The following is a 48454-nucleotide window of genomic DNA, read 5'->3' as shown; positions in this document are numbered from 1 at the left end:
GAAATTCCTGTCACTGCCCTTTACCAAATCCAATCTGTGCCTGGTCTTAAAACCTGTACCATCATCTTCGACTGCATGTTGTTTCATTCCCAAAAATCCAATGGTATTATTGATCAGAAGATCTCCTTGCACTTCGTCAGGGAAATGCCTACTGGAAACAAACTCCAGGCCTGAGGTAGGCCGTACCCGATGTGCGTCTTCAATCAGGTTTTCAGATTTGTGCGTTGCTTCCCCATACCTTGGCAATACTGAACCTGGCATCATCCACCTGACATCAGGACCTGATGTTTCAGCGAAAAAATTCTGCCCAAAGTCATCAAAAGCAATGCCCCAGGGATTGGGAATGGCCAGTTGGGCGGTTCGCTCCAGATGATGTCTGGAGGGATTGTACCTGAAAAACCCGCCGTTCGTAGCCCTTACCGGGCCATAGGAGGTTTCCACATTGGTATGAAGAAACACACCCTCTCCCATGTAAATGGCTCCTGAGGGATCAGCCGCAAAAGCAGAAATGACATGGTGCGTATCATGGTCATCAAAACCACTGAGCAAAATCTCAATCTTATCCGCACGGTCATCCCCATCTGTATCAATCAGTATCTTCAGATTGGTCCCCTGGGAAACATATACTCCTTCAGGAGCTATTTCAAATCCCATCGGAAGATGAAGACCATCTGCAAAAACCGTCTGCTTATCTGCTTTGCCATCCCTGTTGGTATCCTCCAAAATGATGATCTTATCATTGGGCCTGGTATCTCCCGGTTTATAATGCGGGTAACTGGGACAGGTGGCAATCCACAACCTCCCCTTATTATCAAAACTCATCTGTACCGGATTGGCCAGGTCAGGGAATTCCACTTCCGAAGCAAAAAGTTCAATCTTGTACCCATCAGGGACTGTCAGTTTATCCAAGGCATCCTGCCCATACAAATAGGTCAGGTTACCGTTTTGCTGCGGATTGTAATTGGTCTCCACAGGAGGTAACTGGATGGTGTTCTTGTCAGCCGCAGCAATATCCATCCTTTCCCCTTGTCCTGCTTTCCAGATAGCCTCATCCCTAATGGCTGTCATCTGCCTTATTTTCTCCAATTCAGCAGGATAATTGTCCGGACCGAAAGGCTTGTATCTCCGTCCATAGACATGGACCCCGTTGGGGATTTTGTAATCATTGTGCCACATCCAGTTTTTTTCCTTGACCATTTCATGGATCAAAGTCCTGTTGCCCTCCGCCTTTGCTTTGGCTTTGCCAAAAACCCCATCTGCCAGTAACAAAGCTAATTTTTGGTATCCTTCCTCATTGAGCTGTGATCCATCAATGGTCAAAGGCTGATCGGATGAAGCATACCATTTTTTGGAAGGATTGAAGGCATCCACAAACAATACCTTGTTCTTCTCAGAAACCTCCTTCATGGCCTGGGTATACAGCGCAAGGTTTTTGTTCTCTTTAACCCCGTTGGGCAAATCTTTGAGGGAAGATAAATCCTCAAAGGCTATGGGTGAAATGATGGCCAATTGAGGAGGGGTATTTCCGTTGTATTGCTGCTGTAGCGTATGTTTGATAAAGGCATCCAATTCTGCTTTGTAATTCTCCAGCCCTTCTTCCCCCTGAAAAGATTCATTGTATCCGAAAAATGCCAGGATGATATCAGCTTTGTGTCTCGTTAACCACTCATCAGGCATTTCAAAATGCCCCTGACTGTCCGAAAAATTGGCCAGTTCGGTCTGAAATTCCTCTGCACCGGGAAAAGCCCAAGGGGATACCCTCCCTGAATGCGGCCTAAAACCCGGGGTATTTCCTCCATCACACATATTCCGGATATATAAAAGACTATCAGGATAACGCACATGCATCTCTGTCTCAAAAAGTCCATATTCCATCATTCTGGATCCCAGATTATTTCCGATCAGGATGATATGATCACTTTTATTTAATTGAACGGTTTCTTTCTGGCTGCATTGGAAAGCAGTAATGGCAAGGAGAAGGATTACCAAATTTTTCAGGATTCTACTCCTGAGGGTTATCGAGCGATTGATCATAAAATTATAGTGCATGAATTGGGCTATTGCTTTTTATAAATTATTAGACTCACAAAATGTATAAAATATTCTTTATATTTTTTTTGAGAACCATCCTGTAATGTCCTGTTCCTTTATAGAATGGAAATGTTCTGGAATTTAGACTTAGTCTCTTAAAATAGAAATAAGAGATTGAATTAACCAATAGAAAAAACATGTACGGTCTCATAAGAAAATAAGCTATTGTTTGAGTGGTATCTTTATTTTGATTACTTACTCTTTTATATTCCCTCTGTTACTTTTTCTATTGTCAAAAACCGCTGTGAACATTCTCATAGTGCAGGTATGTACAGGACAGTTATTTGAATAAAACTTAAGAAAATTATATCTTGGGTATCTGTGTTCAACTCTCTCAAATGCGTAAAAACATCCAATGATTTTAGAAAATTTCTGGCTTTGGCAATTCCTTGGAAGGCTTCATCCTCTAGTGGTTCATTTTCCTATCGGTCTATTGGTTTTTGCTGCATTGTTGGAAATCTTTACCATTGGGAATTACCAATCCAAACTGAGACCTGGTATCAATGCACTTATCCTTGGGGGTGCCATTTCATCCCTTATTGCCGCAGTTTTGGGTTGGCAGTTGGCGATAAATGATAAAATTACAGGTGAATTATTGGAAAAACATCAGCTACTTGGTTTCATTTCCGCTGCCTTCAGTTTGGTATTTCTATGGATTTGGAACCAAGTGGAGAATAAAAAAAGATTAGACCAAATCAGGTTATATAGAGCTGCACTTTTCATTACTACAATCAGTATTTCGATTACAGGACATTTGGGAGCTTCCTTAACTCACGGGGAAGATTATTTAACCAGTACATTACCTTGGAATGATAGTAATCCAACTTACAATCCCATTGAATTTAACATTGCCAGTTATGAATCGACGGGAGGCGTATTGAGTCCGGAAGCAGAATTAAAATTAGTTGGGGAGGTAAGGATGATTTTGGCTCACAACTGCTATAAATGCCACAGTGGTGCCAAAATTGAAGGTGATTTAAGGCTGGATTCAAAAGAGTTGGTATTTAAAGGTGGAGAATCCGGTCCTGTGATTTTACCAGGTAATCCGCAAAAAAGTGAGCTGATCAGAAGGATCAACCTTCCAAAGAACCACAAAGATGTCATGCCTTCCAAAGGAAATCCTCTTAGTAAAGAAGAGATTTCCCTGTTAAATTTTTGGATAGAAAAAGGTGCCCCCTGGCCAGATGGAGCTGCCCAGCCAAGCATATACCGAGTGGCTGAACTGGCACCCAGAAAACCCAAGCTGCCCAAAGTCTCAAATGGACTCAATAACCCTGTTGACTTATGGGTTAATGATTACTTTACCCAAAAAAATCTGACATGGCCAACAGGCATTGACGACAGAACCTTTCTACGGAGAATTTACCTGGATGTGATCGGATTATTGCCCAGTCCGGAGGAACTGGAAAATTTTTCAAATGATACCAGACCGGACAAGCGTGAAATATGGATCAGAGAATTGTTGGAGAGAAATGATGATTATGCCATGCATTGGTTGACTTTTTGGAATGATAACCTCAGAAATGATTATACGGGTACCGGATATATAACCAATGGCAGGTACAATATCACCAATTGGCTATATAGCTCCCTGAAGAACAATAAACCTTACGATACTTTTGTCAAGGAACTCCTTAATCCCGATGAAAGCTCGAAAGGTTTTATTGAAGGGATCAGGTGGCGTGGGACTGTTAATGCCAGTCAGCGAACAGAGATGCAGGCAGCGCAAAATGTAGGACAGGTGATCCTTGGACTCAACCTCAAATGTGCTTCCTGTCATGACAGCTTTATTTCAGATTGGAAATTGGAAGAAGCCTATGCTTTTGCCAATATTTTTGCTGATACTACCTTGGAAGTCAGCCGATGTGAACAACCCACCGGTCAATTGGCCAGCACCAAAATCCTTTGGGAAGAACTGGGTGAAATTGACAGTTTAGCCTCCCGATCTGAAAAATTAAGACAACTTTCTGAAAAACTAGTTCAGCCTGCCAATGGAAGGATGTACAGGACTATTGTTAACAGAATCTGGAAACAGATGATGGGAAGAGGACTGGTTGAGCCTGTTGATGAAATGGACAATGAGCCTTGGAGCCAGGATTTATTAGATTGGCTGGCTGTAGAATTTGTGGATAATAATTATGACTTAAAAGAACTGATTTACCTGATCGCTACCTCAAAAATTTACCAATCCGCATCTTTTGGGGTTAAAAGTCCTGATTTGCTCGTATCTGATGATTATCTGTTTACAGGAATGACCAGGCGCAGGTTAACGGCAGAACAATTTTCTGATGCAGTCAGCCAAATCATCAGCCCTGTTTTTGCTAAAGGAGAACTGAAATACAATCCTTTCCAATTGGCTAAAAACGAGGAGATTCAACCGGAATTTGCCAGGGCATCTTTAGTTGCCAATAACAGTTTTCTGACAGCCTTGGGAAGACCAAATAGGGAAATTGTATCAACCAGCAGGGATTCACAGGCCAGTCTGCTACAATCACTTGAGCTGAGCAATGGGGAGCGTTTGTTTACCGTTCTTGAGAAAGGTGCAGCAGAGTGGAGTAATCAATACTTGAGCGGAGAAGTCATTGCAGAGGAATTCTATAGAAAAGCACTGCTAAGAAAGCCAAACCAAAAAGAATTGAAAATAGCGAAGGAAGCCTTAGGGAACCGTCCTGATCCGGAACAAATTCAGGATTTTTTTTGGGCGGTATTGTTACTACCTGAATTTCAGATAATTTACTAGTTGAAAAAATAATTGATTGAAAACCGCATGAATTACAACCTAAATCGGAGAGATTTTTTGAAGAAAACAAGCGCTGCGGCCATGGCTACCATGGCGATGGGAACTCCTTTTTCTGGTTTACTTTCCTCATGCGGTTCAAATGATTCGATTTCTTCTACTGCGGATTCGGTCATATTGCTTTTCATGGCAGGTGGCATGGCCCACACCGAGACCTTTGATCCTAAAAAGCATACCGCTTTCCGAAAAGGAATGCATTCAAGTGAAGTATTGAGTACCTTTCCTTCGGTCCCAACAGTCTTAGATGGGATAAACTTTTCCGAAGGTTTGGAATCTATTGGAAAAATCATGGATCGTGGTACTTTGATCAGATCCTATGTTGCTGCGGATTTGGGGCATATTCTCCATACCAGGCATCAATACCATTGGCATACCTGTTATGAACCTCCCCAATCTGTGGTAGTACCGCATATCGGTTCTTGGATAGCCAAAGAATTAGGTCCTTTGAATCCTGTCATACCTCCTTTCATCAATATTGGGCAAAGGTTTACTGTTGGAGAAGGGGAAGAACTTAAGGCATTTCACAGTGCTGGTTTTCTAGGTTCAGAATTCGGTCCTTTCCTGATTCCTGATCCCACTTCCGGCTTGGAAAGCGTTCGCCCCCCTTTGGGAATGTCCCTTCAAAGGTTCGAAGCCAGAAACCAACTTTACCAAAATCTGATCAATGAAAGTGCCATGGGAGAATTTGGAAGTGATTACCAGAAAGAATCCCTGAAAAGATCTATGGAGCAGGCCTATATCCTTCTCAACTCCCCTGAGGCCAAAGCCTTTGACCTGAGCCAGGAGCCCAAGGAGAGTTATGATGCCTACAATACCGGGAAATTTGGTTTAGGCTGTCTCTTGGCCAAAAGACTGGTGAACCAGGGAGCAAGATTCATCAGTGTCACTACAGAATATGAACCATTCTTTGGTTGGGACACCCATGATAATGGTCATACCCGCTTGAAAGACATGAAAAAATTAATCGATGCGCCAATTGCACAATTGATCAAAGATCTGGATGAAAGTGGTAGGTTGGCCAGGACCATGGTGATCGTGGCTAGCGAATTCAGCCGGGACATGCTGACAGAAGGAAGGCCTGATTTAAAAGTTCAGGACCAAGTGGAAGTACCGGAAATTATAGAAGACCTCAAAAATTACGGCATGCACAGGCATTTTACAGATGGTTGTTCGATCCTGATGTTTGGGGGTGGTATAAAAAGAGGACATGTATACGGAAAAACCGCAGATGAAAGGCCATGCAAAACCATTGAGAAGCCAATCAAAATAGATAGCATCCACCAGACCATTTACCATGCGCTGGGTATAGCTCCGGACAACCATTACATGATAGAAAAAAGACCCTTCTACACTACTCCGGATGGACATGGAAAAGTCGAAATGGAACTATTAAAAAGTTAGAAAAAATTGATAATCTCGAAAAAAATAAAACAAACCCTGATAACCATAAACCTATGTTGACAAGAAGTTCAATTTTAAGATCAATTGCCCTACTACTGTCCTTGGGGGTTCTTTTTTCATGCGGAAAAAAGGTTGAAGAAAAAGGACCTGTTCACCCAAAAGTGGCTAAACTAAAACTTCCTGCTGGATTTGAAGCAGAACATATATATAGCCCGGGAGAAAATGAACAAGGTTCCTGGGTTGGCGTGACTTTCGATAATAAAGGAAGAATGATCGCCACCGACCAATATGGAGCACTATACAGACTTGAAATCCCACCAATTGGTTCAAAAGACCTGACTCCAAAAGTTGAAAAACTGAAAATCGGTACGGATGAAAATAAGCTGGGTATGGGCTATGCCCAAGGGGTCTTATATGCCTTCAACAGCTTATATGTGATGGTCAATCACAATGCCAATGATGCCTTTGATAAAGGAACAGGGCTTTACAGGCTTCAGGATACTAATGGGGATGATCAATATGATGCTGTCACTTTAATCAAAGCCCTTCAGGGTGACCCCGGTGAACATGGCCCTCACAGTATGGTGGTTTCTCCTGACAAGCAATCCATTTATTTGGTAGCAGGTAACCATGTGGATGTCCCTGAAATGAATGCATACCGACTTCCAAGAGTGTGGGATGAAGACAATATATTTCCGGTGATCAAAGACCCCCGTGGACATGCCAACAACCGAATGGCCCCAGGAGGATGGATAGCAAAAATTGATCCGGAGGGAAAAAATTGGGAACTGATCAGTGCAGGATTTAGGAATGCCTATGATATCGCTTTCAATGAGGCAGGTGATTTATTTACTTATGATTCTGACATGGAGTGGGATTTTGGAATGCCTTGGTACAGACCTACCAGAATCTGCCATGTAACGAGTGGAAGTGAATTCGGCTGGAGAACAGGCAACCAAAAGTGGTCTCCTGAATATCCTGATAATTTACCTGCGACTTTGAATATAGGTCAAGGTTCCCCGACCAATGTGATGTTTGGAACAGGATCTAATTTCCCTGAAAAATATAAGAAAGCACTGTTCGCTTTTGACTGGAGTTTTGGTATCATTTATGCCATTCACCTGCAACCTTCCGGCGCTACCTATGCTGCGTCAGCAGAGGAATTTATTTCCGGCTCTCCCCTTCCCCTTACAGATGGAGCTATTGGTCCGGATGGAGCTATGTATTTTATGACAGGAGGAAGAAGGCTTCAGTCTGATGTGTATAGGGTGTTTTATACCGGAAAAGCAGATAAGTCTTCCTCAGGAAATGGGTCCAAAAGCTTGCCTGAAGCACATCAGATCCGAAGAAAACTGGAAGAATACCATACTGGTGGACCTAAAGCCGGGGCAGTTGATTTTGCATGGCCTTTCCTAAAACATGAAGATCGGTTTATTCAATATGCGGCAAGAATTGCAATCGAACACCAACCGGTCAAAGAATGGCAGGAAAAAGCTTTGAATGAGAAAGATCCACGGACATTGATTCAGGCTATGATTGCCCTGGTCAGAATGGGTGACAAAAATCTTCAGCCCCATATACTTGAAGGGCTAATAGCTATGGATTATAGTCAATTATCTGAGACAGACCGGCTGAATATGTTAAGGGCAATTGAGTTAAGCTTATTCAGACAGGGAATGCCTTCAAATGGTTTAAAAGACGGATTAATCGGATACCTAGACCCTCATTTTCCATCCAACAACAATAGTCTTGACCGCTCTTTGAGTAAGGTCCTTGTACACATAGATGCTCCGGATGCGGTGGAAAAAATTGTGGGACAATTAAGAGTAGCAAAAGATGATGCAGATTATCAAAAGACTTTCACTGCCTCCTCAGATTTGATTTTAAGAAACCCTCAATATGGACTGGATATAGCAGATATGTTGGCGAATGTTCCCCCTGCCCAGCAATCATATTATGCTACTGTTCTGGGAAAGGCAAAGGTTGGATGGACTCCTGAATTTAGGGAAGCCTATTTTAAATGGATTCACGATGCCTTCCAGTATAAAGGAGGCAGAAGCTATGTGGGCTTTATTGACAGAGCAAGAAAAATGGCTTTGAATAGGGTAAATCCAAATGAATTTGACTACTACAATGAATTATCAGGAGCCTCTCTCCTGACAGGAAGTGGCAATGACCTAATAGTGTCCGATATACAGCCTCAAGGCCCCGGCAGAAACTGGAAAGTTGAGGAAGCTTTGGCGTTAATGGAAGATCTGAAAGGAAGGGATCTTGTGAAAGGAAAGGCAATGTATGCCGCTTCTTTGTGCCTTTCATGTCATACCATGCACGGAGAAGGAGGGATAGTTGGCCCTGATCTAACCCAATTGGGAACCCGATTTTCTCCCCAAGACATATTGGAGTCCACCATTAATCCCAATGCAGTCATTTCTGACCAATACGCTGCTACTATTTTCTATCTCAAAGATGGCAGTTCTGTGCTGGGCAAGCTGACCAATGAGGACAACGAAAAATATTACATTTCCCAAAATCCTTTTGATCCGCAGAATTTAAGGGAGATTCCTAAAAAAGAAGTGACCAGTAAAAAGCTTTCAGAAATCTCCGTCATGATGCCAGGTTTGATCAATAGGCTCAATGAAGAGGAATTAAAAGATTTGATGGCCTACCTGATCTCAGGAGGAAATCAAAATCATGAAGTGTACAAGTAATTTAGATTTAGGCTTAGAATAACCCAAAAGTCCAATGAAATCAATAAATCAATCTCATATCTTCTTTTTCATTCTCACCGCAGCTTTATTAGGATGTGCCAAAGGCAACATAGCTCAAACACAAACAGTAGCTGATGATTTGAAGGAAAATGAAGGATTCATCTCCATATTTAACGGAAAAAATCTGGACGGATGGGAAGGTGACCCCAATCTTTGGAGGGTAGAAAACGGTCTGATAGTGGGTGAATTAACACCTAAGTCGGACCTAAAAACCAATTCATTTTTGATCTGGAAAGGAGGAGAACCCGGAGATTTCGAATTGAAAGTGGAATTTAAAATCACAGAAAACGGTAACTCTGGAGTAAACTACAGAAGTGAACGTGTAGATGGAATCCCTAATGCATTGAGGGGATACCAGGCAGACATTGATGGCAAGAATACCTATACCGGACAGAATTATGAGGAGAGAAAAAGGACCACTCTTGCTTATAGAGGTCAGAAAACAAAGATTAATGCACAGAATCCTCCAGGTGAAATCAGAGATTATATCGATAGAAATGCCTGGAAAGGCCTTGAGCTGACAGAAGAGTTGGGTGACCGTGATGCTTTAAAATCACTCATTCATACAGAAAAATGGAATGAAATGCACCTCGTCATTAAAGGTAATGTACTCAAACATTATGTGAATGGCGTATTAATGAGTGAAGTTGTAGATGAAGATGAAATCAATAAAAGTTTAAAAGGCCTTTTGGGTTTTCAGGTTCATGTCGGACCACCTATGAGGGTGGAGTTAAAGAATATTTATCTCAAAGAACTTTAAGACAAGCAATATGGACATAACTTCCAATCCCGTTATCCTACATTCCAGAAATAAAGTTTCAAACCATTCCCAGCTGGGTGGAATTGAAACTTCTGTTTTGGACAATGGACCAGGCATGGGGGTTAGGATTGCCTGGGTGAATACCGGGACAGGGCTACGCTATAAAATCGTTTTGGACCGGGGAATGGATATAGCTGATGCCCTGTACAATGCTTACAGTTTGGCTTGGATCAGCCATGCCGGGGTTATAAAGCCCCAACCTTTTTCAAATCAGGGCATTGATTGGTTGAGGACATTTGCAGGGGGACTGTTGACCACATGCGGGCTATCCCATATCGGAGGGCCTGAAACAGATGAACATGGAAGCCGTGGACTTCATGGGAATTACAGTAATATTCCTGCAGAAATCATTTCGGTGCAGCAACCTGATTTGACCAAAGGTAAACTTGAAATGAGTATCACTGGGGTGGTCAGAGAAACCACCACATTTGGACCAAATTTAGAATTAAGAAGAACGATTTCAGGGATTTTAGGTGAACCCTCCATAAAAATCCATGATGAAATTAGGAATTTGGGAAATACCCCTGCCCCACACATGCTATTATATCATATTAACTGCGGCTATCCGCTGATTGACCAAGGAACAGATATCCTGTGGAAGGGAGAATGGGAGTCCATGGATAAAAATCCCAACAACAGAATTTTCAACCAGTCCAATGACTTCAGGAAATGTCCCGCTCCCATGGACGAACATGCAGGTTTTGGTGAAGATGTGGCCTTTATTGTCCCAACGGCAGATGCTAATGGGACAAGTGTATGTGGTTTTGTCAATCAAAAATTAGGCCTTGGACTGTCCATTAAGTTCAATACTTATCAGTTGCCTTGGCTGATCAATTGGCAACATTGGGGTAAGGGAGAATATGTCACTGCATTGGAACCCGCCACTAATCCTCCAATTGGTCAGGCAAAAGCAAGAAATACCGAAACTTTGATTGATTTGGCCCCTGGTGAAAAAAGAAATTATGACCTTGAACTACAAGTGATTACACAGCCTGAAGAATTAGAAAATCTCTTAAAAATCAATAAAAAGTAACCAAAATAACCTGAAATTATTTATGAGTTTGGCAAAAAAAGCATTAGAACAAGGGGAAGGAATACTTAGATTAACCCCAACATGGGTACCAAGGTCATTTTGTGTGCCTGGAAGAAGAATCAAATTACATCCGGATGATTATTATGTCCTTGGGGGCGCTAGAGGAGGGATTGATGAGAGATGGCTTTCCTCCACCACTCCGGCCCAAAATGGCCCTTTGACCAGAAAAAATGAAGGATTAAGCCATATTGTATTTGAGGATGGAAATGAACAAAAACAGTTTTTATTGAAGGATGCCATCGATGAACTCCAAGGAGAAATCATAGGAGATAGGATCTGGAATGAGTATAAGAGTTGGCCCATGTATTCAAAGTTTTTTGACAATATGGGTCCCCTTCCCCACCATATCCACCATAATGATGAATATGCGGCCATGACAGGTCAGAAAGGCAAACCGGAAGCCTATTATTTCCCGCCCCAACTGAATAACCACGGGGGTGATTTTCCTTACACTTTCTTTGGAATTGCACCGGGAACCACCAAAGAACAGATCAAAGAATGTCTGATGAACTTCAATAAGGGAGACAACAAGATCACCAATTATTCCCAGGCATTCAAACTGGAACCCGGAACCGGATGGGATGTACCTCCGGGCATGCTTCACGCGCCAGGTAGTCTGTGTACCTATGAACCTCAAAAGGCATCTGATATTTTTGCCATGTACCAATCTTTGGTAAATGAAGCCATTATTCCAGAGGAGTTGTTGTGGAATGGCACACCTAAAGACCGTATCGGTGATTATGATTTGTTGGTAGAAGTCATAGACTGGGAATTGAATACCAACCCAAATATCCTTGAAACAAGGTTTATGCTGCCAAAACCTGTCTCTGATGTTGAAAAAATGAAAGCACATGGATATATTGAAAATTGGATTTGCTACCTATCCCATGATTACAGTGCAAAGGAATTGACAGTCTTTCCGGGGCAGACCGTTACCATTACAGATAACGCAGCCTATGGCCTGATCATGATGCAGGGTCATGGAAAAATGGGCAATTGGGATATTGAAACGCCTGCTTTAATCCGATATGGGCAGCTTACACATGATGAGTATTTTGTCACTGAAAAGGCAGCCAAAGCGGGAGTTAAAATCACAAACCATTCCAAAACTGATCCAATTGTGATGTTGAAACATTTTGGACCGAAAAACCCGGATTTGAAACTTTGATTAATTACTAATTAAAATTGACCAATTACTAATTAACAAATCGGAAGAAGAAATAACTAGATATTTAATTAACCATTGACTAAATAACCATAAAAACAATGTCCCAAAATAACTATCCTAAAATCCACAATGCCACTTGGCCCGGCATTGTTGGAAAAGGACCAGACTCAGAGCCTATTATTTCATTTGATGAGATGTTGCAATACACCGCTGCAGCAGAAGTGGACGGTGTTAAATTTGACGGTATCGATATCGGTCTTTTTGATCCACATATCGATTTGGATATGTCTGATGATGGCATCAAAAGATTAGCGGAAAAAGTTGCCAAGCTCAACCTGAACATTGGAAGTTTGGTAGCTCCCATTTGGGGTGGACCTGCTATGGGATCGAAAGAAGATAGGGCTCTTTTCGTGGAAATGGTAAGAAAGTCCTGCATTTTCGGCCAAAAATTAAAAGACTTAGGTGTCAGACCCTACGGCGTCGTACGGATTGATTCTGCAAGCAGTGTGGAAGAATGGTCAAAAGACCCCATCAACAACACCAAATTGATTGCCCAGACTTTTAGAGAAGCCTGCGATGTTGCTGCGGATTTTGGGGAAAAACTGGCTGCCGAAGGAGAAATTTGCTGGGGTGGTATGCACAGCTGGCGGGCCATGATCGATACACTTGATCAGACCAACAGACCCAATATCGGATTCCAGGCAGACATGTCCCATACCTTTCTCTATATGTTGGGTTATAATAGTCCTGATGACAGGATTTTACCTTTGAATTTCGATTGGAATGATAGCGAAACTTTGGATGAAGCTTTCAAAAAGCTGACCAAAGCATTGAGACCTTGGACCATTGATTTCCATGTGGCACAAAATGATGGCACTGTCTTTGGCTCGGGTTCCCATGACAAAACAGGAAGACATTGTCTAGCCACAGATCCCAATGGTAAACTGGATATCGTAAAACATGCAGGATTCTGGCTTAGAAATCCAGATGGAGAACTGACAAAAGCATTTCAGCATATCTGTTGGGACGGCTGTATGTTCCCCAACGCCGTGATGGGCAAGCAACAAACCTGGAATGACATCCTCGCAGTAATGATCAAAGTGAGGGATGCCCATGGATGGAGTTCTTGAGGTAGAAGTGGAATTTCGAAGTTGGAAAATAACCATGAAGTGCCTGCCTGCAGGTAGGCAGGGTTAAACTTTGAATATCTTGTCCGCTATGGCGGAGCCCCGCGTGAAATGTTGGGTTTAAATATGATTAAGTTCCTGCATCAACCCAAAAGGGCCTTCCTGGCGGCTAGACAGGGTTGAACTTAAAGGTATATAATAAAAAAAGTAGCAAAAAATCAGAAAGTGACATAAGTCTTAACTGACTCACTTCTCATTTTTTTTGTCCCAAATCTTAAGTTTAAAATCTTAAATCTCGAATATACAATGAGCAATAAAAAACATATAAGAGTCGGATTAATAGGCACCGGTTTAATGGGAAGAATCCATACCAATGCCTACAAAAGAATCCCGGATTTCTTCCCGGAATTTGAATATATGCCCGTCCTCCAGGCTGTTTGTGCCAGAAGGGAAGATAAGGTAAAAGCTTTCGCAGACCAATGGGGCTATGCGTCCTATGAAACGGATTGGAAAAAACTGATAGCAAGGGATGATATAGATGCGGTGGATATTTGTACTCCTAACAGCACCCATGCAGAAATTGCCATAGCTGCAGCTGCCGCTGGTAAAATGATACTCTGCGAAAAACCCCTTTCCAAAACTTTGGAAGAAGGGGAAGCAATGGTCAAAGCAGTAGAAAAAGCAGGAGTGAAAAATACAGTTTGGTACAATTACCGTAGGGTACCTGCAGTTACTCTGGCCAAGCAGATAGTGGATTCCGGAAAATTGGGAAAAATATTTCATTACAGGGCAAACTTCCTTCAGGATTGGACCATCAATCCAGAGCTTCCCCAAGGCGGTGATGCATTATGGAGATTGGATGTAGATGCGGCAGGTTCCGGCGTAACAGGGGATTTGTTGGCCCACTGCATTGATACTGCTATGTGGATCAATGGAGGAATTACAGATGTCTCCGCCATGACAGAAACATTCATCAAGGAAAGGGTCCATCAAAGAAGTGGAAAAGTTCAGAAAGTGGGTATAGATGATGCCTGTTTGTTCCACTGTCACTTCAAAAACGGTTCTCTTGGACTCTTTGAAGCCACCAGATATGCCAGAGGGCACAAAGCCTTGTATACATTTGAAATCAATGGGGAACATGCTTCCATTCGATGGGATTTGCATGATATGAACTGGCTGGAATATTTTGACCATAGCGATGAATCCCAAGTCAGAGGTTGGAGAAAAATTCACATTACTGAAGGCGAACAACCTTATATGAAAAGGTGGTGGATCCCAGGAACCTCTATCGGATATGAACATTCATTTATCCATCAGGCAGCTGATTTCTTCCAGAGTTTAGAAACTGGTAAAACCTGTTCCCCTACCTTTGAGGATGCTTTGGAAACCCAAAAAGTCTGCCAGGCTGTATTGGATTCTGCTGCTTCTAAAAGCTGGAAAGATACCGGGGTAAACTGGAAAGGCTAATAAGTCCCTACCCTATAAAAAACCTCCAATATTGGAGGTTTTTTTATGGATATATCCAAGCATGTTGTGTCTAAGGTAAGTATAGTAGCTGATCTTCTTGGAACTGAATTAAGTAAGATAAAAATGTCTTAAAATGCACCTCTTTGGGGTTAAATTTCTTATTCCTTTGAAAAAATCAATTAACTTTAAATTTAAATAATGACACCCAAAATAATTGTCAAAAATGAAGGATAACCCTGTAGACAAAGAAAAGGTAAAATCTTTCCTTTTGGAGGTTTTAAAAGAAAATGCAGATAGTAAATCCATTGAATGGCTGTTACAGCAGAAGGAAAAAATCGAAAATGAGGCTTCCTACCTGAAATTTTTCATGGCTTTCAGCCAATCTTCCAGATATTTTAAAAAACAGTTACTCTCTCTTTCAGACAAAAATAAGGAAAAGGCTGATCAATTGGTAAAGGGATTTAGTCCATCTTCTTGGGATCAGTTACAGACAGCAAGAAGTTATTTATTGCTACATTTTGAAGAAAATGACCCTACATCTTGGGTAAAAGCATTGAATAAGCTTTTTGAAACCGCTGATATGCATGAACAGCAGTCTTTGTATGCTGCTATACCCATCATGCCTTTCCAAGAAGAAATGACTGAAAGGGCGATTGAAGGATTAAGAACCAATATCAGTTCGGTGTTTGATGCTGTGGCCTTAAACAATCCTTTTCCTTCCAAATATTTTGATGAAAGGGCCTGGAACCAAATGGTGATCAAAGCCATATTCCTGCAAAGACCCCTTTATCAAATTCAAAATGCAGATGAAAGAGCCAACCTCAATTTGGCTAAAATTCTGGTGGATTTTGCCCATGAAAGATGGGCTGCCGGGAGAAAAGTGATGCCCGAACTATGGCGTTTTGTCGCACCCTATATTGATACTGATAATATCTCGGATATCAAAAAAGTACTTCAAACAGGTGATCTACTCCAGAAAAAAGCAGGGCTCCTCGCCTGTAGCCAAAGTGATTTTGCTGAAGCAAAAAAATTATTGGATCAGCATGCGGAATTAAAGTCCCAAATTCAAAAAGGTGACATAACTTGGGAATCTATAGGAAAAGAATTTCAATCGACTATTCAGTAGTTTAAACTATAAAAAAATAAACGGGTTCCGAATCAATAAAGCTTTTGTCTTGATCGGGAAAACGTTCAGATTAAAAACATAAAAAATACAACATACCATGGAAATGTTTATCGACCCTCATATACATGTTACCTCACGTACCACTGATGATTATGAAGCTATGCGGAAAGCAGGCGTTGTGGCCATCATTGAACCTGCTTTTTGGCTAGGACAACCAAGGACAGAAGTAGGAAGTTTTAAGGATTATTTCAGCAGTTTGATCGGTTGGGAAAGGTTCCGCGCCAAACAATTTGGGATAGTCCATTACTGCACTATGGGGCTTAACTCCAAGGAAGCAAACAATATTCCTTTGGCAGAGGAGGTCATGGAATTATTGCCTCTGTATGTTGGAAAAGAAGGTGTGGTAGCTATTGGCGAAATTGGTTACGATGATCAGACTGAGGCTGAAGACCGTTTTTACAGACTGCAATTGGAACTTGCCAAGGATGTAAACCTTCCTGTCTTGATCCATACGCCTCATAGGGATAAGAAAAAAGGAACGACCCGAAGCATGGATGTGAGTGAAGAGCATGGCCTTGATCCAAAAATGGTTATTGTGGACCATAATAATGAGGAAACTGTCAAAGAAGTCCTGGACAGGGGATATTGGGCAGCATTTACCATTTATCCGCATACCAAAATGGGGAGTGAACGAATGGTTGAAATCGTAAAACAATATGGCCCGGAAAGGATAATTGTGGACAGTGCTGCTGATTGGGGAGTGAGTGATCCTTTGGCTGTACCAAAGACTGCTGCTTTGATGAGACTAAGAGGTATTCCAGAAGAACATATCCGAATGACCTGTTATCAGAATGCATTAACTGCCTATTCCCAAAGCGGGCAAATGGATGAAATGGATTGGCTGAATCCAGAACCTATTGACCAAAGACAAAAACAATACGGTAACTCTGTTTTAAGAGGAGGGCAGACACCAAAAGTCGAAGGCTCAGATTATGTAGAAAACTAAGGGCTATGTCAAAAATAAAAGCCTATTTACAACTGACAAGGCCTGCCAATATAGTCACTGCAATTGCCGATATCTGGGCAGGATTTGCGGTAACTGGTGGCGCTTTGGTTCTAATAACGGACGAGAAAAACCTCATTTACTCCCCTGTTTTTCAGGATTTGTTGTGGTTGACATTGGCCACCATTGGGCTATATGGAGGAGGCGTTGCCTTTAATGATTTTTTTGACGCCGAACTGGATGCCAAAGAAAGGCCGGAAAGACCTATCCCAAGTGGAAGAGTCCCTAAAGTCAATGCAGGTTGGATGGCTTTCTTATTATTGGTGATGGGTGTACTGGCTGCACTTCAGGTTAACTGGATAAGCGGAGTAATCGCTTTGGCAATTGCATTATTGGCCGTTCTTTATGATTACTGGGGCAAACACCAATCCATCATTGGACCGATCAACATGGGACTTTGCCGGGCTGGAAATTTAATCCTTGGCATCAGCGCCTTTCCGGTAATGTTAAAAAGTTATTGGTTCCTGGGCTTTATTCCGTTGGTCTTTGTGGCTGCCATCACCATGATCAGCAGGGGTGAGGTCCACGGCAAAAACAAAAGTGCTTTATTAGGTGGATTTTCCTTCTATGTGCTGATTATTCTGGCCCTTTTCGTTCTGGGGTTCGTTGAAGAAAAGAAACTCCTTCATACTTTCCCTTTTTTGGTTTTATTCACTTACATGATTTTTCCTCCATTGATAAAAGCAATTCGACAACAAGTCCCTGAATTGATAGGAAAAGCGGTCAAAGCAGGTGTAATTTCGCTGATCATCCTAAATGCCTCCATTTCATCGGTATTCGCCGGATGGCAGTTTGGCGTTTTGGTTTTGGTACTTTTACCAATATCCATTTGGATGGCAAAAAAATTCGCTGTTACCTGAAATCTTATGGTAATTTCAGGGGTTATAGACATAAAAGTAAGATTACTTTGGCTTTTAATTTAGCTGTATTGGACGATGAAAAGAATTATTGAGCAAACATTTTCAGTACCCTTCAGGTATCAGGTTTGCTTTGTAGAAGGAATATTTGATACAAACAACCCCATGCTTGCCCAATTTCTGAACAATGGAAAAAAGGCCAAAGCATTTTTCGTGGTGGACAGTGGAGTAGCTGAAGCTTTTCCAAATCTTTTGGAAGACATCAAAGCCTATTCAAATGCCTTCCAAGAGGATTTCCAACTTTGTGCTGAACCTTTAGTAGTGCCCGGAGGGGAAAGATCCAAAAATGACGAGGTTTCCTTCAAGAAAATTGTGGATGCCACCCATATTTATGGAATAGACAGACACTCTTATATAGTCGCCATTGGAGGTGGGGCGGTCTTGGATATGGTAGGTTTTGCGGCAGCCATTTCCCATCGGGGAGTTCGTCATATCCGTATCCCTACAACAGTTCTTTCCCAAAATGACTCCGGAGTTGGGGTCAAAAACGGCATCAATGCATATGGCAAAAAGAATTACCTAGGAACCTTTTCCCCTCCTTTTGCGGTGATCAATGATTTTAATTTTCTGACCACTTTAGATGACCGGGATTGGCGATCAGGAATCAGTGAAGCGATCAAAGTTGCCCTGATAAAAGACCTTGTTTTTTTTGAATGGCTGGAAAAACATGCCATAGAACTGGGAGACCGTCAAATGGCTCCCATGCAGGAATTAATTGTAAGATGTGCGCAAATGCATATGGACCATATCGCAGGAAAAGATCCCTTTGAATCCGGTTCGGCCAGACCTTTGGACTTTGGACATTGGGCAGCACATAAGTTGGAGCACTTGAGCAATTATGAATATAGACATGGAGAGGCAGTAGCAATTGGAATTGCTTTGGACTCCACTTACTCCTTTCTTAAGGGAATGATTTCTCAAAAAGACCTTGACAGGATCATACATTTGATTCAATCCCTTGGTTTTAAAGTTTTTGTTCCCGAATTATCAGGAGAGGCATTATTAAAAGGTCTGGAGGAATTCAGGGAACATTTAGGAGGTGAACTGACCATCACGCTTTTGGAAAAATTAGGTAAAGGAGTAGAAGTTCACGAAATGGATAAAGAGCTCATTTTAAAATCCATTGAACATTTGAAATTTTTCCAACAGGAAAGTTTGATTGTAAAAGGATAATCCGCCTGAAATAACAACCATGTATCAAAACGGACATCACCTTACTTATTGTACCAACATTCATCCGGGAGAAAGCTGGGATGCGACTTTCAAAAATCTCCAAAACTTCATTCCCGGAATTAAAAATAAACTCAGTAAAGACAAACCATTTGGAATTGGACTCCGGTCTTCCCATGAGGCAAGCCTGGAACTCTCCAAACCTAAAAGACTATCAGCATTCAAGAAATGGCTGGATGAAAATGACTGTTATGTTTTTACCTTTAATGGATTCCCCTATGGTGGATTCCATCGACAGGTAGTGAAAGACGAAGTGCACCAGCCTGATTGGACTACGCCTGAAAGGTTGGCCTATACTTCCCGGTTATTTAATATACTTGCTGACTTAATCCCTGAAGGGATGGATGGTGGAATTTCCACTTCTCCCCTCTCTTATCGGCATTGGCATCAGGGAGCTGAAAAACTTGAAGAGGCCATTAAAAAATCCACACTTAATCTAGCTGTAATTGCCGAACAACTTTTCCTAATTAAACAAAAGACCGGAAAACTTCTGCACTTGGACATTGAGCCGGAACCTGATGGGATATTGGAAAATAGCCAGGAAGTAATTGCTTATTTTAAAAATTACCTAATCCCTATTGGGAGTCATTTCCTGAATGAAAAATTGGGATTAACATCAAAGGAAGCAGAAAAAGTCCTGAAAGATCATATACGGATATGCTATGATGTATGTCATTTTGCAGTCGTATTTGAAAAACCTGCAGATGTATTTAAAGCATTTGAATCAGAAGGAATCCAAATCGGTAAAATTCAGATCAGTGCAGCCTTGAAAGTACAAATTCCCAAGGATCAGGAAAATAGGGTTGAGTTGCAGGAAATCCTTTCCTCTTTCGCAGAATCCACCTATTTACACCAGGTCGTTGGAAATAATCCAAATGGTCAATTAGCTTCTTATAAAGACCTTCCTGAAGCCATACTTGGACTTGAAGAAAGTACCCAAGAGGAATGGCGCATCCATTTCCATGTGCCTGTTTTCTTATCAGATTATGGAAAAATTTCCTCCACACAGCAAGATATTCTTGAGGTATTGAAATACATTGGGAAGAAGAAAGTATGTAATCACCTGGAAGTGGAAACCTATACATGGGAGGTTTTGCCTGAGGGAATCAATTTGGATCTGGAAAGTTCCATTGTCAGAGAGCTTCAATGGGTCATTGAAAACAGTTGAAAAAATGAAAAAAACCGTTGTCATAGATGTTGTCGCCCTATCAAGCAGGGTGATTGGGGAATACACTCCTTTTTTACAGCAATGGATAACAAAAGGCAAAAAAGCGTCCATTGAACCTGTTTTGCCAGCGGTTACCTGTTCTGCCCAATCTGTTTACCTTACAGGCAAATGGCCCTCTGAGAATGGCATTGTGGGCAATGGTTGGTATTTCAGAGATGAATGCGAGGTGAAATTCTGGAGGCAGTCCAACCATTTGGTACAATCTGAAAAAATTTGGGATGAAGCAAAAAAAACCAATCCTGATTTTACAGTTGCCAACATGTTCTGGTGGTATAATATGTATTCCAATGCGGATTATCAGGTAACCCCAAGGCCACTATATCCTGCTGATGGAAGAAAATTACCGGACTGTCATAGCCACCCTATGGAGTTAAGGGACAGGTTACAAAATGAACTGGGACAATTTCCTCTCTTTTCTTTTTGGGGCCCAAATGCCAATATCAGCTCAACCAAATGGATTGCAGAAGCTTCCAAAAAGGTGGATCAGTGGTATAATCCAACCCTGACCCTGATTTATTTGCCACATTTGGATTATAACCTACAGCGTTGTGGGATAGATTTTACCAAAATCGGCAAGGACCTTCAGGAAATTGATGAGGTATGCAAGGATTTGATCACCTACTATGAAAACCAGGGAACAGAGGTGATTTTATTATCCGAATACGGTATCACTTCCGTGCATAACCCTATCCATATCAATAGAATCCTAAGGGAAAAGGGTTATATCATAGTTAAAGACGAGTTAGGTCTGGAAACTTTGGATGCAGGTACCTGTAAGGCATTTGCAGTTGCTGACCATCAATTGGCCCATATCTATGTCAAGGATAAAAAGGATATCCCTACTGTAAAAAAACTACTTGAGCAAACCCCTGGAATAGAATTGGTCTTGGATGAGGCCGGAAAAAAACAATACCATTTGGACCATGAAAGAGCAGGAGAATTGGTTGCCGTAGCAGATAAGGACTCCTGGTTTACCTATTATTTTTGGTTGAATGACAGCAAAGCCCCGGATTATGCCAGATGTGTGGATATCCACCGAAAGCCGGGTTATGATCCCGTGGAAATGTTTGCCGATCCCAAAATCCGATTTTTGAAAGCCAAAGTCGGGATGAAAATCTTAAAGAAAATGCTTGGTTTTAGGTATCTGATGGATATTATCCCCTTGGAAGCCAGTCTTGTAAAAGGTTCCCATGGAGCCATCCCTGCTGACAGGCTTGATCATCCTGTATTTATAATTCAAAACAAAGATTTGATACAGCAAGAATCCCTTTCCCCTGTTTCAGTGAAAGCTCTGATCTTAAAATCAATCTTTGGCTGATACCATCAGGCCTTTTTTCTTTCCAGAAAGAATTTACCTACAAACCAGAGCAGGGTAGCACCGAATAAACTGGCCTTTAACTGGTATTGGTCTATCCAATCCAGATAAAAACCTATAGCAATTAAAAACATAAGGATAAGAACCAAACCTGAGAACAATAGACTTTTCATTTTTTATGGAAGGTTTTGCTAAACACCAAATACAAGAGACCACAGGTAATCCAGGCAGGAAGAGTAAAGAAAGATAAGAATACACCCTGATAAACCGAAATACCATAAAACAAAACCATGCTGATCAACCAGGCCATTAACACCGCCCAATTAAAAGATTTTGCATTCGCTTCTGCATAATTTTCTTTTAATCCAAATCTTCCAGCAAAGTGGTGCTCGAAAAAAATAATAGCTCCAACAGGTGCCAAAATAAAGCCATAGACCGCCACAAAATCCAACAACCTCATGGCAAATGCAGGAAACAGACCCGCAATGGTAGCAATGCCACCGGATATCAGGGTTACTTTTACTGTTGAACTTTTGGGGAAAATTGCCTGAAACGCAAGACCTGCTCTATAGATGGTAGGATTGGCAGTGGTCCACCCTGCCACCAACACACAAACTAATCCGGCCAAGCCAACTACATCATAAGCCAATGGCCCTGGTGAAACACTGGGCACATCCCCATTAGCAAAGATAGCGGCTGCCTCAGGACTTTTTAAGTAAAGGGCAAACATCAGGCAGGCAGCTATCCAGGCCATAAAGTGCCCGACATACATCCCTGCTGCAGTGGTCCAACCTACAGAGTTTTTGTTGGCATAGCGGAGGACTGTCATATCTGACATTCCCAAATGCATGGCTGCATTACAGAACCAGGCAAAAAACACAACATGCCAAAAGGTGAATTTAATCTGACCAGGAAATGGTTCAGATCCTGATCCCCAAACAGCCCAAAGATCGGCAAAGCTATTCACACCTAATCTTTTGGCCGCGACTATTCCAGCAATCAGAAATACCATCACCATCCATGGGGCGGCAATATTGGAAAACCTGGAAACCGAATCGTAACCTTTTGCTGCTACAAATGAAATCACCGCTCCAACTCCAAGCACCACTAAAATCCAGGATAAACTTGAAGGCAAGGTATCGGACAATGCCGGCATGGGCATATCAAAAGGGATGCCCACTGCAGTAGCCGATACTGTAATCATAGCCCCAGCCAAAAAACAGAACAATAGCCCATTGGCCAAGTTATAACCAGTCACCAACCTTCTCCCAGCGATTTTTTCAAGTTTGTAATACAAGGTCAAACGCTCTGATGTAGCAATTGGGGTGGTGATATAGCGCCAGGTTAAGACGGCTAAGAAATTTCCCAATATCAAACCTACTATCAGATCAAAAGCCGATACCCCGGCGGTCAAAAACAAAGGACCTATGACAAATTCAGTACCCGCTGCATGTTCCCCGGCATACATGCCCAAAAATTTCCTCCAGTCTTTGAAGTTGGAAGCCGGAACAGATTGTCGTTCAAATTCACTGATTTCGGTTGGCTTGTGTTGCCTTATCTCTTTCTCCATAGGCTGATTTTGGGTTGAAAATGAAAAATACAAAATTCTATGGGGGATTTCTATCCTGCTTTATCCTGTTTAAAATAATATTTACCAATTCAAGTGATTTGACCAAATCAAAAAAACTTTAAAACTCCTATTAAAAAACTATCCACTTAGTCAGCATTTGCGTTAGAGCATAATAGAATCATTTTCCATCTCATTCCTTTTTATGAAGAAATACTCATTAATCCTTACTGCATTATTTTGTTTAATTATATTTTCTTCCTGTGAGGATGATGTTGTTCCTGAAATTGTATTTTCCTGTGAGCCCACAACTGATTTTTATGCTTCTTTTATCTTGAATTATTATACCACTAATCCCATTCAATCGGGATTCAAAAAACCAACCAAACAGGAGGGAGTCTGTTGGAATGATGTTTATCCTTATCAAATAGCTTCTACAGGAACCGGAAACTGCGGAATTACCTATGAATATGTAGTGAATCCATTTCTTGCGACTGGGATCAGCTTGCAGGAATACAAATTAAGTGAGCCAGAATATGGATCATTTAAAAGGTATATCAATGTTCTGGGAGTTTTTCCTTGTGAAGAATTCAGTAGCAAAGACTCATTTTATAACCTATTCCAAGAAGGACAGTATGGGATTAGCTCAGGATTCGAAGATGTTGGAAAATTTATAATAGAACTATGGGAAGATGATATCCTTTACACCAGTAAAGACGTTAAAAACCAGCCATCATCTATTTTAATTACTGAAGTGGAATATCCTGAAACTCAAGGAACAGCATTTGTGGAAGCTACAATGAAATTCAGTGCTGTCTTGGAAGGTCAATCAGGCAAACATATTTATATTCAGGATGCAGAGGTAAAAGGAAGGTTTTATAGAACTTCAAGGTGGCTTTTGGACTGGGATGATTGACATAGTTATAGAGATGCCCTTACTATCACTTTGAATTTATTTTTAACCAAATTTCCTTTTTTGTTCAATATCATTTCAGCAGCAGTTTTGCCCATGGCTGAGAAATCCGTACTGATGACTGTAATTCCATTCTGCAGGACTTCCTTGAGGGGCGTCTCATTGTAAGAAAGAATTCCGAAATTCTTCCCTATTTCTAAACCATTGGTTTCCCTGGCCTTTTTGATAAGATTCACCAGATCATTTTCTTCAATAACAATATAAGCCTCTCCCTTTTCAAGCTTTCTTTCTTCACTGATTTCAGAAATCACCTCAAAATCCACCCCTACCTCAACAGTGAATTTTTTAAACCCCAATAGGATTTTCTCAGGATAGGGATAATTGGAATGTGAAGGAAAAACCATCAGCAATTTCATGTATTTCTCTAACCTTGGCAGTAAGGTATTTAAAGCTTCATAAATATCAGACTTGAAATCCTGAAAAACCGCTCCGTAGCATGGGATACCTTCAAGCTTATTATCCAAAAAAATAAGTTTTTCCTTTGGTAAAGTTTTCAACAAAGCAACCGCCTTCTCTTCCTGATCTTTTTTGAAGTGGGGCATGATCACATAATAATCAAATGCCTCTTTTTGCTTCTCGATTATTTTTTTCAATAGATCATACTCACAGTGGTGAACATGAAAACTAATTTCTCCCCTATCTTCCAAGGCAACAATCAAGGCATTGAAAATCTCTTTTTTATAAGAACTGAGTTTGTTAAAAAGTAGGAGTATCCTGTATTTTGAAAGATCAGAATGATGGCTGATATAATAACCTTTCCCTTTTACAGACTCAATGATTCCCTGTTTTTTGAGAATGACATAAGCCTTTTCCACGGTATCCCTTGAAAGATAGTATTCATTACTGAGATTATTAATGGATGGGATTTTATCACCATATCTGAGAGAATCCGCTACAATTAAGGACTTAATCGCTTTTACTATTTGGATATATTTAGGAATACTGGAATTCTCATCGATGATTAAGTCCAACTTCATATAGCATTTGGGTCAAATAATGAGGTAAGATTAGAATAAATCGAAAATAAAAACAAATCCTGATCAAGATCTTACCAACAGTATAGTACAGGATGCCAAGGCTATAATAATGATATATATTTGAATAAATTTGGAATATTAAATGCTAAAAAATAGATGAAATCAGGCAATAAACCCTTTAATCACGTGTCCTACTTATGGGACGAAAAAAAAGCAGCTGCACTGGGCAATGATGAAGTTGCCTTATTGATATACCGTTCCAATATTTTGGGAGCAGATTTAAGAATCACCAATTACGGAGGAGGCAATACTTCCTGTAAAACAATAGAAAAAGATCCCCTTACCGGAAAAGATGTGGAAGTCATGTGGGTCAAAGGATCTGGCGGTGATATCGGTACCTTGACCAAATCAGGACTGGCCGCACTTTATGTGGACAAGCTCCGTTCTTTGGAAGGAATCTACCGTGGGATTGAACATGAAGATGAAATGGTAGGCCTTTTTAATCATTGTATTTATGATTTGGACTCAAAGGCTCCATCAATTGATACACCTCTTCATTCTTTTTTGCCTTTCAAGCACATTGACCACTTGCATCCTGATGCTGCCATCGCCATTGCAGCATCCAAGAACGGGGAAAAAATAACAAATGAATTATTTGAAGGTCAGATTGCATGGGTACCTTGGCAAAGGCCAGGTTTCGATTTGGGATTGCAGTTGAGAAATGCCCTCAAAGCCAATCCCGGAATCCGTGGTATTATGCTGGGTGGACATGGGCTGTTTACTTGGGGTGATACCGCCTATGAATGTTATATCAACAGTTTGGAAGTGATTGAAAAAGCCTCTGCTTATTTGGAAGCAAATTATGGTAAAAAAAGACCTGTGTTCGGGGGTGAGAAAACAAAAGCATTGGAACCAGATCAAAGGAAAGAACAAGCAGCAAAGATCGCTCCTTTGTTGAGAGGACTGGCCTCTAGCTACAACCGAATGGTAGGAACTTTCAATGATTCGGATACAGTATTACAATTCATCAATTCCCATGACTTGAGCAAACTGGCACCATTAGGTACTTCCTGCCCTGACCATTTCCTGAGGACAAAAATCGCCCCTTTGGTATTGGACATTCCTTCAAATCAAGACTTAAGTGATTTGAACGCCATCAAAGACCATATTGGACAACTTTTTGCCCAATACAGGGAAGGATACAAAGGCTATTACGAAAAACACAAGCGGGCCAACAGCCCTGCAATGCGTGACCCCAATCCTGTAATTATATTATGGCCAGGTGTGGGCATGTTTTCCTATGCCAAGGACAAACAAACCTCCCGGGTGGCTTCAGAATTTTACATCAATGCCATCAATGTGATGCGTGGTGCAGAAGCAGTCTCTGAATATGTATCACTTCCCCTTCAGGAAGCATTTGATATTGAATACTGGTTGTTGGAAGAAGCTAAGCTCCAACGCATGCCCAAAGAAAAAGCCCTTTCAAGAAAAGTGGCATTGATAACCGGAAGTGCGGGAGGAATCGGAAAAGCCATTGCAGATAAATTTGCCTCTGAAGGAGCCTGTGTGGTGCTTTCTGATATTGATGAGGACCGTTTGGCCAAAGCCAGAAAAGATTTTGGAAAAGATGCAGCCATCGCCGTTAAGCTTGATGTGCTGGATAATGATACAATTGCTCAAGCCTATAAAGAAGCCTGTCTGGCCTTCGGCGGAGTTGACATTATCGTCAACTGTGCCGGATTGGCCATCAGTAAACCTTTGGCAGATACCACAGAAGCTGACTGGGATTTACTCAATGATGTCCTGGTCAAAGGACAGTTTAAAGTCTCCCAAGCAGGGGTATCGGTTCTGAGAGCCCAAGGTTTAGGTGGAGATATCATCAATATAGTTTCAAAGAATGCACTTGTTTCCGGACCAAACAATGTGGGCTATGGCACCGCTAAAGCTGCCCAAGCACATATGTCAAGATTGCTGGCTGCCGAACTTGGCCCTGACAAAATCCGGGTCAATGTGGTCAATCCGGACGCAGTCATCGAAGGTTCCAAAATATGGGAAGGCAAATGGGCAGAAGGAAGGGCTAAAGCTTATGGCGTTACCGTTGAGGAATTGCCCGCTTACTATGCCAAAAGAACTTTAATGAATGAAATCATTTCCACCGAAGATATTGCCAACGGAGTATTTGCTTTTGTGGGTGGATTACTTTCCAAGTCTACGGGGAATATACTGAATGTGGATGGAGGGGTAGCGGCGGCTTTTGTGAGGTAAGGTTGATGTTCGACATTTACTATTACGTCACCCTGAGATTTTAAAATTTGTTATATACAGAAAGGCAATGACAGATTAAAAGGTAAGGCCTCGACAAGCCTGTTTGGCACAGACAGGCTCGGCCACCGGATAAGGAATAAATAAGAGGAGGGGGAGGGAAATGCGGCTCTGCCACATTTCCCTCCCCCTCCTGAAAAAGCTAAGCTTCCGGTCCCAGAGCTTGCCTAGGGGAAGATAATAATTCTGTCATTGGTGCCAAAAATTGGTTTTTACAGAATTGTTATGACATATGTTTGGTCGTCATTCAGCGAGGAACGAGCTAATGCCTGTCCCGTAGAATTACGTGGAATCTCCCCTGGTTTGGGAGACTCTTCCTTCGTCAGAGTGACGCACGTTTCTGGACATCTAACTAATGTGAAAACTCGAAATGACAAGGACAGGTTATTTCCCTTAATTTGTTATTCATCCAAAAAATTGCAGTAAATACTAAATGAAAATAACCTCTGAACATATCCAATCGAGCAATAAACCCAGAGAAATCACCCATTCCCGTGAATTCAATTTCCTTGCAGAAAACCTGGAGAAAAAAGGATTGAATGTAGAAGCTTTGATCCAAAAACTCCAAACCCTTCAGATTGCCATACCTTCCTGGGCTTTGGGCACGGGAGGAACCCGCTTCGGGCGATTTTCAGGAGGTGGAGAACCCGCTACTTTAATCCAAAAAATACAGGACATAGGCATTCTCCATGCCCTCAACCGGTCCAGTGATTCGGTTTCCCTCCATATCCCATGGGATATTCCTCAGGACTATGATGCTATCCTCCAAGCAGCTTCAGATGTGGAAATCGGTTTTGATGCGGTAAATTCCAACACCTTTCAGGATCAGGCAGACCAAAACCTGTCCTATAAATTCGGCTCTCTGGCCAATCATGACAAAGCCATCCGGGAACTTGCTATTGAACATAACAAAGAAGTGATCCGAATAGGAGAAAAACTGGGTTCCAAAGCCCTGACGGTTTGGTTGGCGGATGGATCATCCTTTCCCGGACAACACAGTTTCCGCAAAGCCCTGCAAAACACCTATGTGTCCCTTCAGGAAATCTATCAGGAACTCCCTCCCGACTGGAAAATGCTCGTAGAGTACAAACCTTATGAACCTTATTTTTATAGCACGGTCATACAGGATTGGGGCACTTCCTTTCTGTTGGCCAATAAACTTGGAGAAAAGGCTTTCACCTTAGTAGATCTGGGCCATCACCTGCCCAACACCAATATCGAGCAGATTGTTGCCACCTTGATGACAGAAGAAAAACTGGGAGGCTTCCATTTCAACGACTCCAAATACGGGGATGATGACCTTACAGTGGGAAGCATCAAACCATACCAACTTTTCCTTATTTTCAATGAACTGGTGGTAGGTTTTGAAGAAACGGCAAATCCTTCTCCTGCTTGGATGATTGATGCCAGCCACAATTTGAAAGATCCTCTGGAGGATTTGTTACAATCCGTAGAAGCCATCAAACTTGCCTATGCACAAGCTTTGATTGTGGATCAAAATGCCCTGCATGCGGCACAAGCTTCCCATGATGTGACCTTGGCCCAGGAAATCCTACAGGATGCGTATAGAACTGATTTGAGACCTTTGGTACGGGAATCTATCCGCCAAAGCGGTGGAGCCATATCCCCTATCCATAGCTATCGGGAACTGAAAGTAAGGGAAACACTGATCAAGGAAAGAGGCAAAGACAGTAAAGCCAGCGGATTGTAACATGGACCCCATCAAAGTAACCGCCATATTTGACATTGGAAAGACCAATAAGAAGTTCTTTCTGTTTGACAAGGACTTGAAGGAAGTCTATAAGGTGTATCATCGCCTGGATTATATACAGGATGAAGACGGTGAAGATTGTGAATCCATTCAGGCACTGACCCAATGGGTCAAGCAAACCTTGAAAGAAGCTTTAGCTCTGCCTCAATTTCTGGTCGTCAAACTCAATTTCACCACCTACGGGGCTTCTTTTGTGCATATTGACCAATTGGGAAATCCGGTCGCTCCCCTGTACAATTACCTGAAAAAGTATCCCGAGGACATTTTAGAACAGTTTTATTCCAACTACGGCCCAGCGGAAAAGTTCAGCCAAGAAACCTCCTCCCCGGCTTTAGGCATGTTGAATTCCGGCCTACAGCTTTATTGGCTAAAATACGCCAAACCGGAAATCTTTAAGAAAATCCACCGAAGTCTTCACCTTCCCCAATACCTTTCATTTCTTTTTACGGGAAAAGCTGTTTCAGAATATACGAGCATAGGCTGTCATACAGGCTTATGGGATTTTTCCAAAGGAGCGTATCATCACTGGGTCAATGCAGAAGGGATCGACAATATATTACCAGAAGTGGTGGATACTACAACCAGTTTTGCCAAGACCTTTGACCGGCACAGCATGAGTGTGGGAGTTGGGGTGCATGATTCTTCATCTGCTTTATTGCCCTATTTGACCAGCAATACAGCACCTTTTGCCCTTTTGTCGACGGGTACTTGGGCCATAAGCATCAATCCATTTAATGATGCTCCTTTGACTTTGGACGAACTCCGCAAAGACTGTCTCCATTTTTTGAGCAAGGAAGGCCGTCCCATCAAAATCAGCCGTCTTTTTATCGGGGAAGAGCACAAAGTACAGATCGAAAAGCTCTATGCCCATTTCCAATTGGAAAAAGGCTACTACAAAGCACTGTCCTTTGAAAAGGAGCGGTACGATAAAGCCAGATCGAAAACCCACAAACGGTTCAGGTTTGAATACCTTAAGCCTGAGGTCTTTGTAATTTCACAAGCCAACGAAACAGACTGGAAAGGTTTTGCAGATTTTGAAGATGCCTATTACAGCTTTATCCATGAACTCACTGATCTGCAAGTAGCCTCCCTCCAACTTGTGCTAAAAGGTACCAAAGCCCAAAAACTCTATATTGATGGAGGCTTCAATGCCAATCCCATTTTTGTGGGGATGCTGCGGTACAAATTACCTGGAATCAGCATTGAAACTACTGACTTTGCTTTAGGAACGGCACTGGGGGCAGGGATGTTGGTGAATTAAACTTTAAAAATCCCGGGAAAAGGCATATAACCGCAAAATTTATATCAATTTAGCGATTTTGATCGCTGTTTTTATATAAATTTTGCGATTAGAACTGTTCGATATTCAATAGAAATGTAATCCTGTCAGGTAAAAATTCACTCCCGCAGAACTATTTCCCCCACAAATCAACACCATAGAGAATTTTTACCTCAACCCGGTTCGTCAAAAAATCCTGATATACTTCAGGACCATCGAAATTCAGTTTAGTTCCATCACAGTAATACTGCGATTGATTGGTAGAACTCATCAAGGAAGATTGGATCTCGATTACCTCTCTGGAATTGTATTGGTACAAAATGATCCCGCTAGGTGCGCTTTTGATCAGCTCAAATTGTTCTTTTAACCAAGGAAGCTCACTTAATACATCCGAAGTTCCACATGCAGACAGCTGTTCATCAAAAGGCTCCTCTGTTGAGCAACTCCCTAAACAAAAACATGCTACCAGCATAAACATCAATATTCTTGCGCTTTCACTTAAAATTCTCATAGGGCATTGAATAAATGTTAATCAATAGACAATGTAGTTTTATCTGACCCGCTCTCTTGTAAACCTATTCCCAAAAACAATTAAAACTACCACCCCTAGCAAGGTTACCCCAAGGCTTATGACCATGCCTATTCCGGGTTGATCCAACCATATCCCAAGAAAATATCCTGATATCGAAAGCAATCCCATCACTACAAAAACTGCACTTCCGAAAGTAGGCAACCCATTGGCAATGGCATTTTCCTTTTCTTTTTGGGAAAACTGATTGTATCCTGCCATTAGATTGGGAAATAACTTCACCAAAATACCTATTGCGATAAAAAATAATCCTGTGTAAATGCTTTCCATAAATTGTTTGTTTAAACCCCAAAATCAGACTTTTAAAATTACAATAAATAACGAAATACGGAAACATTAGTTTGAAACATTGGCAATAAATTCAAACTTCTTAAAAAAATAAAAATTAGAAAATAACAAGTATTGATTTGGGAATGAATCAAAAAACCAACTTATTGATTTGAATCCAAATCAAAATCACAGCATAAATCGAAATTTAAGGTGTATTTTTTAGATTGTATTCTAAATTTTAGGCGTAATTTTTCGATTTGGAGAACGCATGACAAAGCTGAAATAGATTACCTGGAAGAAACTGATGGGATGTTATATGCCAATGAGTTCAAATGGAAAGATCAAAAAGTCAGATTTCGTGTATCTTTTCTCCAAAGCTATCCTGAGCACCAAACAGCAGTTGTCAGCAGACAAAACTTTGAAGGTTTTTTGGGAGTCTGATCGCACTCACTTCAAATTTACCAAACCAATCACAGGATTGGCTTCTTCCTGTGCACCTTCTGTAGTTTTAATTCAAGAAATTTTTAGTGAATTTCAAAAGAAGATTGAATTAAGAGATCTATTAAGGTCATAAACCCCTTTCATCAGATTCATTTACGGTTATTTTCCTTCATAAAAATGCAATAATTCACATTTTTTCATTTGAAAAAGTGTTATTAAACACATTTTTTCATTTGAAAAAGTGTATTTTTGTAACTAGTATCATTCATGTTTTTATGAAAAGAAAATTAACCAAAGCACTGATCAAATGGAGAAACTCCCCAAAAAGAAAACCATTGGTCATCCGTGGGGCAAGACAGGTAGGGAAAACCTGGCTGATGAAGTCCTTTGGTGCACAACACTATCAAAAGGTAGCCTACGTCAATTTTGAAAGCAGTCAGACCATGAAGCAGGTTTTTGAACAGGATTTTGAAACTGACCGCTTATTGATGGCCATTCAGATTGAAACAGGGATTAAAATTGATCCAGAAAACACTTTAGTGATTCTGGATGAAATACAGGAATCTAAAGGAGCGCTAACATCATTAAAATATTTCCAAGAAAATGCAACAGAATACCATGTTATTGCAGCAGGTTCTCTATTAGGGGTAGCCTTACATGAAGGCACGTCTTTTCCGGTAGGAAAGGTTGAATTCCTGGATTTGTATCCTTTGGATTTTGAAGAATTTTTGGAGGCAAATGGAGAAGAAGCACTCAACAATCTGCTATTTTCGCAGGACTGGGACATGATCAAACCCTTCTCCCAGAAACTAAAAAGCCTGCTTAAACAATATTATTTCATCGGTGGTATGCCAGAGGCTGTTCAACTATTTTTGGAAACAAAGGACTTTGAAGCAGTCAGAAGAGTTCAGGCCAGAATCTTAGATGCATATCAGCAGGATTTTTCGAAACATGCCCCATTCGAAATTGTTCCTCGGATCCGGATGGTTTGGAATGCCATTCCTTCCCAGCTTAGTAAAGAGAATAGAAAATTTATTTATGGCCAGATAAAAAAAGGGGCAAGGGCAAAAGATTTTGAAATGGCCTTGGCTTGGTTGATGGATTGTGGATTGGTACATCGAGTCAACCGTGTTTCAAAAGCAGCAATTCCTCTAAAAGCCTACGAGGATTTTGGTGCTTTTAAGCTTTTTCATTTGGATATTGGACTTATGGGGGCTATGGTTGAGATAGATGCCATCACCATTTTGGAAGGAAATCAACTATTTACGGAATTTAAAGGAGCTATTACCGAACAATTTGTTCTTCAGCAATTGATAGCTTCCGGCTTAAGTCCATATTATTGGTCGGCCGATAACGCTACAGCTGAGATCGATTTTCTCATTCAACTTCAGGGAAAAATCATCCCTATTGAGGTAAAGGCAGAAGAAAATCTTAAAGCCAAAAGTTTAAAGGTATTTGTAGAAAAGCACAAAACTGAAACAAATATCAGAACTTCGCTATCGGACTACAGAAAAGAGGATTGGCTAATCAATATTCCATTGTATGGAATCCAAACCATTACTTGATATAGTATCTAATTAATCTTTAACCTTATCCTCAAAAAACCCGACACCACAGGATATATCAATCTGTACTTTTTTGGATATTTAAAAACCCTATCCTGAGAAAATTTCCCTTTCAAAAATACTGAAGGATATTTATCGAAATTAATAGATATTTATGGATACTGTTGGAAATTAAATAGCTATTGAATTGGGCAAATAAATCTCAACCTATATCTTAATATCCACAAATATCCGTCTTGCAGCAGCATCAACTTATGACTCTAAATAAAAAAATCGGTCTTTTCATCCCCTGTTACGTCGATCAGTTCTACTCAAAAGTAGGCATTGCGACATTGGAATTATTGGAGAAACTGGGTTGCCAGGTCAATTATCCCCTTGGGCAGACCTGCTGTGGACAGCCAATGGCCAATGCAGGATATGAAAGGGATACCATCGGCACCACCAAACACTTTGTGGAAACTTTCATGGAGTACGATTACATAGTAGCCCCTTCCGGTAGCTGTGTGCTGCATATCAAAGACCATGCAGCCCACATCCCGGGAATGGAAAAGGAACAAGACAACCTCCACCATAAAATTTTTGAACTGACTGAATTTCTCACTGATGTCTTGAAAGTGGAAAACCTCAAAGGGGCTTTCCCGCACAAAGTGGGCTTCCATGCCTCCTGCCACGGGCATAGGGGCTTAAGGTTAGGCTCCTGCTCTGAAAGAAATGAACCTTTTTTTAGCAAGGCCAAGCAGCTGCTCAACCAAATTGAAGGTTTGGAGTGGGTGGAATTGATGCGGAAAGACGAATGCTGCGGATTCGGTGGAACCTTCGCTGTTACGGAAGAGGCCCTTTCCGTTCAAATGGGCAAAGACCGATTGGAGGATCATTTAGCGCACGGTGTGGAATTCCTCACCGGCGGGGACATGTCCTGCATTATGCACCTGGAAGGCATTGCCAAGAGGAATAAGCAGCCTTTGAAATTTATGCATATTGCCGAAATCCTAAACCAAGCCATCTCATGAGCCATCCTGCCAAAGCATCGGAATTTTTACAGGACACTGCCAAAGCCAAGTGGCATGATGAAACCCTGTGGTTTGTCCGGGACAAGCGGGACACCATCAGCAAGACCATTCCTGAATGGGAACAATTAAGGGAATTGGCTTCCCAGATCAAAGACAATGTGCTGGCCAATCTGGATAAATACCTTATTCAATTTGAAGAAAAGGCCAAAGCCAATGGCATACAGGTGCATTGGGCCAAGGATGCAGAAGAGCACAACCAGATTGTGCTCGGTATCCTTCAAAGGCATCAGTGCAAAGCCATCGTCAAAAGCAAATCCATACTCACGGAAGAATGTCACCTCAACCCATACCTGGAAAAAAACGGGATTGAAGTGGTAGATACGGATCTGGGAGAACGTATTGTCCAGTTCCTTAACCAACCACCTAGCCACATCGTGTTGCCTGCGATCCACTTAAAAAAAAGGGATATTTCTGAGCTTTTCCATGAAAAACTGCATACCGAAAAAGGCAACGAAGACCCTGCTTACCTCACCCATGCTGCCAGATTGCATTTGAGGGAAAAGTTTCTGGGTGCCAAAGTGGCCATTACCGGAGTGAATTTTGGTGTAGCCGAAACAGGGGAATTTGTAGTTTGTACCAATGAAGGCAATGCCGACATGGGGGTCCATTTGGCCAATGTGCACATTGCCTGCATGGGCATTGAGAAAATCATTCCCAGAAGAAAGGATCTGGGGATATTCCTTAGGTTGCTTGCACGCTCTGCCACTGGGCAACCCATTACCAATTACAATTCGCACTTCCGATCCCCTGATTCGGGAAAGGAAATCCATATCGTCCTGGTGGACAATGGACGTACAGAACAGTTGGCCAGAGAGAAATTCAAAAATTCCCTCAAATGTATCCGATGCGGAGCATGTATGAATACCTGTCCCATTTATAGAAGAAGTGGCGGTTACAGTTATGGCTCTGTGGTCCCAGGTCCTATAGGCTCCATTCTATCTCCAGGCCTTGATTTAAAGAAACACAGTTCACTACCCTTTGCCTCCACCCTGTGTGGATCTTGTTCGGATGTCTGTCCTGTGAAAATCAATATCCATGAACAACTCTATGAATGGAGGCAGGAAATCACCAAAGCCCAGGGAACCAATGCGAAAAGCATTTCCATGAAAATCGCCAATGGGATATTTGCCGTCCCTTTTGCCTATAAAGTCATCGGAACGATGATGCGGGGAGCCTTGAAATTCCTGCCTGACAGCATTACCTATTCAGGGCTGAATACCTGGGGCAAGCAGCGGGATCTCCCCGAAACGCCAAATGAAACTTTCAAAGATTGGTACAAAAAGAACAGGTCATGAGCAGCAGAGTAAATATTTTAGCCAAAATCAAAGCTATACCGAGAGAAAGCGGCCATCTTCCTGAGATACCCGATTTCCATTTCACAGAAAATATCCCTTCCCGCTTTATCCAATCCATTGAAAGCAATAAAGGTGAAGTGATTACGGAATCCGGGTTAAAAGAATTTCTGGAAACCAACCGCTTTGAAAGAATCATTAGTTTAGCCAAAGGAATGGAAAACCTTTCCACCCTGCCTTTACCAACCGATGCCCATGAATTAAATGATCTGGAAGTGGCCATTATTCAGGGTCAATTTGGTGTGGCAGAAAATGGGGCCATTTGGTTGACGGATGAAAACTTGGGCTTAAGGGCTTTACCTTTTATCACCGAGCATTTGGTGATGGTATTGGAGGAAAAATCCTTGGTTTCCAATATGCACGAAGCTTATCAAAAAATAGGAGAGCAGCATTCGGGTTTCGGACTTTTTATCGCCGGTCCTTCAAAGACAGCAGATATTGAACAATCCTTGGTGATCGGGGCACATGGGGCGAAGAGTTTGAGGGTGGTTTTAAGGTAGAGACGAGAGATTAGAAGCGAGAGCCTAGATAAAGTGAGAAGGTGAAAGGTGGATTGCGGAGAATTTTGAAACATTAAGGATTTACGGAAATAAACTTTTAAGTAAATCACCCTAATTCCCTTTCAATTTGCTCCAAACTTTTACCTTTTGTCTCAGGCAGAACAAAATAAAGCACAATAAATCCAAATGCACAGATAGCTCCGTAAAGCCAAAAGTTATTGGCCCAGCCCAGATTTTCTTTAATAGTTGGGAAAGAATAGGTGAGGGTAAAATTTCCCACCCAATGTGCGAGGGCCGCGATTGACATCGCTGCTCCCCGTATTCTTGTCGGAAAAATCTCAGAAAGCACCACCCACAACAAAGGAGCCAGGGTAAAGGAATAAAACATTACGTTGGCCAAAACCAAAAATACGACAACCCATCCTCCTTCATCCGCATAGAAGGAGTATCCTATCAGCAGGTATAAAAATGCCATCGCAGAAGTGCCTATCAGCAAAAGTTTCTTTCTGCCGAATCTATCAACCGTAAATATGGTAATGAATACAGACAATACCATCACCGATCCGATCACGACGATATTCAACATCATCTGCTTCAGGTTATAACCAGCGGCCTGGAATATATCAGCGGCGTAGTAAATGATCACATTTACCCCACTCCATTGTTGCAAAAATGACAAGAACACCCCAATGGCTAGAAATTTGACAACCCGCTTATTCAGTAATTCTTTGAAGTTAACCCTTGCCAAATCTTCAGTTCTTAGGGTAGTTTTTATCTCAGAAACAGAAAGGTTTTCATAAAACTCCCCACCGATCTTACGCAATATTTTTCTCGCTTTGGCCTCTTCATTGTTTTTGATCAACCACCTGGCACTTTCCGGCACGAAAAACATCAGGAAAAAAAACAGCATGGCCGGGATAACTTCCACGCCAAACATCCACCTCCAGCCATAATTCCCACTCCAACTGGCCGCAATCATTTCGAAACTGGCATCATCTATCAATTCCTTGTCCAATAAGGAAATCTGCCAATTGGTAAGTTGTGCCAACAAGACCCCAATCATGATCAAAAGTTGGTTGATGGTCACAAACATCCCTCTTTTCTCAGGTGGGGCAATCTCTGCTATATACAAAGGAGAAAGGTTTAGCGCTATACCCATGGCCACCCCTCCTGCTATTCTATAAAAATTAAACCACCAAAAGGTATCAGAAAGGGCAGTCCCTATGGCTGAAAGGGAAAAAAGGAAACCAGAAAAAATCAATAATTTTTTCCTGCCTAATTTATCACTTAGAATGATGCATAGGATAGCTCCTACCATGCATCCTACCAAAGCAGAACTGGTACCCCACCCCTGATCTGTTGGAGAGGTGATGTTGAAAAAAGGTTCATAAAAGGGTTTGGCTCCTCCAATCACCACCCAGTCGTACCCAAAGAGAAAACCACCCAAGGCTGCAGTCATGCTAATCAGCCAAATATATTTCTGGTTGTAAGTTATCGATTGATTCATTTACCCTTATTTGTTCCTTTAACAATATCCTTAAAAGTTAATCAATGCAATCCAAATCACCAATAATGCTTATTTTAGACTCAACCTATACAATTAACATTAAGATCAAATGAAAACTTTTGCATTTAAGATGAAACTTTTCCCAGGCAATGAGAAGGAATACCAAAGAAGACATGAGGAAATTTGGCCTGAACTTAAGGAACTCCTCATGGACTCAGGTATCAGTGAATATCATATTTTCCTGGATCAGGAAACTTATACACTTTTTGCTTTCCAGAAAGTATCAGGCGAAGGAAATTCACAAGACTTGGGAAGCCATCCAGTGGTGCAAAAATGGTGGTCCTACATGGCAGATTTGATGGAAACCAACTCTGATAATTCTCCGATAAGCACAGAATTAAAAGAAGTGTTTCGGCTTATTTAATCCATTAATCAAATATCTTCACATGGTATACATCACTCAGATTTCTTTTGATTCCCAAGGCCTTAAAACCACCCTCTTGGGGAATTTCTTCTATGAGGTCAAAAACTTTACAATCTTTAGGTAATCCTTCAAAAATCAATGTAAACCGATGGCTTGGGCCAAAAACATGAAGCCACTGAGGATAAAATGGGATATTTTCAACATTCAGCAATTTTGATTTATTTATACCTTCTTTTGGTATCAAATAAGTACTCGGCCAAATCCGTAACTGCCACCAAGCGTAGGATGATTTAATAGTCACATGAACGATTACCTGTTTCTCCACCTCAATGGATTCTTTGGCCATTTTGACCACCTCCTTTTCAATTCGTACTTCCGGTTCGGTAATAACTTCAGTTCCTTTGTTTCTTATGCTTACCCACATAAATTTCAATCTGGTTTTTACTTAATTTACTCCAATTTGATTTTCAAGCCAAAGAAAAACATCCTGTCTGAAAACATTTGCCTAAACTCTAATAATTCCCTACTTTCATAAAATTAACCCAATACCTATGAAAACCTTCACCAAATATTTCTTTGTTTTCTGGATTATTGCTTTCCTGCTATTCGCTTATTGGCAAGTCAATGATCCTGACCCTGAGATCTGGGTTTCCATTTATATTATTGCTGCATTGTTTTCAGGAATGGCCGCAAAAGGTAAGCACCCCATGATACCTTTATCCATATCCATTATAGCCTGTATTATTGGAGCCATTTATTTCTTTCCCGAGTCTGTTTGGGAATGGATAGGTTTTGAATTGGAAAATAAGGACTTGACCATGAAAACAAAAGAATCTGAGGAAGCCAGAGAGACTTTTGGTCTGCTAATTGTAGCAGTAGTATTATCCGTATCAGCTTATGTTGGTTGGAAAAAGAAAAATTAAACTATCATATTTATTGCATTATGAAAAAATTAATCCTTTTTATTCTTCCTTTATTGGTTATCTCGCAAATTAATCTTGCACAGGATACCCGCTATTTTGAAATGCGTACTTATACCGCCCATGAAGGAAAGAGACCGGATCTTATTAAACGCTTTCAAGACCATACCCTGAAACTATTTGAAAAAAACGGGATTGAAAATATTGGCTATTTCATCCCTACTGATGAGTCAAACAATACCTTGACATTTATCCTTGCTTATCCGGATAAAGAATCAAGGGATGTCCTATGGAATAAATTTGCCAATGATCCAGAATGGGTGGCAGCTCGTCAGGCTTCTGAAGCCAATGGACCTTTGGTGGCCAAAGTAGATCAGGTATTTATGGAAATAGCTCCGGAATTGAACCCTGAAATCGTCAGATGGCAAAATGAAGGGAAAAGGGTATTTGAATTAAGAACATATTATATGTTTCCAGGGAGAGTGGATGCCATTAATGCCCGCTTCAGGGATTATACACGAGAACTTTTCCAAAAACATGGCATGACCAATGTCATGTATTGGTATACAGAAGAAAAGGATGGGTCTCAACCCAAACTGGTTTATTTATTAGCCCATAAAAGCGAAAAAGCCGGAAAAAAATCCTTCCAGAACTTTGGAAAAGATCCAGTATGGATCATGGTCAGGGACAAATCTGAAGAGACAGGTCCTATTGTTGAAAAGGTAGTCTCTCTTTATTTGAAACCATTACCTTTTTCACCCATGAAATAAAAAAATCCCTGTGGTTGCCTTAATGCGCAACCACAGGGAATTTTTATTTTCTAAATTTTTTGTACTACTCACAATTGTACCCAAGTTTATTCGAAACTTGGTACATGGTACTTTGAACTTGGCACAAGATTTCACTCTTGCCTCTTGTCTTTTGTTTCTAAATTCTCTCTTCTCTTTACAAAATATACTGCGACAAGTCCCTATTTTTCACCAAGGAGCTCAATCTCTCCTGCACCATTTCTTTGGTAATTATAATCCTTGAATTTGACTCGATAGTATCAGGGACATCAAATAGGAAATCATTCAGCAGATGGCTCATCACAGTATGTAATCTCCTTGCCCCTATATTTTCTACTTCCTCATTGATCTTGAATGCCAGTTTTGCTATTTCCCTGATGGCTTCATCATTGAAATCCAGATACACTTCCTCAGCTTCAAATAGCGCCTGATATTGTTTGGTCAAGGCATTTTTAGGTTCCTTTAAAATACGATAAAAATCATCCTCAGTAAGAGAATTCAATTCCACCCGTATCGGAAACCTTCCCTGCAATTCAGGAATCAGGTCAGAAGGTTTGCTCACATGAAAAGCACCGGCAGCAATAAACAAAACATGGTCAGTATTAATAATTCCGTATTTGGTATTGACACTACTTCCTTCCACAATTGGAAGTAAATCCCGCTGTACTCCTTCCCTACTTACATCCGGGCCACCACTTCCCTTGCCACTTTTAGAAGCTATCTTATCTATCTCATCAATAAAAATTATTCCATTGTTTTCTGCCAACCTGATGGCCTCTTCCTTAACTTCATCGAAATCAATTAATTTACTGGTTTCTTCTTCCATTAAAATCTTGCGTGCTTCCCCAATACTCACCTTTCTTTTTTTGGTACGCTTGGGCATCATCCCGCTTATCATTTCCTGAATCCCAGCCATACTGGCATCATCCATCATCCCGTTACCTATCATTCCAATTCCAACTGGGGGACTTTGTTTGACATTTATTTCAATTTTTCTGTCCTCTAGTTCTCCGTTTTTCAATTTCTCTCTGAACCGCTCCCGGGTCCTTTCATTCAGTTCATCCTCCGATGCCTGCTCCGGATTGAAATCAGTGGTAATGGAAGTGCCCGGACGTACAAAACCTGTTGTTTTTACAGGTGGAATTAATATATCCAGGATGATTTCGTCCACCGCTTCCGCAGCCTTTTCCTTAACCGCTTCATTTTTATTTTCCCTGACCAAATGAACGGATTGCTCTACCAGGTCACGGACCATACTCTCTACATCTCTCCCTACATAACCTACTTCTGTGAATTTTGAAGCCTCTACTTTTGTAAAAGGTGCATTGGCTACTTTTGCCAACCTCCTTGCAATTTCCGTTTTACCTACACCTGTGGATCCTATCATCAGAATGTTGTTTGGAACAATATCTCTTTGGATATCTGATTTCACATTCATTCTTCTGATCCGGTTTCTTAAAGCAATGGCAACATTCCTTTTAGCATCATGCTGCCCGATAATATATTTATCCAATTCAGCTACAATCTGTCTCGGAGTCAAATGATTGATATCGTTTCTCATATTTATTTAAGGGTCCTAACCTTTTTTCTTCCCTAATATTTAAATCAAATTGTCCTTTTATTAATTAAACTCTTCAACTTGAACCAGGTTTTGTTTTTCACAATTTTTAAATAAGCAGGTCTAAAAATATGTTGGACTGCTTAAAGCAGCCCAACACATCTAAACTTTTTAAAACTTTAAATCCGTCCTAAAATAGAATTCATCAGAAAATTTCTTCTGCTTTAGATTCCTTTGGAAATGTGAATACCATGGGTTCTTCTACCTTGGTCTTTAATAAGGCAATTTCCAGCACATCCTCCACCTTATCCACAAAGTGAAAACTTACTCCTTTGATATACTCTTCATCAATTTCTTCAATATCCCGCTTATTCTTTTCACAAAGGATGATATCCTTGATTCCAGCTCTTTTAGCAGCCAAGATTTTCTCCTTAATTCCACCAACAGGCATCACCTTTCCCCTAAGGGTGATTTCACCCGTCATGGCAACTTTTGATTTAACCTTTCTTTGGGTAAAAATCGATGCCATAGCAGTTAACATGGTAATACCAGCTGAAGGGCCATCTTTTGGGACAGCACCTGCAGGTACATGGACATGCAGATCGTAATTATCAAAAACCCTGTAATCAACCCCTAACTTCTCTGCTTTGGATTTAAGGTATGAAAGGGCAGTGATGGCAGATTCTTTCATCACTTCCCCCAACTGACCGGATAGGGTTAGTTTCCCTTTTCCCTTACTTAAGGAAGCTTCAACATACAATATCTCCCCTCCTACAGAAGTCCATGCAAGACCAGTAACCACTCCGGCAATACTATTGTCCTGGTAAATCTCTTTATCAAACATCTCCCCACCAAGTATCTTTCTGACAACTTGAGGGGTGATTTTTTTACTGTATTCCTCTTCAAGAGCTATAGATTTGGCTACATTCCTTATTACCTTACCAATTGCCCTCTCCAAACTTCTGACTCCTGATTCTCTCGTATAATCCTCAATAATTTTAATAATGGCCGATTTCTCAAAAGAAACCTGACTGGCTTTTACACCATGCTCTTTTCTTTGCTTTGGAATCAGGTGTTTCTTGGCAATCTCAATTTTCTCCTCCAATGTGTATCCAGTCACCTCAATAATTTCCATCCTGTCCCTGAGTGCAGGTTGAATGCTGTCCAATGAATTGGCAGTAGCTATAAATAAAACCTTGGAAAGATCATATTCAACCTCTAGGTAATTGTCCACAAATGTACTGTTCTGTTCCGGATCCAATACTTCGAGGAAAGCAGATGAAGGATCTCCCCTGAAATCCGAACTCAATTTATCAATCTCATCCAAAACATATACAGGATTCGAGGTTTTGACCTTTTTCATGTTCTGAATGATCTTTCCGGGCATAGCTCCCACATAAGTTTTGCGGTGACCACGGATTTCGGCTTCATCATGGACTCCACCTAAAGACATTCGGATATATTTCCTATCCAAAGCTCTTGCAATAGACTTGCCCAAGGAAGTTTTTCCAACTCCCGGAGGTCCATAAAGACATAGGATAGGACCTTTCAGGTCATTTTTCAGCTTCAGGACTGCAAGGTATTCAATAATTCTTTCCTTTACCTTTTCCAGACCATGATGGTCTTTATTCAGGATATCCTTGGCTCTTTTTAAATCAAAATTATCTGTCGTGAACTCATTCCATGGCAATTCTACCAGAGTTTCAGCATAATTCAGCGCAATGGGATATTCCGCAGCGGAAGGATTGATCCTCAGGATCTTATCCAACTCTTTCTCAAAATGCTTCTTAACCGCCTCAGGCCATTTCTTTTTGGCTCCTTTTACCCTTAATTCTTCTACTTCCTTTTCAGGCCCTTCTTCGCCCAATTCAGTTTGAAGCACCTTCATTTGTTGGCGCAAGAAATAATCCCTTTGCTGCTGGTCAATATCCGTATGGACCTTTTTATGGATTTCACTCTTCAATTCCAACATCTGAATATCCTTCATCATAAACTCCAATAGCAAGGTGGCTCTTTCAACACCATCATTGATTTCAAGCAGTTTTTGCTTGGCTTCAACTGGTGCATTGATATTGGAAGAAAGGAAATGGGTCAGAAATGGTGTATTATCAATATTATCCAAGGCAACCTGAGCTTCCCTTGGAATCTCAGGGTTCAAATGAAGGATTTTGGCGGCAGCATCCTTCAAAGATTCCTCCAAAGCCTGGATTTTTTTGCTGTTTTTTGGAAAATTTTCCTCAAGGTATTCCACCTTAGCAGTGAAATATGGGTCCTCCGATAAGGTTTCAGTGATTTTAAATCTTTTTTTCCCTTGAATGATAATCGTGGTATTCCCGTCCGGCAATACAATCATCTTTATGATTTTTGCCAAGGTTCCAATGTGATAAATATCATCCCAGGAAGGGTCATCATTCTGTGGATTGATCTGGGCACAAACCCCGATCATTTTATCTCCCTTCTGGGCTTTTTTTACCAGCCTGATAGAACGCTGCCTTCCAACTGTTATCGGAATTACAACCCCAGGAAATAACACAGTGTTCCTTACCGAAAGAATTGGGATTTCTCCAGCATAATTTTCAGGTTGGGAGAGGTTTTCCTCTTCATCATCTGTGATCAACTGAATGAGATCACCTTCTGAGGCATAATCCCCTACCATATAAGATTGAAATATTTGGTTTTCGAATTTATTCATAAAGGACAATATGACAGTTGTCTTGTCATGTTAACATCAAAATATACAAGAACCCTCAATTTAAGAAGGTTCTTTATATTAAACCAATGTATATGCCAATGTTTAATCAATAACAAATTGGCAGGTTTTTCAAATTAATATGAATAAAAATCAGCTTTCAACTGGCCGGTCTGATTCTAATTTAAAATAGAGATATTGGGTAAGAGCAAAATCAGAGCATTTTCTAAGTCATGGCCAGGTTTTATGATCTAAATTGCCAGAATTGAATGAAAAAAATATAGGGAAAAGCTAATGCCTTTCCCCTTATCAGCTAAAGAATTTCAATGGATTATTTTTTAAGTAGTAAATATTTTTAAAATGTCATTACCTATGGCAAACACCATTAAGGCCAATAACAAAACCATACCCACTTTTTGTGCATTTTCAAGGAATTTGTCTGATGGAGCCTGTCCGGAAACCATCTCATATAACAGGAACATCACATGTCCTCCATCTAATGCAGGGATGGGAAGTAAATTCATAAAAGCAAGGATCATGGAAATCAAACCTGTAATACTCCAGAATTTAACCCAATCCCATCGTTTGCCATAAATTTTCGCCATTCCGATCGGTCCGCTGACATTCTTTGCGGAAACTTCACCTGTGAACATTTTTCCCAATGCCCTGGCATTAACAATTACTACTCCAAAAGCTCTCTCTGTTCCTTTAACAATAGATTCTGAAATACCATACTTCTGGACAACTGGTTCAAGCAAAGGATTTACCACAATTCCTATGGTCCCTTCCGGACTTACATTAGTACTCTTTTCCAATCTTTGCCCATCTCTTTCAATAACCAATGAAGCTTCTTCCCCTTTGTTTTCAGCAAGAGCAGACTGCAGTTCATTGAAATAGGCTATGGGTTTGCCGTTGATTCCAAGTATTTTATCCCTGGGCTGAAGTCCAATAGTGGAGGCCGGACTTCCCGAAACTACCTCTCCTACTTCAAACGGCATCCGGATATTGATGAACTTCATCATACTTTCCTCATTGGAAAAGGAATTGATAAATCCTCTTGGAATCTCGATTCTAATCAATTCACCATTCCTCTCCACGGTGTAATAACCTTCACTGCTCAATAAAGCCTCGCCGCTACTTAAGTCATTGATACTTCTGTAAGGCTCTCCATTGATATCCAGAATTTTATCTCCGTCTTGAAAACCAATCATTGCACCAATGTCATAGGCTACTATGCCATGCTCAATGATTTGATCTCTCGAATAATAAGTTTCCCCTTTTTGATAAACCAAAACCACAAAAATAACAATGCCCGTTATGACATTGACAATAATACCTCCCAGCATCACAATCAACCTTTGCCATGCCGGTTTTGAACGGAATTCCCATGGTTGGGGCTCAGAACTCAGTTGTTCAGTATCCATGGATTCATCCACCATACCTGAGATTTTCACAAAACCTCCCAATGGGATTGCTCCAATGGAATATTCTGTTTCTCCCCATTTGAATCCAACAATTTTTGGAGGGAATCCAATGGAAAATTTTTCGACACGCATTCCAAACATTTTTGCAGTCAGGAGATGTCCCAACTCATGCAGGCCGACCAAAATTGATAATCCCAGGATCAACTGGGCCACCATAATAAGTGTATCCATTATACTTTACTCTTAATTAATTCCTGTGTAATTATTCTGGACATTTTGTCCGTCTCTATGTAATCTTCCAAACTTGGGTGCAGAATAAAATCTGATTTATCCATAGTTTCTTCTATTAAATCCGACATTTCAAGAAACCCGATTTCATCCCGCAAAAATGCGGCCACAGCGATTTCATTTGCAGCATTTAATATGCAAGGGACATTGCCACCCCTCTCCAGGGCTTCAAATGCCAGTTTTAGGTTCCTAAAAGTTTTCATATCCGGTGGTTCAAAAGTGAGATTCGGGTATTTTGCAAAATCAAAACGAGGAAAATCAGCTTTCAACCTGTCCGGATAACTTAAAGCAAACTGAATAGGGATACGCATATCAGGGAGCCCAAGTTGCGCTTTTATGCTTCCGTCTTCAAATTGTATCAAAGAATGTATTATTGACTGCGGGTGGACCACTACCTCAATTTGTTCCCTGCTGACACCAAAAAGCCATTTGGCCTCGATAACCTCCAGCCCTTTGTTCATCAAAGAAGCAGAATCTATTGTGATTTTGGCACCCATGTCCCAATTGGGATGTTTTAGAGCCTGTTCTTTGGTCACATGCAGCAAAAAACCCTTGTCTTTTCCTCTAAACGGGCCACCTGAAGCTGTCAGAATGATTTTTTCAATGGGGTTGTGAAACTCTCCTACAAGGCATTGAAATATTGCTGAATGCTCAGAGTCTACCGGATAAATATTTACTCCACTTTCTTTTGCCAATTTGGTAATCAACTCCCCGGCCACTACTAATGTTTCTTTGTTGGCCAAAGCAATATTCTTCCCTGCAGAAATAGCATGAATGGTTGGAATCAAACCGGAGTAGCCCACCAATGCGGTCAGGACAACATCGACGGTGTCCATTTCAACGACCTGATTCAAAGCCTTTTCTCCTGCATAGACTTTAACATCAGTAGCCGACAATGCTTCTTTCACTTTGGGATATAAGGACTCATTGGCAATTACCACACAATTAGGATTAAACTCCAAAGCCTGTTGGATCAATAAATCGGCATTGTTTTGGGCAGTGAGCACTTCTATTTCAAATTTATCCGAATGGGATTTGATCACTTCCAGTGTTTGGGTTCCAATGCTACCTGTAGAGCCTAAAATGGCTACGTGTTTTTTTTCTGACATGAAATCTTTAAGCAAGGAAGGGTTTAATGCATTAATAAACCCTAATAATCTGACAAAATTACAAGGAAGAAGGACTTTTCCTTCTTATTTTTCTGTCTTTTTGAAAATAGACAACTTTGGCATAACTTTTACATAAGTTTTTTTGTCCTTCTATTTTGTTTAACCCAAAAATTACAAATTCGTTATCAAGGAAATGATGAAAAATGTAAAAATTATCTTTGTGGCTTTTTGTGCAGGTTTAGCGGGTGCATGGGCATTCCAAAAATTACATAACCACCCAATAGCAAATATCAATTCAATCCCATCAATTGAAAAAACCGGACAGCCTGGAGTGACAGTCAGGTATGAAAACACAGAACCGACCAGAATTTCAGAGAACATTCCTGTATCATTTGTAGCAGCCTCTGAAAACAGCACTCCATCTGTAGTCTTTATTAAAAATTTTGAAGGAACAGATCAAAGGCGTTATAGTATGTTTGATTATTTCTTTGGCACAGGCCCGACCCAAAGGGTCAGTACGGGTTCAGGAGTCATTATTAGTGCTGATGGTTACATCATTACCAACAATCACGTTATAGACCGGGCAGAAACCATAGAAGTGGTCCATCAAAAAAGAACTTACCCAGCCAAACTCATAGGGACAGACAAGAATACAGATATCGCTGTTCTTAAAATTGAAGCGAATAATCTCCCTGCTATCAAACAGGGAAGCAGTAGGGAATTGAGAATAGGAGAATGGGTGATTGCTGTAGGAAATCCATTTAACCTGACATCCACCGTCACGGCAGGCATTGTATCTGCAAAAGAAAGACAGATCAATATTCTTGGAGGGGAGTTTCCTTTGGAATCCTTCATACAGACTGATGCTCCCATCAACCCCGGAAATTCCGGAGGGGCATTAGTAAACATCAATGGTGAATTGGTCGGAATCAATACTGCTATTTTATCAAGAACCGGATCCTACACGGGCTATGGTTTTGCAGTACCTGTAGATATTGCTATGAAAATTTCCAATGACCTGATTCAATATGGAGAAGTACAAAAAGCTATACCAGGCATTGATGTAGTTGAAATAACTCCTGAATTGGCTGAAGAAATGAAATTGAAAACTTTGGACGGGGTCATTGTAACGCATACCATTCGCAATGGAGCTGGAGAAAAAGCCGGTTTGCAAAGAAATGATGTCATCACAAAAATAGATGGAGTAAACATCACCGGAAAAGGAAGTTTTGAAGAATTACTGTCTTATTATTACCCGGGCAATAAAATTAAGGTGGATTTCCAAAGAAATAACCAAAATCAAACTTTAGAATTGACCCTTCAAAATTTAGAAGGTGGTATTGGCATACTTAAAAGAGAGTTTTATTCTTCCAATATACTTGGTGCCAGACTTGAAGCGGTAAACACTATAGAAAAAGACAGATTTGGAATCAGTCATGGCATCAAAATTACAGGAATGA

General features: G+C 40.9%; 39 protein-coding genes (1 of these 39 cut by a window edge). 27 read left to right on the top strand and 12 right to left on the bottom strand.

The features are described from left to right. On the bottom strand, nucleotides 1–2034 hold a 2034-nt coding region (locus tag ACFSKV_RS13725), incomplete at its 3' end, for a PVC-type heme-binding CxxCH protein (RefSeq protein ID WP_380804022.1). A 412-nt stretch (nucleotides 2035–2446) separates the two neighbouring features. Between ACFSKV_RS13725 and ACFSKV_RS13720 the strand changes: the two genes are divergently transcribed. From ACFSKV_RS13720 to ACFSKV_RS13655, 14 genes are all read left to right on the top strand, one after another. Further along, nucleotides 2447–4831: a DUF1549 domain-containing protein gene (locus ACFSKV_RS13720; protein ID WP_380803778.1), complete on the top strand. Its 2385-nt coding sequence runs from the start codon at nucleotides 2447–2449 to the stop codon at nucleotides 4829–4831. 27 nt (nucleotides 4832–4858) lie between these two features. Then, nucleotides 4859–6289 (top strand): DUF1501 domain-containing protein, encoded by a 1431-nt coding sequence (locus tag ACFSKV_RS13715; protein WP_380803775.1) that lies wholly within the window; start codon nucleotides 4859–4861, stop codon nucleotides 6287–6289. 53 nt (nucleotides 6290–6342) lie between these two features. Beyond that, nucleotides 6343–8997 (top strand): heme-binding protein, encoded by a 2655-nt coding sequence (locus ACFSKV_RS13710; protein WP_380803773.1) that lies wholly within the window; start codon nucleotides 6343–6345, stop codon nucleotides 8995–8997. A gap of 34 nt (nucleotides 8998–9031) precedes the next feature. Continuing rightward, the gene (locus ACFSKV_RS13705) at nucleotides 9032–9817 is read left to right on the top strand and encodes a 3-keto-disaccharide hydrolase (RefSeq protein ID WP_380803771.1); all 786 of its coding nucleotides are present in this window, start codon (nucleotides 9032–9034) and stop codon (nucleotides 9815–9817) included. A 10-nt stretch (nucleotides 9818–9827) separates the two neighbouring features. Then, nucleotides 9828–10910, top strand: coding sequence for an aldose 1-epimerase family protein (locus tag ACFSKV_RS13700; RefSeq protein ID WP_380803769.1), 1083 nt, complete (start codon nucleotides 9828–9830; stop codon nucleotides 10908–10910). Between the two features lie 22 nt (nucleotides 10911–10932). Further along, nucleotides 10933–12138, top strand: a complete 1206-nt coding sequence (locus ACFSKV_RS13695) for a hypothetical protein (RefSeq protein ID WP_380803766.1) — start codon at nucleotides 10933–10935, stop codon at nucleotides 12136–12138. 98 nt (nucleotides 12139–12236) lie between these two features. After that, nucleotides 12237–13268, top strand: a complete 1032-nt coding sequence (locus tag ACFSKV_RS13690; protein WP_380803764.1) for a sugar phosphate isomerase/epimerase family protein — start codon at nucleotides 12237–12239, stop codon at nucleotides 13266–13268. Nucleotides 13269–13571: 303 nt separating this feature from the next. After that, nucleotides 13572–14732, top strand: coding sequence for a Gfo/Idh/MocA family protein (locus ACFSKV_RS13685; RefSeq protein ID WP_380803762.1), 1161 nt, complete (start codon nucleotides 13572–13574; stop codon nucleotides 14730–14732). 223 nt (nucleotides 14733–14955) lie between these two features. Next, complete coding sequence (locus tag ACFSKV_RS13680) at nucleotides 14956–15858, top strand: EboA domain-containing protein (protein WP_380803759.1); 903 nt, start codon at nucleotides 14956–14958, stop codon at nucleotides 15856–15858. Between the two features lie 97 nt (nucleotides 15859–15955). After that, on the top strand, nucleotides 15956–16864 hold the full coding sequence (locus ACFSKV_RS13675) for a TatD family hydrolase (protein ID WP_380803756.1): 909 nt from the start codon (nucleotides 15956–15958) through the stop codon (nucleotides 16862–16864). 5 nt (nucleotides 16865–16869) lie between these two features. After that, nucleotides 16870–17781 (top strand): UbiA-like protein EboC, encoded by a 912-nt coding sequence (gene eboC, locus ACFSKV_RS13670; RefSeq protein ID WP_380803754.1) that lies wholly within the window; start codon nucleotides 16870–16872, stop codon nucleotides 17779–17781. A gap of 75 nt (nucleotides 17782–17856) precedes the next feature. Further along, the gene (locus ACFSKV_RS13665; RefSeq protein ID WP_380803751.1) at nucleotides 17857–19011 is read left to right on the top strand and encodes a 3-dehydroquinate synthase; all 1155 of its coding nucleotides are present in this window, start codon (nucleotides 17857–17859) and stop codon (nucleotides 19009–19011) included. Between the two features lie 19 nt (nucleotides 19012–19030). Continuing rightward, entirely contained in the window at nucleotides 19031–20236 is a 1206-nt protein-coding gene (eboE, locus tag ACFSKV_RS13660) for a metabolite traffic protein EboE (protein WP_380803748.1), read from the top strand. 4 nt (nucleotides 20237–20240) lie between these two features. Continuing rightward, nucleotides 20241–21614, top strand: coding sequence for an alkaline phosphatase family protein (locus tag ACFSKV_RS13655; RefSeq protein WP_380803745.1), 1374 nt, complete (start codon nucleotides 20241–20243; stop codon nucleotides 21612–21614). Nucleotides 21615–21619: 5 nt separating this feature from the next. On the opposite strand, the gene ACFSKV_RS13650 is transcribed toward ACFSKV_RS13655, so the two are convergent. Next, entirely contained in the window at nucleotides 21620–21784 is a 165-nt protein-coding gene (locus tag ACFSKV_RS13650; protein ID WP_380803742.1) for a hypothetical protein, read from the bottom strand. Then, nucleotides 21781–23181 (bottom strand): purine-cytosine permease family protein, encoded by a 1401-nt coding sequence (locus ACFSKV_RS13645; protein WP_380803738.1) that lies wholly within the window; start codon nucleotides 23179–23181, stop codon nucleotides 21781–21783. The genes ACFSKV_RS13650 and ACFSKV_RS13645 overlap by 4 nt, the downstream gene beginning before the upstream one ends. Nucleotides 23182–23383: 202 nt before the next feature. On the opposite strand from ACFSKV_RS13645, the gene ACFSKV_RS13640 reads away from it, so the two are divergent. After that, the gene (locus ACFSKV_RS13640) at nucleotides 23384–24094 is read left to right on the top strand and encodes a hypothetical protein (protein ID WP_380803735.1); all 711 of its coding nucleotides are present in this window, start codon (nucleotides 23384–23386) and stop codon (nucleotides 24092–24094) included. A 5-nt stretch (nucleotides 24095–24099) separates the two neighbouring features. On the opposite strand, the gene ACFSKV_RS13635 is transcribed toward ACFSKV_RS13640, so the two are convergent. Beyond that, complete coding sequence (locus ACFSKV_RS13635) at nucleotides 24100–25128, bottom strand: GntR family transcriptional regulator (protein WP_380803733.1); 1029 nt, start codon at nucleotides 25126–25128, stop codon at nucleotides 24100–24102. Nucleotides 25129–25284: 156 nt separating this feature from the next. Here ACFSKV_RS13635 and ACFSKV_RS13630 point away from each other — a divergent pair, with 156 nt between their 5' ends. From ACFSKV_RS13630 to ACFSKV_RS13620, 3 genes are all read left to right on the top strand, one after another. After that, on the top strand, nucleotides 25285–27393 hold the full coding sequence (locus ACFSKV_RS13630) for a bifunctional aldolase/short-chain dehydrogenase (protein WP_380803731.1): 2109 nt from the start codon (nucleotides 25285–25287) through the stop codon (nucleotides 27391–27393). Nucleotides 27394–27883: 490 nt separating this feature from the next. Continuing rightward, the gene (locus ACFSKV_RS13625) at nucleotides 27884–29161 is read left to right on the top strand and encodes a sugar isomerase (RefSeq protein WP_380803728.1); all 1278 of its coding nucleotides are present in this window, start codon (nucleotides 27884–27886) and stop codon (nucleotides 29159–29161) included. A gap of 1 nt (nucleotide 29162) precedes the next feature. After that, entirely contained in the window at nucleotides 29163–30482 is a 1320-nt protein-coding gene (locus ACFSKV_RS13620) for an FGGY-family carbohydrate kinase (RefSeq protein WP_380803726.1), read from the top strand. 151 nt (nucleotides 30483–30633) lie between these two features. Here the strand turns inward: ACFSKV_RS13620 and ACFSKV_RS13615 are convergent, their stop codons facing one another. Next, entirely contained in the window at nucleotides 30634–31011 is a 378-nt protein-coding gene (locus ACFSKV_RS13615) for a hypothetical protein (protein ID WP_380803723.1), read from the bottom strand. A 39-nt stretch (nucleotides 31012–31050) separates the two neighbouring features. Further along, nucleotides 31051–31359 (bottom strand): DUF3784 domain-containing protein, encoded by a 309-nt coding sequence (locus ACFSKV_RS13610; protein WP_380803721.1) that lies wholly within the window; start codon nucleotides 31357–31359, stop codon nucleotides 31051–31053. A 210-nt stretch (nucleotides 31360–31569) separates the two neighbouring features. Here ACFSKV_RS13610 and ACFSKV_RS13605 point away from each other — a divergent pair, with 210 nt between their 5' ends. From ACFSKV_RS13605 to ACFSKV_RS13585, 5 genes are all read left to right on the top strand, one after another. Beyond that, a complete protein-coding gene (locus ACFSKV_RS13605; RefSeq protein ID WP_380803718.1) occupies nucleotides 31570–31800 on the top strand; it encodes a hypothetical protein in 231 nt (76 codons plus the stop codon). A gap of 275 nt (nucleotides 31801–32075) precedes the next feature. Next, a complete protein-coding gene (locus ACFSKV_RS13600) occupies nucleotides 32076–33365 on the top strand; it encodes an ATP-binding protein (protein ID WP_380803716.1) in 1290 nt (429 codons plus the stop codon). A 254-nt stretch (nucleotides 33366–33619) separates the two neighbouring features. Next, a complete protein-coding gene (locus ACFSKV_RS13595) occupies nucleotides 33620–34375 on the top strand; it encodes a (Fe-S)-binding protein (protein ID WP_380803714.1) in 756 nt (251 codons plus the stop codon). Continuing rightward, the gene (locus ACFSKV_RS13590) at nucleotides 34372–35730 is read left to right on the top strand and encodes a lactate utilization protein B (protein ID WP_380803711.1); all 1359 of its coding nucleotides are present in this window, start codon (nucleotides 34372–34374) and stop codon (nucleotides 35728–35730) included. The genes ACFSKV_RS13595 and ACFSKV_RS13590 overlap by 4 nt, the downstream gene beginning before the upstream one ends. Further along, nucleotides 35727–36287 carry a LutC/YkgG family protein gene (locus ACFSKV_RS13585; protein WP_380803709.1) on the top strand — a complete coding sequence of 187 codons (561 nt, stop codon included), beginning with the start codon at nucleotides 35727–35729 and terminating at the stop codon, nucleotides 36285–36287. The genes ACFSKV_RS13590 and ACFSKV_RS13585 overlap by 4 nt, the downstream gene beginning before the upstream one ends. 106 nt (nucleotides 36288–36393) lie before the next feature. On the opposite strand, the gene ACFSKV_RS13580 is transcribed toward ACFSKV_RS13585, so the two are convergent. Then, the gene (locus ACFSKV_RS13580; RefSeq protein ID WP_380803706.1) at nucleotides 36394–37794 is read right to left on the bottom strand and encodes a sugar porter family MFS transporter; all 1401 of its coding nucleotides are present in this window, start codon (nucleotides 37792–37794) and stop codon (nucleotides 36394–36396) included. Nucleotides 37795–37924: 130 nt separating this feature from the next. Here ACFSKV_RS13580 and rhaM point away from each other — a divergent pair, with 130 nt between their 5' ends. After that, a complete protein-coding gene (rhaM, locus tag ACFSKV_RS13575; protein ID WP_380803703.1) occupies nucleotides 37925–38218 on the top strand; it encodes an L-rhamnose mutarotase in 294 nt (97 codons plus the stop codon). A 4-nt stretch (nucleotides 38219–38222) separates the two neighbouring features. On the opposite strand, the gene ACFSKV_RS13570 is transcribed toward rhaM, so the two are convergent. Further along, complete coding sequence (locus ACFSKV_RS13570; RefSeq protein ID WP_380803700.1) at nucleotides 38223–38642, bottom strand: hypothetical protein; 420 nt, start codon at nucleotides 38640–38642, stop codon at nucleotides 38223–38225. 127 nt (nucleotides 38643–38769) lie between these two features. On the opposite strand from ACFSKV_RS13570, the gene ACFSKV_RS13565 reads away from it, so the two are divergent. Together ACFSKV_RS13565 and ACFSKV_RS13560 are read left to right on the top strand one after the other, a co-directional pair. Then, entirely contained in the window at nucleotides 38770–39141 is a 372-nt protein-coding gene (locus ACFSKV_RS13565) for a transmembrane 220 family protein (protein ID WP_380803697.1), read from the top strand. Between the two features lie 20 nt (nucleotides 39142–39161). Then, nucleotides 39162–39908, top strand: a complete 747-nt coding sequence (locus tag ACFSKV_RS13560; protein ID WP_380803694.1) for an NIPSNAP family protein — start codon at nucleotides 39162–39164, stop codon at nucleotides 39906–39908. A 175-nt stretch (nucleotides 39909–40083) separates the two neighbouring features. Here ACFSKV_RS13560 and hslU read toward each other — a convergent pair whose 3' ends face one another. The 4 genes from hslU to ACFSKV_RS13540 form a co-directional block, all read right to left on the bottom strand. After that, nucleotides 40084–41487, bottom strand: a complete 1404-nt coding sequence (hslU, locus tag ACFSKV_RS13555; RefSeq protein WP_380803693.1) for an ATP-dependent protease ATPase subunit HslU — start codon at nucleotides 41485–41487, stop codon at nucleotides 40084–40086. Nucleotides 41488–41689: 202 nt separating this feature from the next. Continuing rightward, entirely contained in the window at nucleotides 41690–44176 is a 2487-nt protein-coding gene (gene lon / locus ACFSKV_RS13550; protein ID WP_380803690.1) for an endopeptidase La, read from the bottom strand. Nucleotides 44177–44511: 335 nt separating this feature from the next. After that, nucleotides 44512–45828, bottom strand: coding sequence for an RIP metalloprotease RseP (rseP, locus tag ACFSKV_RS13545; RefSeq protein WP_380803688.1), 1317 nt, complete (start codon nucleotides 45826–45828; stop codon nucleotides 44512–44514). Continuing rightward, on the bottom strand, nucleotides 45828–46994 hold the full coding sequence (locus ACFSKV_RS13540; RefSeq protein WP_380803685.1) for a 1-deoxy-D-xylulose-5-phosphate reductoisomerase: 1167 nt from the start codon (nucleotides 46992–46994) through the stop codon (nucleotides 45828–45830). Before ACFSKV_RS13540 ends, rseP begins: the two co-directional genes overlap by 1 nt. A gap of 193 nt (nucleotides 46995–47187) precedes the next feature. On the opposite strand from ACFSKV_RS13540, the gene ACFSKV_RS13535 reads away from it, so the two are divergent. Beyond that, nucleotides 47188–48454: the 5' portion of a S1C family serine protease gene (locus ACFSKV_RS13535; protein WP_380803682.1), read on the top strand. 182 nt of this gene lie beyond the right edge of the window; only the first 1267 of its 1449 coding nucleotides appear in the window; the start codon lies at nucleotides 47188–47190; its stop codon lies beyond the right edge, outside the window.

This window comes from Shivajiella indica (assembly GCF_042683085.1).
Taxonomy (GTDB): domain Bacteria; phylum Bacteroidota; class Bacteroidia; order Cytophagales; family Cyclobacteriaceae; genus Shivajiella; species Shivajiella indica.
The sequence above is the reverse complement of the archived record's forward strand: the minus strand, read 5'-3'. Positions and strand labels throughout refer to the sequence as shown.

What these genes read in the sequence shown, in the direction of transcription:
- ACFSKV_RS13580 (WP_380803706.1), bottom strand. Translation starts at nt 37,794, where the DNA reads ATGAATCAATCGATAACTTACAACCAGAAATATATTTGGCTGATTAGC.
- eboC (WP_380803754.1), top strand. Translation starts at nt 16,870, where the DNA reads ATGTCAAAAATAAAAGCCTATTTACAACTGACAAGGCCTGCCAATATA.
- ACFSKV_RS13590 (WP_380803711.1), top strand. Translation starts at nt 34,372, where the DNA reads ATGAGCCATCCTGCCAAAGCATCGGAATTTTTACAGGACACTGCCAAA.
- ACFSKV_RS13615 (WP_380803723.1), bottom strand. Translation starts at nt 31,011, where the DNA reads ATGAGAATTTTAAGTGAAAGCGCAAGAATATTGATGTTTATGCTGGTA.
- ACFSKV_RS13560 (WP_380803694.1), top strand. Translation starts at nt 39,162, where the DNA reads ATGAAAAAATTAATCCTTTTTATTCTTCCTTTATTGGTTATCTCGCAA.
- ACFSKV_RS13565 (WP_380803697.1), top strand. Translation starts at nt 38,770, where the DNA reads ATGAAAACCTTCACCAAATATTTCTTTGTTTTCTGGATTATTGCTTTC.
- ACFSKV_RS13635 (WP_380803733.1), bottom strand. Translation starts at nt 25,128, where the DNA reads ATGAAGTTGGACTTAATCATCGATGAGAATTCCAGTATTCCTAAATAT.
- ACFSKV_RS13645 (WP_380803738.1), bottom strand. Translation starts at nt 23,181, where the DNA reads ATGGAGAAAGAGATAAGGCAACACAAGCCAACCGAAATCAGTGAATTT.
- ACFSKV_RS13655 (WP_380803745.1), top strand. Translation starts at nt 20,241, where the DNA reads ATGAAAAAAACCGTTGTCATAGATGTTGTCGCCCTATCAAGCAGGGTG.
- ACFSKV_RS13610 (WP_380803721.1), bottom strand. Translation starts at nt 31,359, where the DNA reads ATGGAAAGCATTTACACAGGATTATTTTTTATCGCAATAGGTATTTTG.
- ACFSKV_RS13675 (WP_380803756.1), top strand. Translation starts at nt 15,956, where the DNA reads ATGGAAATGTTTATCGACCCTCATATACATGTTACCTCACGTACCACT.
- ACFSKV_RS13705 (WP_380803771.1), top strand. Translation starts at nt 9,032, where the DNA reads ATGAAATCAATAAATCAATCTCATATCTTCTTTTTCATTCTCACCGCA.
- ACFSKV_RS13640 (WP_380803735.1), top strand. Translation starts at nt 23,384, where the DNA reads ATGAAGAAATACTCATTAATCCTTACTGCATTATTTTGTTTAATTATA.
- hslU (WP_380803693.1), bottom strand. Translation starts at nt 41,487, where the DNA reads ATGAGAAACGATATCAATCATTTGACTCCGAGACAGATTGTAGCTGAA.
- ACFSKV_RS13715 (WP_380803775.1), top strand. Translation starts at nt 4,859, where the DNA reads ATGAATTACAACCTAAATCGGAGAGATTTTTTGAAGAAAACAAGCGCT.
- ACFSKV_RS13620 (WP_380803726.1), top strand. Translation starts at nt 29,163, where the DNA reads ATGGACCCCATCAAAGTAACCGCCATATTTGACATTGGAAAGACCAAT.
- ACFSKV_RS13680 (WP_380803759.1), top strand. Translation starts at nt 14,956, where the DNA reads ATGAAGGATAACCCTGTAGACAAAGAAAAGGTAAAATCTTTCCTTTTG.
- rhaM (WP_380803703.1), top strand. Translation starts at nt 37,925, where the DNA reads ATGAAACTTTTCCCAGGCAATGAGAAGGAATACCAAAGAAGACATGAG.
- ACFSKV_RS13695 (WP_380803766.1), top strand. Translation starts at nt 10,933, where the DNA reads ATGAGTTTGGCAAAAAAAGCATTAGAACAAGGGGAAGGAATACTTAGA.
- eboE (WP_380803748.1), top strand. Translation starts at nt 19,031, where the DNA reads ATGTATCAAAACGGACATCACCTTACTTATTGTACCAACATTCATCCG.
- ACFSKV_RS13630 (WP_380803731.1), top strand. Translation starts at nt 25,285, where the DNA reads ATGAAATCAGGCAATAAACCCTTTAATCACGTGTCCTACTTATGGGAC.
- ACFSKV_RS13650 (WP_380803742.1), bottom strand. Translation starts at nt 21,784, where the DNA reads ATGAAAAGTCTATTGTTCTCAGGTTTGGTTCTTATCCTTATGTTTTTA.
- ACFSKV_RS13700 (WP_380803769.1), top strand. Translation starts at nt 9,828, where the DNA reads ATGGACATAACTTCCAATCCCGTTATCCTACATTCCAGAAATAAAGTT.
- ACFSKV_RS13685 (WP_380803762.1), top strand. Translation starts at nt 13,572, where the DNA reads ATGAGCAATAAAAAACATATAAGAGTCGGATTAATAGGCACCGGTTTA.
- ACFSKV_RS13625 (WP_380803728.1), top strand. Translation starts at nt 27,884, where the DNA reads ATGAAAATAACCTCTGAACATATCCAATCGAGCAATAAACCCAGAGAA.
- ACFSKV_RS13540 (WP_380803685.1), bottom strand. Translation starts at nt 46,994, where the DNA reads ATGTCAGAAAAAAAACACGTAGCCATTTTAGGCTCTACAGGTAGCATT.
- ACFSKV_RS13665 (WP_380803751.1), top strand. Translation starts at nt 17,857, where the DNA reads ATGAAAAGAATTATTGAGCAAACATTTTCAGTACCCTTCAGGTATCAG.
- ACFSKV_RS13600 (WP_380803716.1), top strand. Translation starts at nt 32,076, where the DNA reads ATGAAAAGAAAATTAACCAAAGCACTGATCAAATGGAGAAACTCCCCA.
- ACFSKV_RS13585 (WP_380803709.1), top strand. Translation starts at nt 35,727, where the DNA reads ATGAGCAGCAGAGTAAATATTTTAGCCAAAATCAAAGCTATACCGAGA.
- lon (WP_380803690.1), bottom strand. Translation starts at nt 44,176, where the DNA reads ATGAATAAATTCGAAAACCAAATATTTCAATCTTATATGGTAGGGGAT.
- ACFSKV_RS13690 (WP_380803764.1), top strand. Translation starts at nt 12,237, where the DNA reads ATGTCCCAAAATAACTATCCTAAAATCCACAATGCCACTTGGCCCGGC.
- ACFSKV_RS13570 (WP_380803700.1), bottom strand. Translation starts at nt 38,642, where the DNA reads ATGTGGGTAAGCATAAGAAACAAAGGAACTGAAGTTATTACCGAACCG.
- ACFSKV_RS13595 (WP_380803714.1), top strand. Translation starts at nt 33,620, where the DNA reads ATGACTCTAAATAAAAAAATCGGTCTTTTCATCCCCTGTTACGTCGAT.
- rseP (WP_380803688.1), bottom strand. Translation starts at nt 45,828, where the DNA reads ATGGATACACTTATTATGGTGGCCCAGTTGATCCTGGGATTATCAATT.
- ACFSKV_RS13710 (WP_380803773.1), top strand. Translation starts at nt 6,343, where the DNA reads ATGTTGACAAGAAGTTCAATTTTAAGATCAATTGCCCTACTACTGTCC.
- ACFSKV_RS13720 (WP_380803778.1), top strand. Translation starts at nt 2,447, where the DNA reads ATGATTTTAGAAAATTTCTGGCTTTGGCAATTCCTTGGAAGGCTTCAT.